This window comes from Aeromonas sp. XH, from assembly GCF_033348475.1.
In the GTDB taxonomy this organism is placed as follows: domain Bacteria; phylum Pseudomonadota; class Gammaproteobacteria; order Enterobacterales; family Aeromonadaceae; genus Aeromonas; species Aeromonas sanarellii.
The window spans coordinates 3,350,233-3,406,969 of sequence record NZ_CP137630.1 but is presented as its reverse complement, the minus strand read 5'-3'; the positions used below and the strand labels follow the sequence as shown (position 1 = coordinate 3,406,969).

At 64.8% G+C, this 56,737-nt stretch carries 49 protein-coding genes and 1 riboswitch (2 of these 50 running past the window's edge); of the genes, 22 read left to right on the top strand and 27 right to left on the bottom strand.

The genetic code is table 11. The annotated features are described in order from the left end of the window. From R2B70_RS15630 to R2B70_RS15615, 4 genes are all read right to left on the bottom strand, one after another. A protein-coding gene (locus tag R2B70_RS15630; RefSeq protein ID WP_042074230.1) for an NCS2 family permease crosses the window boundary here: on the bottom strand, nt 1-380 show its 5' end (the start). The gene continues 976 nt to the left of window position 1, outside the view; 380 of the gene's 1,356 nt are visible here — the first part of the coding sequence; it begins with the start codon at nt 378-380; its stop codon lies beyond the left edge, outside the window. Nucleotides 381-634: 254 nt separating this feature from the next. Further along, nucleotides 635-964: a hypothetical protein gene (locus R2B70_RS15625; protein ID WP_042074228.1), complete on the bottom strand. Its 330-nt coding sequence runs from the start codon at nt 962-964 to the stop codon at nt 635-637. Nucleotides 965-1,346: 382 nt separating this feature from the next. Continuing rightward, nucleotides 1,347-3,014: an energy-dependent translational throttle protein EttA gene (gene ettA / locus R2B70_RS15620; protein ID WP_318161937.1), complete on the bottom strand. Its 1,668-nt coding sequence runs from the start codon at nt 3,012-3,014 to the stop codon at nt 1,347-1,349. 276 nt (nt 3,015-3,290) lie between these two features. Continuing rightward, nucleotides 3,291-4,136, bottom strand: coding sequence for a lytic transglycosylase domain-containing protein (locus R2B70_RS15615; protein WP_209794645.1), 846 nt, complete (start codon nt 4,134-4,136; stop codon nt 3,291-3,293). A gap of 361 nt (nt 4,137-4,497) precedes the next feature. Between R2B70_RS15615 and R2B70_RS15610 the strand changes: the two genes are divergently transcribed. The 3 genes from R2B70_RS15610 to R2B70_RS15600 all read left to right on the top strand — a co-directional run bounded on the left by R2B70_RS15610 (nt 4,498) and on the right by R2B70_RS15600 (nt 7,352). Next, nucleotides 4,498-5,220, top strand: a complete 723-nt coding sequence (locus R2B70_RS15610; protein ID WP_257519397.1) for a glycosyltransferase family 2 protein — start codon at nt 4,498-4,500, stop codon at nt 5,218-5,220. Nucleotides 5,221-5,308: 88 nt separating this feature from the next. Continuing rightward, nucleotides 5,309-5,674 (top strand): lipid-A-disaccharide synthase N-terminal domain-containing protein, encoded by a 366-nt coding sequence (locus R2B70_RS15605; protein ID WP_042075006.1) that lies wholly within the window; start codon nt 5,309-5,311, stop codon nt 5,672-5,674. Next, nucleotides 5,664-7,352 (top strand): ArnT family glycosyltransferase, encoded by a 1,689-nt coding sequence (locus R2B70_RS15600; RefSeq protein ID WP_245196078.1) that lies wholly within the window; start codon nt 5,664-5,666, stop codon nt 7,350-7,352. The genes R2B70_RS15605 and R2B70_RS15600 overlap by 11 nt, the downstream gene beginning before the upstream one ends. 81 nt (nt 7,353-7,433) lie before the next feature. Here R2B70_RS15600 and R2B70_RS15595 read toward each other — a convergent pair whose 3' ends face one another. After that, on the bottom strand, nt 7,434-8,432 hold the full coding sequence (locus R2B70_RS15595; protein WP_318161936.1) for an NAD-dependent epimerase: 999 nt from the start codon (nt 8,430-8,432) through the stop codon (nt 7,434-7,436). Continuing rightward, nucleotides 8,429-9,790 carry a UDP-glucose dehydrogenase family protein gene (locus R2B70_RS15590; RefSeq protein WP_201964168.1) on the bottom strand — a complete coding sequence of 454 codons (1,362 nt, stop codon included), beginning with the start codon at nt 9,788-9,790 and terminating at the stop codon, nt 8,429-8,431. Before R2B70_RS15590 ends, R2B70_RS15595 begins: the two co-directional genes overlap by 4 nt. A 307-nt stretch (nt 9,791-10,097) precedes the next feature. On the opposite strand from R2B70_RS15590, the gene R2B70_RS15585 reads away from it, so the two are divergent. Next, nucleotides 10,098-10,706, top strand: a complete 609-nt coding sequence (locus R2B70_RS15585) for a YitT family protein (protein WP_318161935.1) — start codon at nt 10,098-10,100, stop codon at nt 10,704-10,706. Between the two features lie 213 nt (nt 10,707-10,919). Here R2B70_RS15585 and R2B70_RS15580 read toward each other — a convergent pair whose 3' ends face one another. The 3 genes from R2B70_RS15580 to R2B70_RS15570 are packed head-to-tail and all read right to left on the bottom strand — an operon-like array spanning nt 10,920 to nt 13,588. Then, nucleotides 10,920-11,708: a heme ABC transporter ATP-binding protein gene (locus tag R2B70_RS15580; protein WP_201969570.1), complete on the bottom strand. Its 789-nt coding sequence runs from the start codon at nt 11,706-11,708 to the stop codon at nt 10,920-10,922. A gap of 15 nt (nt 11,709-11,723) precedes the next feature. Then, a complete protein-coding gene (locus R2B70_RS15575) occupies nt 11,724-12,755 on the bottom strand; it encodes an iron ABC transporter permease (protein ID WP_318161934.1) in 1,032 nt (343 codons plus the stop codon). Further along, complete coding sequence (locus tag R2B70_RS15570) at nt 12,752-13,588, bottom strand: heme/hemin ABC transporter substrate-binding protein (RefSeq protein ID WP_103261481.1); 837 nt, start codon at nt 13,586-13,588, stop codon at nt 12,752-12,754. Before R2B70_RS15570 ends, R2B70_RS15575 begins: the two co-directional genes overlap by 4 nt. A gap of 168 nt (nt 13,589-13,756) precedes the next feature. Between R2B70_RS15570 and hutX the strand changes: the two genes are divergently transcribed. Next, the gene (gene hutX / locus R2B70_RS15565; protein WP_318161933.1) at nt 13,757-14,269 is read left to right on the top strand and encodes a heme utilization cystosolic carrier protein HutX; all 513 of its coding nucleotides are present in this window, start codon (nt 13,757-13,759) and stop codon (nt 14,267-14,269) included. Continuing rightward, nucleotides 14,266-14,838 carry a heme utilization protein HutZ gene (gene hutZ, locus R2B70_RS15560; protein ID WP_318161932.1) on the top strand — a complete coding sequence of 191 codons (573 nt, stop codon included), beginning with the start codon at nt 14,266-14,268 and terminating at the stop codon, nt 14,836-14,838. Before hutX ends, hutZ begins: the two co-directional genes overlap by 4 nt. Before the next feature lie 66 nt (nt 14,839-14,904). Here the strand turns inward: hutZ and R2B70_RS15555 are convergent, their stop codons facing one another. Genes R2B70_RS15555 through R2B70_RS15545 form a run of 3 tightly spaced genes read right to left on the bottom strand, consistent with a single transcriptional unit; the run spans nt 14,905 to nt 16,895 of the window. Beyond that, nucleotides 14,905-15,309, bottom strand: coding sequence for a hypothetical protein (locus tag R2B70_RS15555; protein WP_318161931.1), 405 nt, complete (start codon nt 15,307-15,309; stop codon nt 14,905-14,907). A gap of 39 nt (nt 15,310-15,348) precedes the next feature. Next, the gene (locus R2B70_RS15550; protein ID WP_318161930.1) at nt 15,349-15,900 is read right to left on the bottom strand and encodes a cysteine hydrolase family protein; all 552 of its coding nucleotides are present in this window, start codon (nt 15,898-15,900) and stop codon (nt 15,349-15,351) included. 14 nt (nt 15,901-15,914) lie between these two features. Then, on the bottom strand, nt 15,915-16,895 hold the full coding sequence (locus R2B70_RS15545; RefSeq protein WP_202211637.1) for a ChaN family lipoprotein: 981 nt from the start codon (nt 16,893-16,895) through the stop codon (nt 15,915-15,917). 201 nt (nt 16,896-17,096) lie between these two features. Between R2B70_RS15545 and R2B70_RS15540 the strand changes: the two genes are divergently transcribed. From R2B70_RS15540 to R2B70_RS15515, 6 genes are all read left to right on the top strand, one after another. Then, nucleotides 17,097-19,190, top strand: a complete 2,094-nt coding sequence (locus tag R2B70_RS15540) for a TonB-dependent hemoglobin/transferrin/lactoferrin family receptor (RefSeq protein WP_318161929.1) — start codon at nt 17,097-17,099, stop codon at nt 19,188-19,190. 259 nt (nt 19,191-19,449) lie between these two features. Then, nucleotides 19,450-20,592 (top strand): 3-phenylpropionate MFS transporter, encoded by a 1,143-nt coding sequence (locus R2B70_RS15535; protein WP_318161928.1) that lies wholly within the window; start codon nt 19,450-19,452, stop codon nt 20,590-20,592. Nucleotides 20,593-20,655: 63 nt separating this feature from the next. Continuing rightward, nucleotides 20,656-24,117: a PAS domain-containing hybrid sensor histidine kinase/response regulator gene (locus R2B70_RS15530; RefSeq protein ID WP_318161927.1), complete on the top strand. Its 3,462-nt coding sequence runs from the start codon at nt 20,656-20,658 to the stop codon at nt 24,115-24,117. A gap of 203 nt (nt 24,118-24,320) precedes the next feature. Then, nucleotides 24,321-24,407, top strand: a riboswitch (cyclic di-GMP riboswitch). Between the two features lie 111 nt (nt 24,408-24,518). Beyond that, on the top strand, nt 24,519-27,116 hold the full coding sequence (locus tag R2B70_RS15525; RefSeq protein ID WP_318163366.1) for a glycosyl hydrolase family 18 protein: 2,598 nt from the start codon (nt 24,519-24,521) through the stop codon (nt 27,114-27,116). Nucleotides 27,117-27,244: 128 nt separating this feature from the next. After that, nucleotides 27,245-29,017 (top strand): immunoglobulin-like domain-containing protein, encoded by a 1,773-nt coding sequence (locus R2B70_RS15520; protein WP_318161926.1) that lies wholly within the window; start codon nt 27,245-27,247, stop codon nt 29,015-29,017. A gap of 158 nt (nt 29,018-29,175) precedes the next feature. After that, nucleotides 29,176-31,542, top strand: coding sequence for a M66 family metalloprotease (locus tag R2B70_RS15515; protein WP_412055146.1), 2,367 nt, complete (start codon nt 29,176-29,178; stop codon nt 31,540-31,542). Between the two features lie 97 nt (nt 31,543-31,639). On the opposite strand, the gene R2B70_RS15510 is transcribed toward R2B70_RS15515, so the two are convergent. Both R2B70_RS15510 and crp read right to left on the bottom strand, forming a co-directional pair. Next, a complete protein-coding gene (locus R2B70_RS15510; protein WP_318161925.1) occupies nt 31,640-32,440 on the bottom strand; it encodes a putative RNA methyltransferase in 801 nt (266 codons plus the stop codon). 126 nt (nt 32,441-32,566) lie between these two features. Further along, nucleotides 32,567-33,205, bottom strand: a complete 639-nt coding sequence (gene crp, locus R2B70_RS15505) for a cAMP-activated global transcriptional regulator CRP (protein ID WP_042074976.1) — start codon at nt 33,203-33,205, stop codon at nt 32,567-32,569. 372 nt (nt 33,206-33,577) lie between these two features. Here crp and R2B70_RS15500 point away from each other — a divergent pair, with 372 nt between their 5' ends. Further along, entirely contained in the window at nt 33,578-33,982 is a 405-nt protein-coding gene (locus tag R2B70_RS15500; RefSeq protein ID WP_042074974.1) for an OsmC family protein, read from the top strand. Between the two features lie 48 nt (nt 33,983-34,030). Further along, nucleotides 34,031-34,330: a hypothetical protein gene (locus R2B70_RS15495; protein WP_042074972.1), complete on the top strand. Its 300-nt coding sequence runs from the start codon at nt 34,031-34,033 to the stop codon at nt 34,328-34,330. A 69-nt stretch (nt 34,331-34,399) separates the two neighbouring features. Here the strand turns inward: R2B70_RS15495 and R2B70_RS15490 are convergent, their stop codons facing one another. From R2B70_RS15490 to R2B70_RS15480, 3 genes are all read right to left on the bottom strand, one after another. Then, on the bottom strand, nt 34,400-34,933 hold the full coding sequence (locus R2B70_RS15490) for a DUF4136 domain-containing protein (protein WP_216990891.1): 534 nt from the start codon (nt 34,931-34,933) through the stop codon (nt 34,400-34,402). Between the two features lie 16 nt (nt 34,934-34,949). After that, a complete protein-coding gene (locus R2B70_RS15485) occupies nt 34,950-35,819 on the bottom strand; it encodes a phosphoribulokinase (protein WP_043758373.1) in 870 nt (289 codons plus the stop codon). A gap of 245 nt (nt 35,820-36,064) precedes the next feature. Next, nucleotides 36,065-36,310 carry a YheU family protein gene (locus tag R2B70_RS15480; protein ID WP_042074967.1) on the bottom strand — a complete coding sequence of 82 codons (246 nt, stop codon included), beginning with the start codon at nt 36,308-36,310 and terminating at the stop codon, nt 36,065-36,067. 89 nt (nt 36,311-36,399) lie between these two features. On the opposite strand from R2B70_RS15480, the gene R2B70_RS15475 reads away from it, so the two are divergent. Then, nucleotides 36,400-37,551, top strand: coding sequence for a diguanylate cyclase (locus tag R2B70_RS15475; RefSeq protein WP_209794659.1), 1,152 nt, complete (start codon nt 36,400-36,402; stop codon nt 37,549-37,551). On the opposite strand, the gene R2B70_RS15470 is transcribed toward R2B70_RS15475, so the two are convergent. The 3 genes from R2B70_RS15470 to R2B70_RS15460 form a co-directional block, all read right to left on the bottom strand. After that, nucleotides 37,533-38,516, bottom strand: coding sequence for a hydrolase (locus tag R2B70_RS15470; RefSeq protein ID WP_042074962.1), 984 nt, complete (start codon nt 38,514-38,516; stop codon nt 37,533-37,535). The genes R2B70_RS15475 and R2B70_RS15470 overlap by 19 nt on opposite strands. Nucleotides 38,517-38,574: 58 nt before the next feature. After that, on the bottom strand, nt 38,575-39,474 hold the full coding sequence (locus tag R2B70_RS15465; RefSeq protein WP_042074960.1) for a chemotaxis protein CheV: 900 nt from the start codon (nt 39,472-39,474) through the stop codon (nt 38,575-38,577). Between the two features lie 143 nt (nt 39,475-39,617). After that, nucleotides 39,618-40,304: a hypothetical protein gene (locus R2B70_RS15460; protein ID WP_042074959.1), complete on the bottom strand. Its 687-nt coding sequence runs from the start codon at nt 40,302-40,304 to the stop codon at nt 39,618-39,620. 39 nt (nt 40,305-40,343) lie between these two features. Here R2B70_RS15460 and R2B70_RS15455 point away from each other — a divergent pair, with 39 nt between their 5' ends. Further along, entirely contained in the window at nt 40,344-40,550 is a 207-nt protein-coding gene (locus tag R2B70_RS15455; protein WP_033130616.1) for a YheV family putative zinc ribbon protein, read from the top strand. A 222-nt stretch (nt 40,551-40,772) separates the two neighbouring features. Then, on the top strand, nt 40,773-41,411 hold the full coding sequence (locus R2B70_RS15450; RefSeq protein ID WP_318161924.1) for a peptidylprolyl isomerase: 639 nt from the start codon (nt 40,773-40,775) through the stop codon (nt 41,409-41,411). A 60-nt stretch (nt 41,412-41,471) separates the two neighbouring features. Here R2B70_RS15450 and R2B70_RS15445 read toward each other — a convergent pair whose 3' ends face one another. Next, nucleotides 41,472-41,687 carry a SlyX family protein gene (locus R2B70_RS15445; protein WP_042074954.1) on the bottom strand — a complete coding sequence of 72 codons (216 nt, stop codon included), beginning with the start codon at nt 41,685-41,687 and terminating at the stop codon, nt 41,472-41,474. 14 nt (nt 41,688-41,701) lie between these two features. Continuing rightward, nucleotides 41,702-42,670 (bottom strand): hypothetical protein, encoded by a 969-nt coding sequence (locus tag R2B70_RS15440; RefSeq protein WP_318161923.1) that lies wholly within the window; start codon nt 42,668-42,670, stop codon nt 41,702-41,704. Nucleotides 42,671-42,789: 119 nt separating this feature from the next. Between R2B70_RS15440 and fkpA the strand changes: the two genes are divergently transcribed. Both fkpA and R2B70_RS15430 read left to right on the top strand, forming a co-directional pair. After that, nucleotides 42,790-43,596, top strand: a complete 807-nt coding sequence (fkpA, locus tag R2B70_RS15435) for an FKBP-type peptidyl-prolyl cis-trans isomerase (protein ID WP_042074950.1) — start codon at nt 42,790-42,792, stop codon at nt 43,594-43,596. 148 nt (nt 43,597-43,744) lie between these two features. Then, entirely contained in the window at nt 43,745-45,151 is a 1,407-nt protein-coding gene (locus tag R2B70_RS15430; RefSeq protein ID WP_216990885.1) for a sigma-54-dependent transcriptional regulator, read from the top strand. Nucleotides 45,152-45,228: 77 nt separating this feature from the next. Here R2B70_RS15430 and R2B70_RS15425 read toward each other — a convergent pair whose 3' ends face one another. From R2B70_RS15425 to R2B70_RS15415, 3 genes are all read right to left on the bottom strand, one after another. Further along, nucleotides 45,229-46,095: a tetratricopeptide repeat protein gene (locus R2B70_RS15425; protein WP_318161922.1), complete on the bottom strand. Its 867-nt coding sequence runs from the start codon at nt 46,093-46,095 to the stop codon at nt 45,229-45,231. Nucleotides 46,096-46,201: 106 nt separating this feature from the next. After that, complete coding sequence (locus tag R2B70_RS15420) at nt 46,202-46,537, bottom strand: hypothetical protein (RefSeq protein WP_042074946.1); 336 nt, start codon at nt 46,535-46,537, stop codon at nt 46,202-46,204. A 117-nt stretch (nt 46,538-46,654) separates the two neighbouring features. After that, on the bottom strand, nt 46,655-46,993 hold the full coding sequence (locus tag R2B70_RS15415; protein WP_202211624.1) for a DUF2956 domain-containing protein: 339 nt from the start codon (nt 46,991-46,993) through the stop codon (nt 46,655-46,657). Nucleotides 46,994-47,242: 249 nt separating this feature from the next. On the opposite strand from R2B70_RS15415, the gene ushA reads away from it, so the two are divergent. Further along, a complete protein-coding gene (ushA, locus tag R2B70_RS15410; RefSeq protein ID WP_318161921.1) occupies nt 47,243-48,973 on the top strand; it encodes a bifunctional UDP-sugar hydrolase/5'-nucleotidase UshA in 1,731 nt (576 codons plus the stop codon). A gap of 348 nt (nt 48,974-49,321) precedes the next feature. Here ushA and R2B70_RS15405 read toward each other — a convergent pair whose 3' ends face one another. Next, nucleotides 49,322-50,176 carry a Tim44-like domain-containing protein gene (locus R2B70_RS15405; RefSeq protein ID WP_318161920.1) on the bottom strand — a complete coding sequence of 285 codons (855 nt, stop codon included), beginning with the start codon at nt 50,174-50,176 and terminating at the stop codon, nt 49,322-49,324. Between the two features lie 422 nt (nt 50,177-50,598). On the opposite strand from R2B70_RS15405, the gene dnaB reads away from it, so the two are divergent. Then, entirely contained in the window at nt 50,599-51,993 is a 1,395-nt protein-coding gene (gene dnaB / locus R2B70_RS15400; protein ID WP_318161919.1) for a replicative DNA helicase, read from the top strand. A 134-nt stretch (nt 51,994-52,127) separates the two neighbouring features. Next, nucleotides 52,128-53,201, top strand: coding sequence for an alanine racemase (gene alr, locus R2B70_RS15395; RefSeq protein ID WP_318161918.1), 1,074 nt, complete (start codon nt 52,128-52,130; stop codon nt 53,199-53,201). 153 nt (nt 53,202-53,354) lie between these two features. Here the strand turns inward: alr and putA are convergent, their stop codons facing one another. Then, nucleotides 53,355-56,737 carry the 3' portion of a trifunctional transcriptional regulator/proline dehydrogenase/L-glutamate gamma-semialdehyde dehydrogenase gene (gene putA, locus R2B70_RS15390; RefSeq protein WP_318161917.1) on the bottom strand. It continues 565 nt past the right edge of the window, so only the last 3,383 of its 3,948 coding nucleotides appear in the window; its start codon lies beyond the right edge, outside the window; it ends in the stop codon at nt 53,355-53,357.

The following is a 56,737-nucleotide window of genomic DNA, read 5'->3' as shown; positions in this document are numbered from 1 at the left end:
GCGCCCCAGAAGATGGTGCCCATGCCGACCTGCCAGGAGTAGCCCATGCCGGCCACCACCACGAAGGCGAAGAAGGCGTTCAGGCCCATGGCGGGTGCCAGGGCGATGGGCAGATTGGCCAGCAGGCCCATCAGGATGCTGCCGATGCCGGCGATGAGGCAGGTGGTGACGAACACGGCCTGTGTGTCCATGCCCGCGGCAGAGAGGATCTGCGGGTTGACGAACACGATATAGACCATGGTCAGGAAGGTGGTGATGCCAGCGATGACCTCGGTGCGGGCCGTGGTGCCGTGGCCTTTCAGGGCAAACAGACGCTCGAGCAATCCTTGCCCGGCAGCCGGGCTGGCGGTCTGCCCGGTAGCGTGATGTGGTTGATTCATGTTGGATTCCAATGGGTAACGTGAAATAAGCAGCAGGGGGCCGCACCCATCCATGCGGGGTGAAGGGCCCTGTCTCTGGCGATGAAGTGACCAGACTCGTCCTGATACCGTGACAGCGCGCACATTTTCACACAGGCGGCGGCGTTTACAAACCCCGGATCTGCGAGGCGGATCAATGAATAGAGCAAAAATTCAAACGTTTGCCCTTGGAGGGGTAAAAACGGGGCTCGATAGAACCTTCTCTGTGGGGGCCATCAACGGCTCTTCAGGTAGCGCTCGATAAGCTGGCTCAGCACGGCATCGCTCTGCTCCAGCAAGGGAGCCAGACTCGCTCCCATGCGCTGCAGCAACAGGCCGGCTTGCGCCTCGCTCAACTTGCGCCCCTCGATGAGGAACTCCTGCTCCGGCAACTGCTTGTCGTGGCGGGGGAGCAGCACCCAGCTGACCCGCCCGGGTTCGATGGCGGCAAAGACCCGGCTGGCCGCGGTGCAGAAGGTGTCGATGTGCTGCTTGCCATCCGGACCCAGACAGCCGGGTTCGATCCGGATCTGGATGGTGAGTCTGGTCGTGGTGGGTTGGGTCATGGTTCTATGCTGCCAGGGTAGGGAGGGGAATTGTAAGCCAGGAGGCGATAAAAAGGGGAGCCCGGGCTCCCCTTGTCCGCATATGCAGCTCGCTTGTTGCAATGGACGCGGTGCGGCTGGCCGCACCAATCGTTCCCTTTACTTGGCGATGCGCTTGTTGCAATGGACGCGGTGCGGCTGGCCGCACCGATCGTTCCCTTTACTTGGCGATGCGCTTGTTGCAATGGACGCGGTGCGGCTGGCCGCACCAATCGCTCCCTTTACTTGGCGATACGCTTGTTGCAATGGACGTGGTGCGGCTGGCCGCACCAATCGCTCCCTTTACTTGGCGATGCGCTGGTTGCAATGGACGCGGTGCGGCTGACTGTACCAATCGTTCCCTCTACTTGGCGATGCGCTTGTACTTGGCACGGTGCGGCTGGACGGCCTCGGCGCCATAGGTCTTCTTCTTCCACTCTTCGTATTCGGTGAAGTTGCCCTCGAAGAACTCGATCTTGCCCTCGTCCTGGTAGTCCAGGATGTGGGTGGCGATGCGGTCGAGGAACCAGCGGTCGTGGGAGATGACCATGGCACAGCCGGGGAACTCCAGCAGAGCGTTCTCCAGGGCGCGCAGGGTTTCGATGTCCAGATCGTTGGTCGGTTCGTCCAGCAGCAGCACGTTGCCGCCGGTCTGCAGCAGCTTGGCCAGGTGCAGACGACCGCGCTCGCCACCGGAGAGCTCGCCAACCCGCTTCTGCTGGTCGGAACCCTTGAAGTTGAAGCGGCCGATATAGGCACGGCTCGGGAACTCGTAGTTGCCGATGCGCAGGATATCCTGGCCGTCGGCGACTTCCTCGAACACCGTCTTCTTGTCGTTCATCTGGTCGCGGAACTGATCCACCGAGGCCAGCACCACGGTGTCACCCAGGGTGATGGAACCGGAGTCCGGCTGCTCCTGACCCGACATCATGCGGAACAGGGTCGATTTACCGGCACCGTTCGGGCCAATGATGCCGACGATGGCGCCCTTCGGAATGGAGAAGGAGAGATCGTCGATCAGCTGGCGGTCGCCATAGGACTTGCAGAGGTTGGCCACCTCGACCACCTTGTCGCCGAGGCGGGGTCCGGGCGGAATGAACAGCTCGTTGGTCTCGTTGCGCTTCTGGTAGTCGTTGGTGTTGAGCTCCTCGAAGCGAGCCATACGGGCCTTGGACTTGGCCTGACGGCCCTTGGGGTTCTGGCGAACCCACTCCAGTTCCTTCTCGATGGACTTGCGACGGGCCGCTTCGGAACTCGCTTCCTGGGCCAGACGGGCGTCTTTCTGCTCCAGCCAGGAGGAGTAGTTGCCTTCCCAGGGGATGCCCTCGCCACGGTCCAGCTCCAGGATCCAGCCCGCCACGTTGTCGAGGAAGTAGCGGTCGTGGGTGATGGCCACGACAGTGCCCTCGTAGTCGTGCAGGAAGCGCTCCAGCCAGGCCACGGATTCCGCATCCAGGTGGTTGGTCGGTTCGTCCAGCAGCAGCATGTCAGGCTTTTCCAGCAACAGGCGGCACAGGGCCACGCGGCGGCGTTCACCCCCGGAGAGGTGCTTGATCTGGGCATCCCAGGCCGGCAGGCGCAGGGCGTCGGCAGCGCGCTCCAGCTGGTTTTCCATGTTGTGGCCGCCCTGGGCGGCGATGATGGCCTCCAGCTCGCCCTGCTCGCGGGCCAGCTTGTCGAAGTCGGCGTCCGGATCGGCGTAGGCCGCATAGACCTCGTCGAGGCGCGCCATGGCGCGTTTCACCTCGCCCACCGCCTCTTCGACCGCCTCGCGCACCGTCTGCTCAGGATCCAGCTTGGGCTCCTGGGGCAGGTAGCCGATCTTGATGCCGGGCTGCGGGCGGGCTTCCCCTTCGATCTCGGTGTCGATCCCGGCCATGATGCGCAGTAGGGTGGATTTACCGGCGCCGTTCAGACCCAGCACGCCTATCTTGGCGCCCGGGAAGAAGGAGAGGGAGATGTTCTTGAGAATATGACGCTTGGGCGGCACTACCTTGCCGACCCTGTTCATGGTGTAAATAAATTGAGCCATTGGCTAATTCTCTTCCTTTTCAGCAGTTTAATGTCGTGACATTAACAGACTGATGTCGTGGTGGGGCCGGGTCGACGGGCCGTCAACCCGGTTCCAAAAAACCAGTCGATTGTAAACCAATGGGGAGGGGGCGGCAAAGCCGGGGAGCGGGGAGCCAGGGGGCTGGCGAGCGGCCGAGAGGCGGCAGCGAACAGGAGCGTGCCGGGCCCTGTCTTAAGATTTCCTTAAGCCTGGCCCGATAGGATTCGTGCGGATGAGACGGCCGTCGGGTGGTGCTCAGCGTGGCAGCCGGCGCTCCTTGGCCGGATCCTGCCCCGAGTAGTAGAGCACCCGCTGCACGTACTCCTGGGTCTCCCGATAGGGGGGCACGCCGCCGTGGCGCAGGACGGCCTGCTCCCCGGCGTTGTAGGCGGCGCTGATCCTGACCCAGTCCGGGCCAAACTGCTTCTCCAGCCACTTCAGGTAGATCATGGCGCCACGGATGTTCTGCCGGGCGTCGAACGGCCGGGTCACGCCGAAACGGGCCTGGGTTTCGGGGATGAGCTGCATGACCCCTTGCGCCTGCTTGGGGGAGACGGCGGCACTGTTCAGATTGGACTCGGCGATGGCGATGGCCAGCGCCAGCTGGGGGTTGACTCTGTGGCGCTTGGCCGCCTGGCGGATCATGCTGGCCAGCTGCTGCTTGCTCGTGGATTGCCGGGCCAGGTAGCTGTCCTGATCGAAGGGGGTGCTGGGCCGCACCCAGGGGGTGCCGCCTCCGCTGCCACCGACGCCACAGGTGCCGAGGGGGGCGTTGCCGACCCGCTCGTTGTAGTAGCGGGCGGCCTGCTGATTGCCGAGGCGCATGGCCATGGCCAGGTAGGCGTTCGCGTGGCGGGCGTTGCGTATCCCCTGGGGGCCGCGGGCCAGCAGGCGACCGATGCGGTAGTAGGCTTCCGGGTTGCCCAGGCTGGCGGCGGTGCAGTAGTGGGCGATGGCCTGCCTCGGGTTGCCGCGCTCCATGGCGGCGCCCTGGCGCAGGGCGCTCATCGCCTTGGGGGCCTGGCGAAATGCATCGGCATGGGCCGATGCCGTGGTCAACAGCAGGAGCAGCCCCCAGCCCCAGGCGCAGAGTCTCTGCATGATGGTTACCTCGTTGGCTTGTCCGGAAGATATAGGTTCTCCACGGGGTGGCTGCCAGCCAGACGATGGAACATGTGGTTATGTGTCAGATCATCAGAGACGAAAACGGTATGGAACTTTTAGGCGGGAGAAGATTCTGCTGGTGGTGACGACCTGAGGTGCGGGCAGGGCCGCGCTGTTGTGCTGCCCCTCTTAGTTGATGCGATTGTTAGTTGTCGGGTGATAGACGGCGATCATCATGATGTAATACCTTGTATTTGTGCGGGTTCTGGCGCTCAGTCCACCTTCTTCATGATGTGCGCAACAGGATCCCTTGGATTATTTTCTTTGTCGGGAAGCTCATATGGGTGATTCAGTCGATGTGTCAGTCGTAGTACCAGCCAAGGATGAACGGGACAATCTGGCTCCCCTCATCAGTGAAATAGACGCCGCTCTGGGGGGCGGATACGAGTACGAATTGATCTACGTGGATGATGGCAGCGAGGATGACAGTTATGCCCTGCTGTGCGAGCTGAAGTCCCGCTTCACCAGGCTGCGGGTGGTGCGCCACGCCAGGGCCGTCGGCCAGAGCATGGCGGTGCTGAGCGGGGTGCGCCAGGGGCGCGGCGACTGGCTGGTGGTGCTGGACGGCGACGGCCAGAACGATCCGGCGGACATTCCCGCCATGCTGGAGGAGGCCAAGCGCCGTTTCGCGGCGGACAGGAATCAGGTCGGGCTCATCGGCCACCGTGTCACTCGCCGGGATGACTGGGTGAAACGCCTCTCGTCCAGGCTGGCGAACGGCTTTCGCGATCTGCTGCTGCGGGACGGCATCCCGGATACCGGCTGCGGCCTCAAGGTGGTGCGCCGCGACTGGTATCTGCGCCTGCCCGGCTTCAACCACATGCACCGCTACATCCCGGCCCTGATCCAGGCCCAGGGGGGCCGCATGTCCCCCTGGCCGGTCAACCACAGGCCGCGGCAGGCGGGCGTTTCCAAGTACGGCGTCTGGAACCGGCTCTGGGTCGGGCTGGTGGACGTGGTCGGCGTCTGGTGGTTGCAGCGCCGCTCCAAGGTGGTCGAGATCCGGGAGATGCTGGAGTGATGGACACCCTGCTTTCGTTGTCATCGGTCTGGCCGGACCGGGATGAGGTCGCCCCCCATGTCGGCGGTTTGAACCGGGGAGGGCGGCGATGATCGATGCCCTGCTTTCCATGGAGCTGACCTGGTTTGACTGGACGGGTCTGCATGTCACCGGCTGGAAGCTCATCGGCTACACGGGGGCGCTCATGTTCGGCGGGCGCTGGCTGGTGCAGTTCCTGGCCTCGAAGCGGGCCGGCCGGCCCGTCATTCCCCGCCTGTTCTGGTACATGAGCGTGCTCGGCAGCCTGATGACGCTCAGCTACTTCATCTTCTCCCCCAAGCAGGACTCCGTCGGCGTGCTGCAGAACCTCTTCCCCACCTTTACCGCCCTCTACAGCCTCTATCTGGACATCCAGCACAGAGGGTGGAAGCGGGACAAGGTCGTCGACGACTATGAGGTTCGTCATGGTAAATGATCGTTATCTGCTCAGGCAGGAGTCGCTGGGCTGGCTGCTGCTGATCGCCCTGGTGGTGCTGGGGGCGGGCCTCGGCCTGCGGGATCCCTGGCCTGCCGACGAGCCGCGCTTCGCCCTGATCGCCAAGGAGATGGTGGAGAGCGGCCAGTGGCTCTTCCCCATGCGCGGCGGCGAGATCTACCCGGACAAGCCCCCTCTCTTTATGTGGGGGATAGCGATAGGGTATCTGCTGACCGGCTCCATCAAGGTGGCCTTCCTGCTGCCCTCCCTGCTGGCGGGCCTGCTGACCATCGCGCTGGTGTGGGATCTGGGGCGCCGGCTGTGGAGCGCACAGGTCGGCTTCATGGCCGGTCTGCTGCTGCTCTTTACGGTCCAGTTCACCCTGCAAGCCAAGACGGCGCAGATCGATGCGCTGGTCACCTTCTTCATCACCTTGGGGGTCTATGGCTTCGTCCGCTTCCTGCTCTGTGGTGGCGGTTGGCGCTGGTACTGGCTCGGCTGGTTCGCCGCCGGGCTCGGCATCATCACCAAGGGGGTGGGGCTGCTGGCCCTGCTGATCTTGATCCCGGCCGTCTGGACCCACAGGGAGAAGATCCGCGCCGCCACCAGGGGCGATTGGCTCAAGGGGCTGGCGGGGCCGCTCTTTATGGTGCTGGCCATCGCTCTCTGGCTGGTGCCCATGTTGCTCGCCGTGGCCCAGAGCGGGGATCCCGTGCTGCAGGCCTACCGGGACAACATACTGCTGCGCCAGACGGTGACCCGCTATGCCAACGCCTGGCATCACGTCAAACCCTTCTGGTACTACCTCACCTCGGTGATCCCGCCATTCTGGCTGCCGCTCTCCCTGCTGCTGCCCTGGCTGGTGGTGGCCTGGCGCAAGGCCATCCAGGGGCAGGACAGGCGCATCATATTGCTGCTCGGTTACCTGGTGCTGGTGATCCTCTTCTTCTCGGCCTCGCCGGGCAAGCGGGGCGTCTATGTCACGCCGGGTACGCCGGCGCTGGCCCTGCTGACGGCTCCCTTCGTCGCCGATCTGCTGGCGCGGGTCTGGCCCGCACGCCTGCTGGGTGGACTCGGCTGGCTGCTGGGGATCATCTGTGTGGGCGGGGCGGGGGCGCTGGCCTTCAGCGCCGGGCTGGCGAGCAGACTGGAGGATCTGGGCCCGGCCCCCTGGCTGCCCCTGCTGGCGATGGGAGGGGCGCTGCTGCTGGTCAATGCGCTGCTGCGCCGGGCGCCGCTCAGTGCCCTCCTCTGTTCGCTGGCGGTGGGGTGGCTCATCTACTCCAGCTGGATCTGCGTGAGGCTCAACGACATGCGCACCCCGGAGGGGGTGATGGCGCTGGCGGCGGAGCGGGTGCCTGCGGGGAACGAGCTGCTACTGGCCGGTTTCAAGGAGCAGCACCTGCTGTTCAGCCAACGGCCCCTGCGACATTACCCTTATCTGATGGGGGATGGGGAGCAGGCGCGCGAGGCGGCGGCCTGGATTGCGGCCGCTCCCGGTCGCTGGGTGCTGGGCGCAGCCGATCTGATGGCGGTCTGTTTCGACGCAGATCGCATGGAGAGTCTCGGTAACCGCCACCGCACCGACTGGCTGCTGGCCGGGCCTGAGGCCCTCAAGCCGGCCTGTCGCGGTCTGAGCCCACAGATAGCGCCCTTCAGCTATGCCCCCGGGCCCTGAGCCCGGACGGCAGGAGAGTAAGCCGGATAAACAGAGGGGCTGCCATTGGCAGCCCCTTTCTATTTGGATGATCCTGTGCGGTCAGATCCTGTAGTACTCCCTGTACCACTTCACAAAGCTCTCGACCCCTTCGGTCAACCCTACCTTGGGGCGATAGCCGGTTGCCTCGAACAGCGCCTCTGTGTCGGCCCAGGTGGCGAGCACGTCGCCGGGCTGCATGGGCAGCATGTTGCGGATCGCCCGTTTGCCGAGCGCCGTCTCTATGGCCTCCACGAAGTCCAGCAGCCGCACCGGGCTGCCGTTGCCGATGTTGAAGAGGCGGTAGGGGGCCGGGCTGGCATCCGTCTGCCCCCGCCAGTTGGCATCGCCGACCGGTGGCCTGTCCGCGATGCGCACTATCCCCTCCACGATGTCGTCCACATGGGTGAAATCCCGGCTGAGCTGGCCCTGGTTGTAGATGTCGATAGGCTCGCCCTTGAGGATGGCGCGCACGAACTTGAACAGCGCCATGTCGGGGCGACCCCAGGGACCGTAGACGGTGAAGAAGCGCAGGCCCGTGGTGGGAAGGCCGTAGAGGTGGGAGTAGGAGTGGGCCATCAGCTCGTTGGCCTTCTTGCTCGCCGCGTAGAGAGAGACAGGGTGATCCACTCCGTCCGAGGTCTTGAACGGCATCTGCTCGTTGAGGCCATAGACCGAGCTGGACGAGGCGTAGACCAGGTGCTGTACCCCGTGATGGCGGCATCCCTCCAGCACGGTCAGGGTGCCAGTGAGGTTGCTGTCGGCGTAGGCAAAGGGGTTGTCCAGGGAGTAGCGGACCCCGGCCTGGGCGCCGAGGTGGATCACCCGCTCGAATTGCTCCCGGGCGAACAGCTCGGCCATGGCGGTGCGATCGGCGAGATCGAGGCGCTCGAAGCGAAAACCGGGCAGGGGGCCGAGCCGCGCGAGGCGCGCCTCCTTCAGGCTCACCTCGTAGTAGTCGTTGAGGTTGTCGATGCCGACCACCTCGTGGCCCTCGGCGCACAGCCGTCCAGCCAGGTGAAAGCCGATGAAACCGGCGGCGCCGGTGACGAGATACTTCATCGCGGCTGCCCCAGACCGTGCGCCTGTTCCAGGCTGTCGCCTCGGCCGATGGCGTAATAGGTGAAGCCGCGCTGGCGCAGGCGGGCCGGATCGTAGAGGTTGCGACCATCGATGATGACGGCCTGCTTCAGGGTGCGCTGGATCAGCTCGAAGTCGGGGGCGCGGAACTGCTGCCACTCGGTGCAGATGAGCAGGGCATCGGCGCCCTTGAGGGCCGCCTCCTGGGTGCCGCACAGGGTCAGGTCGTCCCGCAGGCCGTAGAGGTGCTGGGCCTCTTTCATGGCCTCGGGGTCGTACGCCTGCACCTTGCCGCCGGCGGCCCAGATGGCGTCCATCAGCACCCGGCTCGGGGCCTCCCGCATGTCGTCTGTGTTGGGCTTGAAGGCGAGCCCCCAGAGCGCGAAAGTGCGGCCGCTCAAGTCGGCACCGAAGTGCTGGTGCAGCCGCTCGGCGAGCCTGTGTTTCTGCCTGTCGTTGACCTGCTCCACCGAGCGCAGCAGCGGCGCCTCGCAGCCCGCCTCCTTGGCGGTGTGGATCAGCGCCTTCACGTCCTTCGGGAAGCAGGATCCGCCGTAGCCGCAGCCCGGATAGATGAAGTGGTAGCCGATGCGCGGATCGGCGCCTATGCCCTTGCGCACCGCCTCGATATCGGCCCCCAGCTTCTCCGCCAGATTGGCCATCTCGTTCATGAAGGAGATCTTGGTGGCCAGCATGGCGTTGGCGGCGTACTTGGTCAGCTCGGCGCTGCGCTCATCCATCTGGATGATGCGATCATGCTGGCGGTTGAAGGGGGCATAGAGCTCCTCCAGCAAGGCGAAGGCATGGGACGAGCCGGTGCCGATGATGATGCGATCCGGTCGCAGACAGTCACTGACGGCGGCCCCCTCCTTGAGAAACTCGGGGTTGGAGACCACCTCGAGCGGCAGCGAGACGCCGCGCTCGTGCAGGATGGTCTCGATGTGCCGACGCACCCTGGTCGCGGTGCCGACCGGTACCGTGCTCTTGTTGACCACCACCTTGCCCGTTTCCATCAGGCGGCCTATGGTGCCCGCCACCGCCAGCACGTGCTGCAGATCGGCTGAGCCGTCCTCATCCGGCGGGGTGCCGACCGCGATGAAGATGAGCTCGGCGAAGCCCACCCCCTCGGCCACGTCCGTGGTGAAGTGCAGGCGACCGGCCTGGTGGTTGGCCTGCACCATGGGGGCCAGGCCGGGTTCGAAGATGGGGATGATGCCTTCTTTCAGCCGGCCGACCTTGGCGGCATCCACATCCACACAGGTCACCTGGTGGCCCATCTCGGCCAGCACGGCGGCCTGGACCAGACCCACATAACCTATTCCGAATACGGCGACTCTCATCTGCGGCGACTCCTTGGGGGCAGAGATTTGCGAGGCCCCATTCTAGAACGATTCATTGTCGGTAACAGCGGGATCCGTCCGGTTTTTCAGCCTGGGGCCAGGGTGGCGCGGGGGAGAGTGGCTGATCTTGGTGCAGGGGTTGTAACGCAGGGCTGACGAGCACCATTTTGGTGCGTATTGTCACCGTCTTGTGATCCGGCTCACTGAAATCGGACACTGTGGTCATAAACTAAGTCCCGATCCACGGGGCTCGCCACCGCCAGTGCTGGCGGCAGACACTCTTTTCACTCCGCATGGACACCCGGTTATGGACAACACCCCCCGCTCTGCACACCCGCTCTATGAGGATGTGCTCGCCCTGCTGACCGCGGCAGGCTTCGTCTCCCTCGGCATCTTCCTGTTCCACCAGGTCGGCCTGCTCACCGGCGGCACCGCCGGGCTGGCGCTGTTGCTGCAGCAGGTGACCGGCATCAGCTTCGGCCTGCTGTTCTTCGCCATGAACCTGCCGTTCTACGCTCTGGCCTGGCTCAGGATGGGGCCGCGCTTCACCCTCAATACCTTTGCCGCCGTGGGCACCGTCTCCTTCATGACGGATCACCTCAACGCCGTGCTGCAGATAGGCAAGATCGAGCCCGTCTACGCGGCGCTCATCGGCGGCACCCTGATCGGCATGGGGTTGCTCATCATGTTTCGCCACAAGGCGAGCCTGGGTGGCTTCAATATCCTGGCGCTCTTCATCCAGGACAGGTTCGGCATCCGGGCAGGCAAGCTGCAGATGGGACTGGATTGCGCCATCGTCGTCGCCTCCTTCTTCGTGGTCTCTCCCTGGCTGCTGGTACTCTCCGTGGTGGCCGCCATCATCTGTAACCTGGTGTTGACACTCAATCACAAGCCGGGCCGCTACCAGATCGCCTGACCAATCCCGCAGACAAAAACAAACAGAGCGCCCGAGGGCGCTCTGTTTGTTTCTGAATCTCACCAATATGCCGGCCAATCACACCACCATGGGTTGTTCCATGTCGGGGTGGTGGATGGCTGGTACGGGATGGTCGTGGACTGAGAGGGCGATGCGCCCGCCATCACACCGCCATGGCGGACTGCCCCGTCTCGGGATGGTGGATGAACGGCATCACACCACCATGGGTTGTCCGGTCTCGGGGTGGTGGATCACCTCGGCCGGGTAGTCGTAGAGCCGAGCGATGAGCGCCGGGGTGAGCACCTCGGCCGGGGGGCCGTCCGCCATCAGGCGACCGCGCTCCAGCATCACCAGCCGATCGGCGTAACGGGCCGCCAGATTGAGGTCGTGCAGCACCACCAGCACGGCGGTGTTGCGACCGGCCAGGGCGCGGGCCATGGTAAGCAGCTGGTGCTGGTACTTGAGGTCGAGGGCCGAGGTGGGTTCGTCGAGCAGCAGCAGCCGCGCTTGCTGCGGTTCGTCCGGGGCCTGCCAGATCTGGGCCAGCACCCGGGCGAACTGCACCCGCTGGCGCTCCCCGCCGGAGAGGCCGGGGTAGAGGCGGCCCGTCAGGTGATCCACCCCGGCGTGGGTCATGGCGGCACGCACAATCTCGTCGCGTCGGCTGGCGGGCTCGCTGTGGGGCAGTCGCCCCATGGCCACCACCTCCTCGCACAGGAAGGGGAAACTCAGGGACGAGCTTTGCGGCAGCACCCCGAGCCTGTGGGCCAGCGCGTTGCCGGCCCACTCCTGGCGTTTCTGGCCGAACAGGGCGATGGTTCCCTCATGTGCCAGCTCGCCGGTCAGGCATTTGAGCAGCGAGCTTTTTCCGGCGCCATTCGGGCCGAGCAGGGCGGTCAGACTGCCGGCCTGCAGCTCGAGATCCAGGCGGTTCAGAATGAGGCGGTTGCCTAGGTGGAGGCTGAGCTCCCGGCAGACAAGCAGGGGGGGGGATCCGGGCAAGGTGACGTTCTCCTGTTACAGCGTCCGGCGGCTCTTGACCAAGAGCCAGATGAAGAAGGGCGCCCCCATCAGGGCGGTGATGATGCCCACCGGCAGCTCGGCCGGCGCCAGCAGGGTGCGGGCCAGCATGTCGGCCCCCAGCAGCAGGCCTGCCCCCAGCAGGGCCGACAACGGCAGCAGGCGGACATGGTTGGGCCCCGCCAGCAGCCGCACCAGGTGAGGTACCACCAGGCCGACGAAGCCGATCATGCCCGCCACCGCCACCGCCACGCCGACCCCGGCGGCGGTGAGCAGGATCAGCCGCCGCTTGAGGGACTGCACCTGAATGCCGAGGTGGCGCGCCTCCCCTTCACCCAGCAGCAGGGCGTTGAGGGGGTTGGCATCGCGCAAGAACAGAATGAGCAGGGCAGCCAGGGTCAGCAGCGCCAGCGCCACGTCCACCGGCTTGCCCGCCGCCAGTGACCCCATCTGCCACAGACTCAGGTTGCGCAGCATCTGATCGTCGGCGAGATAGGTGAGCAGGCCGATCACGGCGCCGGACAGCGCTGTGACGGCCACCCCGGCCAGCAGCATGACGGTGACCGAGGTGCCCCCCTCCCGGGTGCCGAGCAGATAGACCAGGGTGGTGGTCAGCGCTCCGCCGAGGAAGGCGAGCAGGGGCAGCAGGCCGATGCCGAGCAGGCTCTGCCACTGTTGGCCGAGGGGGGCCAGCAGCACAATGGCCAGCGCCGCGCCGAGCGCCGCGCCGCCGGAGACCCCTATGATGCCGGGGTCGGCCAGCGGATTGCGAAACAGCCCCTGCATCACGGCGCCGCAGAGGCCGAGAATGGCCCCCACCGCGATGCACAGCAGGGTGCGTGGCAGACGGATCTCCTGCACGATCAGCATCTTGTGTGCCTCAATCCCGCTCTGTTTGCCGGCGAACAGGGCCTGCAGGCTCTCGCCGAAGGAGAGCGACATGGGACCGGTGGCGAGGGAGCCGACCAGCAGCAGGGCAAGCGTGCAGCCGGTGAGCGCGAGCAGCCAGGGCAGCGGCAGACGCATCATGAACCCTGCTTGATCCACTGGGCTATCTGGTTGGCCTGCTGCAAGGATCTCAGGCTGAGCCCCCCTTGCAGGGCGTGACCGTCGATGGCATGGATGGCCCTGTTCTTGCCTGCCGGGGTGGCGGCCAGGGCCGGCACCTGGGCCAGCACGCTGTCGATATTCTGGAATTGCTGCCAGTCGCGACCGCTCACCAGCACCAGATCCGGTTGCAGCTCGATAAGGGATTCGGTGGAGACGGGCTTGTAGTCGTGCAATTGGACGACCGGGTTGACGCCGCCCGCCAGAGTCACCAGGGCGCTGGCGGTGGTATTGCCGCCGGCGATGCTGGTGGGTTGGCCCTTGTGCAGCAGCAGGAAGGCGACCTTGAGGGGCTTGTTCTGCTTCGCCTGGGCCGCCAGCTTGTCGCTCTGGGCGGCGATCTCCGCCTTCAGTCGGGTGCCGGCGGCTTGATTGCCCAGCAAGCCGGCCAGGGTGTCGATCCGCTCGTTGAGGTTGGCCAGGGTGGGCGCCGTCGGCAGCACGTTCACCTCGACGCCGGCTCGGCGCAGCTGCTCCAGAGCCGGTGGCGGCCCCATCTCGTCGCTGCCGACCAGCCGGGTCGGGGCCAGACTGAGGATCCCTTCGGCCGCCAGGGCGCGGTGGTAGCCGACTCTCGGCAGCCCCTTGGGTTCTGGGCTGCTGACATCGGTGGCGACTAGGCTCTGCTCGCCCCCCAGGGCCAGAATGAGTTCCGTGGTGGCCGGGCCTATGCTGACGATACGTTCCTGCGCCATGGCAGGCAGGGAAAGGGCACAGCCGAGCAGGCTGAGTGCGAGGGCAAAACGACGGCCCATGCGAACCTCCGAAGGGTGTATGAGAGTGGGATTGCCGCCGAGAATATCAAGCCGGTGAAGAAAATGCACTGATAATGAAAGCGATTATCAATTGCGTTAAGCGGGCCGCTTTATTACAGTATTCGCCGCGAGACTGAGCACCATCGCCAGATCATCCAGGGAGAACCGATGAGCATTGCACAACGCATTCATGCGCTGCTGGAACAAGACCCCAGCGCCCATCCTTCCAGCATCGCCACCGAGCTGGCCGTCAGCGAATGGGAGGTGGTGCGCCACCTGCCCGCCGAGCTGATGACCCAAGTGCCGAGCGATCAGGCCGAGGCCCTGCTGGCGGATCTGGCCAATTGGGGTCAGGTGACCACCATTGTGGAGTCCGACGGCTCCATCTTCGAGGTGAAGGCCCCCTTCCCCAAGGGCAAGACGGCCCGCGGTTACTACAACCTGATGGGGCGGGACGGCGAGCTGCACGGCCACCTCAAGCTCGACAACGTGGTCGGCATCGCCCTGGTCAGCAAGCTGTTCATGGGCAAGGAGGGGCACTCCTTCCAGTTCTTCGGCCACAGCGGTCGCTGCATTTTCAAGATCTACCTGGGCCGGGACGAGCAGCGTCAGCTGCTGCCTGACCAGGTGGAGCGTTTCAAGGCCCTGCGCCACCAGTATCAAGAGGAAGTGAAAGCATGAGTGAACGTCAGGAGCGTCTGCAGAACCGTCTGCAACCGGAGATCCGCGAATTTCGTGACGGTTGCCGCACCCTGCAGCTCGCGACCGTGGATGGCGAAGGCAACCCCAATGCCAGCTACGCCCCCTTCGTGCTGCAGGAGGATGGCTACTATGTGCTGATCTCCGAGATAGCCCGCCATGCCCGCAACCTGCAGCAGGTGCCCAAGGTGTCGCTGATGCTGATCGAGGACGAGACCGGCGCCCGCGAACTGTTCGCCCGCAAGCGCCTCACCTTTGACGCCGTGGCCGAGGTAGTGGCCCGCGACGACGTGCGCTGGGAGAAGGCCATTACGGCGCTGGAAGGGCGCTTCGGCGACATAGTCCGGGGGCTCTCCAACCTCAAGGACTTCGTGCTGTTTCGCCTCAAGCCCGAGCAGGGACTGTTCGTCAAGGGTTTCGGCCAGGCGTTCCGGGTCTCCGGCGACGAGCTGGTGGATTTCGTTCACCTGGTGGAAGGGCACCGTCCCATCGACAACAAGCGCATGAACAACGGTGCCGAGTTGACCAGCGAGACGGATGCACCTGTCTGACGAGCGGGACATGAGATGAAAAACGGGCAGCCTGGGCTGCCCGTTTTGTTGTCCGGATGACCCGGATCACTCCTGCCAAGAGGCCTTGTTGGGAAAGGCATCGCGATCGGCCTGGGTGGCGGTCTCGTTGCACTCCCCCCGGATCTTCCAGGAGGTCTGGCTGAGGACTATGTAGCCGGTGCGGCAATAGTTGCGCGCCGCCAGCGTCTCGGTCAGTTGCTGGTCCTGCAGGGCCTCGCGGCGCTCCAGCAGGCTCTTGCTGTTGCGGCTCAGCCGGTTGTCATCCTCCTGCAACCGACTCGGCAGGACGTCGAGGGGAGCGGCCTCGAAGGTGAAGCGCTTGCTCCCCTCTTCGTTGATGTTGGTATGAAACAGGGGGGCCGGGCCGTCGGGCGTGGTGCCCGGCATGCCGGAGCAGGCCGTGATCGCCGGTAACAACAGCACAAGGGCAACGGCAGAGAATAGACGCACGCAAGACTCCAATCAGGTGATGACTTCAAGGCGGGCAGATTAGCACGCCAGCGCGGGTTGAGCCGCCTCGAGCAGCTGATCCGTGGTGAGCAGGGTTATGCTTCTGCCCTGTGGCAGGCTGAGGTGCCGCCACATGAAGTGGTGGTGCTCGATGATCTTCTCGGCGCTCAGATGGGGTCTGTCCGCCGTGGTGTGGGCATCCGTCACCGCAAAGACGTCAAACCCATGGGCGGCGGCACTGCGCAATGTGGTGTCGACGCAAAAGTCGGTGGCACAGCCACAGATCAGCAGCCTGTCCACCGGCTGTTCCGCCAGCAGGAAGCCGAGCTCGGTGTCGAGGAAGCTGTCACAGGCGGTCTTGCGCACCCGGCTGTCGTGGGGAGACGGGGTCAGATCGGCGTGCAGTTGCCAGCCAGCACTGCCAGGTTCCAGCTCGGAACCCGGTTCGTCGTGTTGCACATAGATGACACGCCCGTGCCCGCCCCGCACGCCGTCAGCCAGGCGATTGACGTTGGCGATGACCTGGGCATCCTGATGGCGAGGGTTATCAAACAACCCCTGTTGCATGTCGATGACGAGTAACACATCCATATGAAATCCTTGGGCTATTTTGAGGGTTGCAGCCACTGGCTGCAGTCACGGCTTCGGGATTGATGCAGTGCGCCCATATCTTGCTTCATTTCCTCCGTATTTAGCCAGCGCTCTGGCAGGGGAGCTATGTGCACCCGCACGTCGGCGCTCCGTCCGGGGGCGGCCTTGCCATCCTGGGAGCCAGTCTCAGGCACCACCAGGGCGACTTTCAGCGCCGGATTGCGGCTGGCGATGCGGCTCGCGATACCCAGCCCCCCCTCCACGTGGAAGTTGCCGGCGATGTGCATGATGCGTCGGCCGGGATGCTGCTCGAGGTAATCGACCATGCTCTCGGCCATGGTGTCATCCCAGCTGGTCTGGGCGGCGAAGCGGCGGGCATTTCCGTCCGCATCCCCATGATGCAGGGAGGCCATGAACTTCTGGCGATAGGGGTCATCCCCCAGGGTGAGCTCGCGGGCGAGCTGGCTGCGGCGGCTGGCAGGCAGCTTGTCGAGCCACTCGGGCCCTTCCTGGCCGACGCAGCTCACCAGTGGCTTGGGGGCGTTGGCGGCGATCACCGTCAGCTGCTGCGCCTTGGCAAACTCCACCAGGGGGCGGTAGTCGCTCGGGTAATTGGGCCAGGCATGGCCGTCCCGGATCAGCGCCGCCTCGCCGATGCGCCCGGCCAGGTAGGCATCCAGCACGGGTTGATCGGCGCGGCTGAACTGCTCCATGGAGAGCACCAGCGCCCGGCCATCGAGGCGCGACATACCGGCCAGCTCCGCCAGCAGGTTGGCTTGCAGCAGGTGCACGGCCGGGTGGCTGTGCAGCTCGCCCACCAGCACTATGTCCGCATCCTTCACCCTGTCCATTGCCTGGGCGAGGCTGAGGGGGCTGTCGTCCGTCCCCTCGCCAAGCTGGTAGTGATAGAGGGTCTGGGGAGGCTGGCTCTGCGGCGGGGTGGCGCAGGCTGCCAGCAGCAGGGGCAGGGCGAGCAGGGGGAGTCGTCGAGTCATGGCATCTCACTCACAAGGGCAGAGTTTGGCAAAGGCACTGCACCATACGATGGCAGCATGGCGAGCAGGAAAAAAGAGGCGCTAGTGTAAAACCGTCCAGAAGCAAAAGAAAATGAGAATGATTCACTTTATTATTGATCTTTGTCGCTGACTGGGTAAGATGCCGCTAGATTGATAATAATTCTCAACAAGGACTTTGCAGTGGCGCACAACAACCCCCCCTCACTGATTGCCCTCGCCGTGGCGGCAGGGCTGGTTTCCCCCGCTTTCGCCGCAGACAGGAAAACGGATGAAGTCATGGTGGTCAGCGGCTCCCGCATGGAGCAGAAGCTGGAAGACGTCTCCGGCCCCATCGCCGTCATCACCTCGGAGCAGATAGAAGAGCAGGTGGTCAGCAACGTGGCCGACCTGTTCCGCTACGAGCCCGGCGTGAGCGTGCAGGGGGGGGCTGGGGATGCCCAGACCTTCACCATCCGCGGCATGAGCGAGAACCGGGTCAAGGTGGTGCAGGACGGCGTGCGCCAGAACGACGCCTACAAGAACGGCGGTGTGGGTCAGACCTACTTTGACACCGACATGATCAAGCAGGTGGAGGTGGCCAAGGGGCCGGCGTCCGCCGCCTACGGCTCCGATGCCCTGGGGGGCGTCATCGCCATCACCACCAAGGATGCCGGCGATTTCCTGAAGGGCCGCGACAGCTACCTGGACGCGACCACGGGCTATGCCTCCAGCAGCCACCAGAAGATGGGGGGCATCACGGGGGCGCTGCGCACCGGGGAGTTCGAAAACCTGCTGCGCTACACCTGGCGCGACGGCGGGGTCACCCAGAACCATGACGGCGACAAGGAGGAGTTCGACATCGTCAGCCAGGCGGTGCTGTTCAAGAGCAAGTGGAATCTCAGCGACGATCAGTTCCTGAAGCTGGCGGTCGACTACTTCACCGAGGGGCAGGATCCGCACGCGGTCGACCTGACCAAGGCGGGTTCCGTCTTCAACCAGCCGATCACCGACAAGGAGACCGACAACCTCTCCCTGGTGCTGGATCACGGCCTCGCCCTGAACGCCCCCTGGGCGGATCGGGTAGACAGCAAGATTTACTACAGCCGCGCCAAGCAGACCCTGGATCAGTACGCCTCCTCCAAGTATCCGGTCATGCCTGGCAACCCCTATGTGACCAAGAACTCCCTGGATCACAACGGTTTCGAGCAGGAGAGCCTGGGTGCCCAGGTGAAGTTCAGCAAGGCGCTCGTCAATCAGCGTCTGGCCTGGGGCCTGGAGTATGAGCACACCGACAACGAGCGTACCCGCTTCAAGGCACCGACAGTGCCGGGGGACTTCGTCGGCTACAGCGAGCTGAGCTTCCCGTCCACCACCAGCGAGCGCAGCGCGCTCTGGGCCTTCGACGAGATCAAGTTCGGCGAGCGCTGGGTGCTGACCCCGGGCGCCCGTTACGACTACTACAAGATGACCCCGGACGAGGATCCCGCCTACACCGGCGAGAACATGCAGAAGATCTCCGAAGGGGAGTTCTCCCCCAAGCTGGGGCTGGTGTTCAAGGCTCACGAGGCAGCGAATCTGTTCGCCCAGTACAGCCACGGCTTCAAGGCACCCATGTATGACAACGCCTTCTCCACCCTGAACCACCAGGCGTACGGTTATCGCATCGAGCCGAACCCTAACCTCAAGCCAGAGAGCAGCGACGGCATCGATCTCGGCGTGCGTGGCAGCCGCGGCGGCTTCAGCTATGAGGTGGCCACCTTCTACAACAAGTTCGACGACTTCATCGAGCTGACGGGGGTGGGCACAGAGGGGCGCACCGCCATCTATCAGTACCAGAACCTGGACAAGGCGACCACCAAGGGGGCCGAGGTCAAGGCGGACTACTGGCTCAGCGATCTGGTCAACGTCTGGGGCAACCTGGCCTACATCGAGGGCAAGGATGGCGAGGGCAACTACATCAACAGCCTGAGCCCCCTCAACGGCAGTGTCGGGGTGCGTCTGGAGCAGCCGAACTGGAACATCAACACCGCCCTGCGCTTCGCCGACGACATGGACAAGGTGGGCAAGGATTCCCGCGGCAACGACAACATCAAGAGCGCAGGCTGGGGCGTGGTGGATCTCTACGCCCAGTTCAAGCCGATGCAGGATCTGCAGCTCAACGTCGGGGTCTTCAACCTGTTTGACAAGGAGTACGTGAGCTACGAGAGCATCACCGGCCTTGCCGCCAGCGCGGACACCAGCGGCCAGACCGAACCGGGTCGCAATCTGAGCGCACGGGTCAAGTACGTGTTCTGATATGTGTCGATGATGAAGGGGCCCCGGGGCCCCTTCTCTGTTTCTGGCGGCCCAAACCGACCCCCCAAAAAGAAACCCGCCAGGGGCGGGTGGAAGGATTGCAACACTCATCAGGAAGCGGTGTTATCCAGATAGACAGGGGGATGTGACAAAGGTTCAACTTTATTGATATTTCTGGTTTTTACCCTGGGTGATGCCTGGGGATCCCCGCCCCGAAATCGGTTATCATTTGTGCCCCTTGTCCCGCAGCCGAGCCCCTATGCCCGCGTTCTCCTGGTTAGCCCTGTTCTTTGGCGCCTTCTATTTCGTCTATGGCGCCTACCTGCCGTTCTGGTCCCTCTGGCTGGAAGGCATAGGAGTGAGCGCCGAACAGATAGGCCTGCTGCTGGGGATCGGCATGGCCATCCGCTTTGCCGGCAACCTGATGGTGATGGGACGGGTCAAGGGGGCGGGCCAGTTGCTGCCCGTCACCCGGCTGCTCTGCCTGCTGAGCCTGCTGGCGTTTCTGGGCTTCTATCTCGACCACAGCCTCTGGTGGCTGGTGGTGCTGACCCTGGCGGCCAACTTCATCTACCCGACCCTGATGCCCATGGGAGAGGCGCTTGCCACCCGCATGGTGGTGCAGACCCACCTCGACTACGGCAAGGTGCGGCTGTGCGGCTCCTTTGCTTTTATCGTCGCCTCCACCCTGGTGGGGGCCCTGGTGGGCAACTTTGGCAGCGACTGGGTGCTGCACACCATGGTGGCCGGGCTGCTGATCATGCTGGGGCTCAGCCTGCTGCCGCTGCGACCCGCCCCCCGGGAGCTGCAAGGGGAGCGGGCCAAGGCCTCCCTGAAGGAGACGCTCAAGTCCGCGTCGGTGCGGCGCTTTCTGCTGATCACCGCCCTGCTGCAGGGGAGCCACGCGGCCTACTACGGCTTCAGCGCCATCTACTGGAAGGCCGAGGGCTACGGCGGCACCCTGATCGGCTATCTGTGGGCCCTGGGGGTGGTGGCGGAGATCGCCATGTTCGCCGCGGACAAGCGCTTCCTCCAGCGCTTCGGCGCCCAGACCCTGTTCCTGGTGGGGGCCCTGGGCTGCGTGGTGCGCTGGGTGCTGCTCGGCAGCTCCACCGAGCTTTGGGTGCTGGTGCTGGGCCAGCTGCTGCACGGGGTCACCTTCTGCATCAGCCACCTCGGCGCCATCCGCTTCATGACCCGGCAACTGCCTGCGGAGCAGCAGATCCCCACCCAGGCGCTCTATGCGGCCCTGGGCCTCGGCATGACGGTGGCCGCCCTGATGGCGGTCTGCGGCTTGCTGTTCGAACCCCTGGGCGGCGGCATCTTCTTCATCATGGTGCTGGTGGTGCTGCCGGTCTTCGTGCTGCGGCTGCGCGAAGAGAGCTCTGAACCGGGCCGATGACACCGGCCTGCCGGTCTCTGGCCCGGCAGGCTCCTGACTTATCTGGACAAGGGAAGTAGAGAGATGCACCAAGGATGGCTGCTGATCGGGTTGTCGCTCGCCTATCTGGGCTTGCTGTTCCTCATCGCCTACGTGGCGGACAAGAACAAGCGCCGCCGCCCCAAGGGGCAGCCCCTGCTCTACAGCCTGTCGCTGGCGGTCTACTGCACCTCCTGGACCTTCTTCGGCACCGTGGGCCAGGCCAGCGAGTCCCCCTGGTCGCCGGTGCCCATCTACCTGGGCCCCATGCTGGTGTTCCTGTTCGGCTGGCGCCTGCTGGCCCGCCTCATCCTGGTGGCCAAGCGCGAGCACATCACCTCCATTGCCGACTTCATCGCCGCCCGTTACGGCAAGTCCCAGCGCCTGGCCATGGTGATCAGCCTCATCGCCGTCATGGGGATACTTCCCTACCTGGTGCTGCAGCTCAAGGCGATCGTCACCGGGCTTGACCTGCTGATGGCCAACAGCGCGGGGGCCAGCCCCACCAGCAACATGGCGGAGCTGGCGCTGGGCGTCACCCTGCTGCTGGCCCTGTTCAGCATACTGTTCGGCACCCGCAACCTGGACGCCACCGAACACCACAGGGGCATGGTGGTGGCCATCGCCTTCGAGTCCGTGGTCAAGCTGCTCGCCTTCATGGCGGTGGGGGGCTTCGCGCTCTGGCTCATCGTCGCCAGGCCGAGCGAGGCCCGCACCCTGGTGGCCAGCGACTTCCTCGAGGCTGTGGTGGCGGTGACGCCGGGCAGTCTGTTGGAGCTCGCCATCTACACCCTGATCGCCATGTGCGCCGTCATCTGTCTGCCGCGCCAGTTCCACGTGACTGTGGTGGAGAACAACCAGGGGCAGGATCTGCACTGGGCGCGCTGGATCTTCCCCCTCTACCTCTTCCTGATGGGGCTCTTCATCTGGCCGCTGGCGCTGGCGGGCAAGCAGTGGGTGGGGGCCGACATGGCCTCCGACACCTATGTGATCAGCCTCCCCATGTCCCTCGGATTCGATGGCATGGCCATGCTGGCCTTCCTCGGCGGCACCTCGGCGGCCACCGGCATGGTGATCGTCTGCACCATCGCCCTGGCCATCATGGTGAGCAACGATCTGGTGCTGCCGGTGCTGCTGCGCCGCGTCTGGCAGCAGGGGCGGGACGAGCGCCTGATGCGGCTACTGCTGCAGGTGCGCCGGGGCGCCATCCTGCTCATCCTGCTGGCGGCCTGGGCGCTCTACCTCTGGCTCGGGGATCTCACCAGCCTGTCGCGCATCGGCTACCTGTCGTTCGGCGCCGTGGCCCAGTTCGCGCCGGCCCTGCTGCTCGGCCTCTACTGGCGCCATGGCAACCGCAAGGGGGTCTACCTCGGCCTGGCGCTCGGGGTCAGCCTCTGGTTCCTCACCCTGCTGGCGGAGAGCGGCCTGCTGGCGGGCTCGCCCCTGGAGGCCCTGCTGGCGCCCCCAAACTGGCCCGCGTTCCGGGAGCTGAGCCTGGGGGCCTGGTGCCTCTTCCTGAGCCTCTTGCTCAACCTGGTCGGCTATGTGGCGGGCTCCCTGCTCTCCCGGGCGGCGGTGAGCGAGCGGCTGCAGGCGGCGAACTTCGTCGGCAAGCCGAGCCGGGACACCACGGCGCTCTACCAGGCGCGGGTCTCGGTCAAGGAGCTGGAGATGCTGGCGGCCCGCTTCGTCGGGTCGAACCGGGTCAAGCGCGCCTTCGGCCGCTTCGCCGGCGAGCACGGCGGCACCCTGGCGCCCCAGATGCAGGCCTCCGCGGATCTCATCGCCCACACCGAGCGGCTGTTGGCCGGGGTGTTCGGCACCTCGTCCGCCCGTCTGGTGCTGGCCTCGGCCCTGCAGGGGCGCAACATGCAGCTCGAGGAGATCGCCACCATAGTGGACGAGGCCTCGGACGTGTTCCGCTTCAACCGCGGCCTGCTGCAGGGTGCCATCGAGCACATGGGGCAGGGGATCTCGGTGGTGGACAGGGAGCTCAGGCTGGTGGCCTGGAACCGACGCTACATCGAGCTGTTCTCCTATCCCCCCGGCCTCATCCAGGTGGGGCGCCCCATCGAGGAGATCATCCGCTACAACGCTGGGCAGGGGCTGTGCGGCGCGGGGGACGTGGAGGCCCAGGTGGCGCGTCGGGTCGCCTTCATGAAGCGCGGCAGCCCCCACATCTCGGCCCGGGAGCGCCCGGATGGCCGGGTGATCGAGATGCAGGGCAACCCCATGCCGGCGGGGGGCTTCGTCATGACCTTCACCGACATCACCCCGTTCCGGGCGGCGGAGCGGGTACTGCGCGAGGCCAACGAGCACCTGGAGGCGCGGGTGGCCGAGCGTACCCACGAGCTCTCCGAGCTCAACCGCCAGCTGCTGCTGGTAAACCAGCAGGTGGAGCGGGCCAACCAGTCCAAGAGCCGTTTCCTCGCGGCGGTGAGCCACGACCTGACCCAGCCGCTCAACGCGGCCAAACTCTTCACCTCCTCCCTGCTGGAGATGCTGCCCCCGGAGGACGAACCGGCCCGCATCGCCCGTCACATCGACGATGCCCTGGGGGCGACCGAGGATCTCATCACGGATCTGCTGGACATCTCGCGCCTCGAGGCGGGCAAGTTCAAGGCCAAGAAGCTCGACTTCGCCCTGAGCGACGTGCTGGGCAACCTCAAGGCGGAGTTCGGGGTGCTGGCCCAGGCCGGGGGGATCCAGTTCTCCGTGGTGGAGAGCAGCCTCGCCGTCTACAGCGACGTGCGTCTGCTGCGCCGGGTGCTGCAGAACTTCCTTACCAACGCGTTTCGCTACAACCCGGGGGGCCGGGTGCTGCTCGGCTGTCGCCGCATGGGGGACAAGGTGCGCATCGAGGTGTGGGACAACGGCCCCGGCATCCCGGAGGGCAAGCAGGAGGCGATCTTCGACGAATTTTCCCGCCTCGATCACTCCCGCACCGCCAGGGAGCAGGGGCTCGGCCTCGGACTCGCCATCGCCCGCGGCATCTCCCAGGTCCTGGGTCACCAGCTCTCCCTGCGCAGCTGGCCCGGGGCGGGATCCGTCTTTGCCATCACCCTGAACCTCGCGACCCGGCCGGTGACGCCGAGCCAGGTGACGACCCCCGCCCAGCGGGACAGCCAGCTGGAGGGGGTGAGGATCCTCTGCATCGACAACGAGGAGGACATCCTCATCGCCATGGCGTCCCTGCTGGGGCGCTGGGGTTGCGAGGTGCGCTGTGCCCAGAGCCTAGCCCAGGCAGAGGAGATCATCGGCGACGGCTTCCTGCCCGCCCTGGTGCTGTCTGACTATCACCTGGACGACGGCAAGACGGGGTTGCAGGCGCTGCATATGATCCGGCTGGCATATGGCAACGAGATAGGCGGCATCATCATCAGCGCGGATCGCAAGAGCGAGCTGCAGGCGCAGATCCGCGAACACGGCTTCGGTTATGTGAGCAAACCGGTCAAACCCCTCAAGCTCCGGGCCCTGATGAACAGCCTGTTGCTGCCGGTACAGTGACGGCATTCACATTATCGCGCATTGGATGGTGATTTTTTAAAGGCGGTTTCGGCGCCATGAATGGGGTTTTTATCGCCATGTTGCCGGCCTTTTCCCCACCATGTCGGACAAATGAGTCCCTGTTGATGTCACTTCTGTCAGGTGGCGCGAAGGCGTCTCTCCTTTATAGTCATTCGGCGATTATTTTCATCGCAAACCAAGTTGTGCAAAAAAGGCAAACCGGGCGAAAGCCCGGGACGCAAAGCTTCCGGTCTAAGGGTCAGCGAACCTAGGATAGCGGGGCCACCACAGGTTGTATCGTCCATGGGCCAAGCCATGGTGGCGATGTTGTCTGCGTTACCTGTCAGGTTGCGTTGCCTTTTTCGTTGTTCATTCCAATAACGAAATAAGGAAATTCAATGATGTTCAGTCCAAAACATTCCCTGCTGGCGCTCCTGGTCGGGGGCCTCTGTGCCGCTCCCGCCTTCGCCGCCGCCCCGGGCAAACCCACCATAGGCTCGGGCCCCACCAAGTTCGCCATCGTCGAAGTCAATCAGTCCGCCTCGGCCTACAACCAGCTGGTGACCGTCCACAAGGACGGTGCCCCGGTCAGCGTGACCTGGAACCTCTGGTCCGGCGACGTGGGCCAGACCGCCAAGGTGCTGCTCGACGGCAATGAGGTGTGGTCGGGCCCGGCGTCCGCCGCAGGCACCGCCAACTTCAAGGTCACCAAGGGGGGGCGCTACCAGATGCAGGTGGCCCTGTGCAACGCCGACGGCTGCACCCTCTCCGACAAGAAGGAGCTGGTGGTGGCCGACACGGACGGCAGCCACCTGGCGCCGCTCAATGCGCCCCTCAAGGAGAACAACAAGCCCTATGCCAACAAGTCCGGCAAGGTAGTGGGGGCCTACTACGTGGAGTGGGGTGTCTATGGTCGCAAGTTCACCGTGGACAAGATCCCGGCCCAGAACCTGACCCACATCCTCTACGGCTTCACCCCCATCTGCGGCGGCAACGGCATCAACGACAGCCTGAAAGAGATCTCCGGCAGCTTCGAGGCCCTGCAGCGCTCTTGCGCCGGTCGCGAAGACTTCAAGGTCTCCATCCACGATCCCTGGGCGGCGATCCAGATGTCCCAGGGCAACCTCAGCGCCTGGGACGAGCCCTACAAGGGCAACTTCGGCAACCTGATGGCGCTCAAGCAGGCCCGTCCGGACCTCAAGATCCTGCCCTCCGTCGGGGGATGGACCCTCTCCGATCCCTTCTACTTCCTGGGTGACAAGACCAAGCGCGATACCTTCGTCGCCTCGGTCAAGGAGTTCCTGCAGACCTGGAAGTTCTTCGACGGCGTGGACATCGACTGGGAGTTCCCGGGCGGCCAGGGGGCCAACCCCAACCTGGGCGGCCCGAACGATGGCGCCACCTATGTGGTGCTGATGCAGGAGCTGCGCGCCATGCTCGACGAGCTGGAAGCCGAGACCGGTCGCCAGTATGAGCTCACCTCGGCCATCAGCGCCGGCGGCGACAAGATTGCCAAGGTGGATTATCAGGCGGCCCAGCAGTACATGGACCACATCTTCCTGATGAGCTACGACTTCAGCGGCGCCTTCGACCTGAAGAATCTGGCCCACCAGACCAACCTCTTTGCCTCCAGCTGGGATCCGGCCACCAAGTACACCACAGACAAGGGCGTCAAGGCGCTGCTGGGTCAGGGGGTGGCGCCGGGCAAGATAGTGGTCGGTGCAGCCATGTACGGCCGCGGCTGGACCGGGGTGAGCGGCTACCAGGCCGGCAACCCCTTCACCGGCACCGCCACCGGACCTGTGACCGGCACCTGGGAAAATGGCGTGGTGGATTACCGCGACATCGTCAACAACCGCATGGGCGCAGGCTGGGTGCAGGGCTATGACGAGGCGGCCGAGGCCCCCTATGTCTTCAAGGCCGGCACTGGGGATCTCATCAGCTTCGACAACGATCGCTCGGTCAAGGCCAAGGGACAGTACGTGCTGGCGAACCAGCTCGGCGGTCTGTTCGCCTGGGAGATAGACGCGGACAACGGCGACATCCTCAACGCCATGCACGAGGGGCTGGGCCACGGCGAGGGCAGCCTGCCGCCGGTCAACAAGCCGCCGGTGGCCAATGCCGGCAGCGATCTGAGCGCCACCGGCCCGGCCGAGGTGACCCTCAACGGCAGCGCCTCCCACGATCCGGAAAACGGCGTGCTGACCTACGGCTGGAGGCAGGTCTCCGGGCCCCAGGCGACCCTGCTCGATGCCACCCAGGCCAGGGGCCGCGTGGTGCTGGACGCCGTCAGCGCCGACATCAACCTGGTGTTCGAGCTGACCGTGACCGACGATCAGGGCCTGACCGCCAAGGATCAGGTGGTGGTGACCAACAAGGCACCGCAGCCGAACCTGGCCCCCGTGGTGACGGTTCCGGCCACCGCAACCGTCGAGTCCGGCAAGCAGGTGAGCATCCAGGCCAGTGCCTCCGATCCCAACGGCGACACCCTGAGCTATCAGTGGAGCCTGCCTGCGGGTCTCACCGCCACCGGTCAGAACAGCGCGACCCTGGTGGTCACGGGCCCGAGCGTCACCAGCGACACCGCCTATGACCTGACCCTGGTGGTCACCGACGGGGCGCTGGATGCCAGTGCCACCACCCGCCTGACCGTCAAGCCGGCCAGCACCGGAGGCGGCTGCAACGCGACCGATCCGGATGCGGCCAACCATCCGGCCTGGAACGCCAGCACCGTCTACGTTTCCCCCAATACGGTGAGCCATAACCAGCTGGTGTGGGAAGCCAAGTACTGGACCCAGGGCAATGAGCCGAGCCGCACCGCCGATCAGTGGAAGCTGATAAGCCAGGTACAGCTTGGATGGGATGCAGGGGTTGCCTACAACGGCGGTGATTTCACCAACCACAATGGCCGCAAGTGGCAGGCACAGTACTGGACCAAGGGCGACGAGCCCGGCAAGGCCGCGGTCTGGGTCGACAAGGGGGCAGCCAGCTGTAACTGATTGCCATCGTAACGGGAATGGGGCCTGGGCCCCATTCTTCCCGCCGACGCTGTACCGGCAGGGGCCATCCGCCCCTGCCATTGCAACCAGAGTGTCCGAGCACTCATTCCCTATGAAGGACAGATCCCATGAAGAATCAACACCCCCTGTTGCGGGCGGGCGCCCCCCTGCTCGGCTGTGCGCTGCTGGCACCGCTCGCGATGGCGCAGCAGAGCAGCACGACGGGCGCGTTTCGCAAGGACAACAGCGCCCCCCAGATCTACAGCCAGGAGGGGCTGGTCAACCATTTCGCCCAGCAGCTGCCCTTGGGGGCGACCTTCGCCCCGCGGCTGATCGCCCGGGACGCCGAGAATGGGGATCTCAGTGCCCGCATCAGCCAGAAGAGCGGGGTCAATACCCAGGTGCCTGGCAACTATGTGGTCCAGTATCAGGTCAAGGACGATGGCCTGCCCGCGGTGGATGGCTTCAAGGGATGGGGGAGCACCACCACCACCTTCTCGCTGCCGGTCACCGTCTATGACCCGGAGCGGGAGCATCCCGTCAACCAGCTTGCCCTGGGGGCGCTCTGGGACGAGGGGCCCGTCATCAACAACAGCCTCCTCATGGCGGTGGGGGGCGAGCTGAGCCGTACCCTGTGGATCCCGGGTTCGAACCTGCCGCTGCTGGGGGATCGGCTGTCCATCCGGACCTTCCAGGTGAAGGAGGGGGTCTGGGGTGGCAGCAACCGCCAGTTTGCGCTGCGCCTCACCGATCCCGACAGCGGCGAGGTGCTTTATGACGGGCCCCTGGCCTTCAGCAGCGGGACCACCTTCACCCCCAGCGCCCCCATCCCGGTGCTGGCGGGACGGGATTACCACGTCACCCTGCGCTATCTGGCCGGTACCGGTCAGCAGGGCTTCAAGCGCAACGAGGCGGGGCAGTTCTGGCTCGGTGCCGAGGGGATACAGGAGCAGGGGGTCCATCCCTATGCCCAGGTGCTGGCCGATCCCGCCAACCGGCTCGCGTTCGACCCGGGTTTGAGCCGCCCGCTCAAGGAGAAGCTGCTGAGCAGCGCGGGGGGCGAGGAGGTGCTCCACATCCGCAAACTGCCGGGGGCCGAGGCCAGGGTGTTGAGCTACGCCATCGCGGATCCGGCGCTGGCGACGCTCCAGATCCAGCCGGGAGAGGAAGAGGACAGGCTGGTGCTGAGCGGGCTGCAGGAGGGGGAGACCAACCTGGCGATCCTGGCCAACGGCGAACCGGTCGATCTGGTGCGCCTCGTCGTCACGGCCCCCAAGGCGGTGAGGCTTTCCTACAGCTATATCGCCTTCCCCGGAGAGACCCAGACCCACCTCTGGGATGACGGTGCCCTGATCCAGCGCGACATCAGCCGCCGCTACGCTCCCTACAACATCCGGCTCAGCTGGGTCGACAACGGCGTGCTGGTGCACGAGTGGGACAGGGACGGTGATGGCGACTCGTACGAAGGGGATCGCTCCGAACAGGAGGCCCCCTTCTCCGAGGGCTGGATCCCGAACCAGGGGCAGGTCTTCTCCAACCTCTATGTGATCCGAAGATACAAGGATCCGGCGCGGGCATGTGGCGGGGCCGGGGCAGGGTCGTCCATGGGCATGGGGCCGGACGACGCGCCTCCCCGCGCCGGTTATCGCGCCGCCTGTCCCGGCAACGCCACCGAGCTGGGCCAGTCCCTGACCCTGGCCCACGAGCTGGGCCACAACCTGGGGCTCTGGCACGCCAAGGACACCGATCCCAATGGCGCCACCAACCTCATGTATGTCGGTCGTCAGGAGGGGATCTTCTTCGCCCCCCAATGGCGGGTGATCCACCAGACCCTGAGCCGCCGAATCGCCGCGGGGGATCCCGGAGTGAGCGAAGACGGGGCCCCTGGCCAGAACCGATGAGCGTCATGGGGCGATGACAGGTTCTGGATGGACCTTTCCTCCCCGGCACCGCGACTCACCTCCGAAGAGGGGGGCAAGGCCAAGGCGTTGCCACCCGCTTCATCAGGCTTACCACAACAGGGCATGTGGACATGCCCGCCACAATGAGAACCATAACAATGAAAAAAACACAGCTAGCCAGCCTGATCCTGACCGCCCTGGCGAGCGGCCCCCTGTTGGCCGCCGTCCAGGCTCCCGCGTCCTTGCCCTTCAATACCCAGCCACCGGTAAACGACCTGCAAGGCTCCCTGGCGGCGCAGGTGCAATTCGCCCAGAGCCAGATCCTGCCGGCCCATGTCGCCGAGGGAGACAACCAGCCCAGGCTGACCGCCCTGCGCAAGAGCCTGTTGCTGGTCAGGCCCCTGCAAGCCGAAGCCGGCGTGCCGATGACGGTGACGGCGCGAGATGGCGCCGGGCAGACGCTCGGGACGCTCACCCTCAACCCCCCCGGGCAGTTGCCGAAGACGGCCTATTACCTCGAGGGGTCGCCGGAGGAGGGGGTCGACTTCACCCCGGGGCCGGGCACCAGTGGCCTCATCGACAGCAGCAGCGAGCTGGCCAGACTCAGCGACCCCGCCGGAGCCTTCCTGCAGAGCAAGTTGCAGCCCCACGCCCTGGTCACCATCCAGACCGCGGATGGCCGCTGGGTGCGGGATATTCATCTGCCGGTCGGGGCCGAGCTGGCGGGCAAGATGGTGCGGCTGGCCTCCAACGCCGGTTACAACTCGACCATTTATTACAGTGGCCGCCAGGTGACCCTCTCCCGCGGCCAGAGCCTGCAGTTCAAATTCGTGGCCGGCCAGTGGATCCGTGACGGGGAGCTGGAGAACAACGGCATCCGCTACGCGACCGATGCCTGGAGCGCCGTGCTGCCGGCGGACTGGATCCGGCCTGGCCTGGCGCTGCAACTCAGCCAGGGCGGGCTCAGCGGCGAGCTGACGGATCTGCAGGTCGGCGCCCCGAGCGAGCTGCTCATCCACACCATCGACATCGGCATGCTGACCACCCCCCGGGATCAGTTTGCCTTCGCCAGGGATCCCGAGGCCCACCGTGAATATTTCCAGACGGTGCCGACCAGCCGGCTCATCGTCAGCCAGTACGCCCCCCTGTCGCTGTCGGAGGTGATGCTGCCAAACGGCACCCTGCTCACCGACTTCGATCCCAGCCAGGGCGGCTGGCACGAGGGCACCATGCGCCAGCGAATCGGTAAGGAGCTGATCTCCCACGGCATCGACAACGCGAACTACGGCATCAACAGCACGGCCGGCGAGGGGGAGGGCAGCCATCCCTATGTGGTGGCCCAGCTGGCGGCCCACAACAGCCGGGGCAAGTACGCCAACGGCATCCAGGTGCACGGGGGCTCGGGTGGCGGCGGCATCGTCACCCTCGACAGCTCCCTCGGCAACGAGTTCAGCCACGAGGTGGGCCACAACTATGGCCTGGGGCACTATGTCGGCGGTTTCACCGGCTCGGTGCACCGCAGCGCCGAGGCGATCAACTCGACCTGGGGCTGGGACGGGGATCGCAATCGCTTCATTCCCAACTTCGGCCCCGCCCGCACCGGCCAGAGCGCCTGTCTCGACGGCCAGTGCCAGGCACCGTTCGAGGGCCACGCGTTCGGTTTCGATGCCATGGCGGGCGGCGCGCCCTTCTCCGGCTTCAACCGCTTCACCCTCTACACCCCGAACTCGGCCGCCATCATCCAGCGTTTCCTCGAGAGCAAGGCGGTGTTCGATGCCGCTTCCCCGACCGGATTTCGCAAATGGGATGCCGCCACCGCCACCATGGTGCCCTACCAGCACAGGGTCGAGCGGCTGGAGCAGATCAGCGCCCCGGTCAATGACCTGAGTGAAGCCAGGCTGGCGGCCCTGCTGGCGGAGTATGACCTGGTCAAGGTAGCCATGTGGGACGGCAACTGGACGCGCAACATCCAGGCGCCGCCTGCCGGAGCCGGGAATGCGGGGCGCATCCTGACCGTGGAGCACGGTGCCGGCTACAACAGCATCCTCTTCATCAACGGCCAGCAGATCACCGTCTCCCGTGGCTTCAAGAAGAGCTACACCTCGGATGGCAGCCGCTGGCACGAAGGGCCTGTGGTGGATACTCGGGTGGTGCGCAAGCCGCAGGCATTCGGGGTGCCGGTGACGACCCTGGTGGGCTATTACGATCCTCGCGGGTTGTTGCCGAGCTACCTCTATCCGGCCTTGCACGGCGCTTACGGTTTCGGCTATGGGGATGACGGCGAGGGGATCGGGGCGGGGGATTGCCAGCTGCAGGTGGAGACCCGGGATGGCTTGCTGCACTTCCGGCTCGCCAATCACCGGCTCAATGCCGGCGTGATGAACAAGTTCCATGTCAACGTGCCCACGGCCAGCGAACCACGGAGCGCCGCCGTGATCTGTGCCGCCCGTACCCTGGATCAGAGGCCTGTCCCGGCGCCGGGGGCGGCGCTCTCCTTCACCGTCAACGGGCGTCCGCTCGAGTAGGTGGCCTCCCCGTCAGACCAGGGGCGAGCTCGGCCATACAGACAAAAATGCCAAAAAAAGGCCCATACGGGCCTTTTTTTCATCCGGAATGGCGCGCTCAGAGCGGCTTCTGCCACAGGCTCAGCAGCAGATCCTGCTCGAGCTCGTCAGGCCCCTGGTGGGTGAAGGCGTGGCGCTGCTCGCCGCTGGCGCGCCAGCCGAGGCGGCTGGTCTCCAGAATGTGTTCGCGCAAACCTTGATCCAGCGCCGTGCTGAACTGGCTGCGCTGCCGGGCAACCGGGGTGAGCCCGGCGAGGCTCGGCCAGCTCAGGGGATGTTCCATGCTCACCGGGTTCAGGCTGACGCGCAATTGCCACTGGTGGCGAGGGCCCGGCTGCACATGGAGCAGGTAGCCGCCCGGCGCCAGCCAGTTGACCAGCTGCTCTGTCTTGACCTTGAGGTCGTTGACCAGCAACACATGGGCCTTGCCCGGTTGCAGCGGGGCGCGCACCGGATCGGCGATGACGAACTGAGCCTCAGGCTGCGCCTTGTTGGCGGCGAAGATGGCGTTCTTGGCGATGTCGAACCCGGCGAATTGCCAGCCAGGGAGGCGCTCGGCCAGGGCGCGGCAGTAGTAGCCTTCGCCACAGCCGAGGTGGATCAGCTCATGCTCCCCGAGTGGCGCAAGCAGCTCGACCATGGCCTCCACCAGGGGCAGCTGGTGGCCCTGCTCCAGGAAGCGGCGCCTGGCGCGCAGCAGGGCCCGGCTGTCGCTGTCCTTGGGGTTCTTGGTGCCGGGGATCAGGTCCAGATAACCTTCAGGAGCGGGATCGAAGTGGTGCTTGTTGGCGCAGTAGCGGCCCTTGGAGGCGTCATGCAACTGGAGGGGGCTGCGGCAAAGGGGGCATTGAAGGTGCATAGGTGTTCTCTTGGCGAAGGCCATGTCGGCGGGGGCGTTCGGGATTATAGGGGAGAGGATCAGAAAAGGCTGCCGTGGCAGCCTTTTTATCCAACGGCGCTGTGCGGGCGCCGTCGGGGAACCCGATCAGCGGGTACCAAACACCACTATGGTCTTGCCGTGGGCGGAGATGAGCTCCTGCTCTTCCAGCATCTTGAGGATGCGGCCGACGGTTTCGCGAGAGCAGCCGACGATCTGGCCGATCTCCTGACGGGTGATCTTGATCTGCATACCATCCGGGTGGGTCATGGCATCCGGCTGTCTGGCCAGGTTGAGCAGGGTCTGGGCAATGCGGCCGGTCACGTCCAGGAAGGCGAGGTTGCCGACCTTCTGGCTGGTGTGCTGCAGGCGCTTGGCCATCTGGCCGGAGAGACGCATCAGGATGTCCGGGTTGACCTGGATCAGCTGGCGGAACTTCTTGTAGGAGATCTCGGCGACTTCACAGGCGCCTTTGGCACGTACCCAGGCGGAACGCTCCGGATTCTCGTTCTCTTCGAACATCCCCATCTCGCCCAGGAAATCCCCCTGATTCAGGTAGGAGAGGATCATCTCCTTGCCTTCGTCATCCTTGATCAGGACGGCGACGGTACCCTTGACGATGTAGTAGAGGGTTTCCGCTTTCTCACCGGCGTGGATCAGGGTGCTCTTGGCGGGATACTTATGAATGTGGCAATGCGACAAGAACCACTCGAGGGTGGGATCGCTTTGCGGTTTGCCAATGATCATGAGACTTCCTCTGTAGTGTCATTTTTATGGACTGTGCGTCCAGGCAAGTTGCCAAGCTTGCCATTCCTTACTCTTTGGTCGCAGTAGAATAAGAGCCTTTGCCTGTGCTGACAAGGCTTTGGGGCATTGCCATCCGTCAGTGAGCCGCGATCTGCTGCGTCGTTCGGGGCATTCTAGGCAAGAAGAGGAGGGCAGATGTTGATTTCGATCTATTTCCCCCCGGGTCTGCGGCAGTTTCGCAAGGTGCGGCCGGGACGGCACGGGCGGGTCGGGATCCCGCGACGATGCAGGATGACGAGTCATGTGCCACTCGACCCCTGCTTGAGGTATGCTATGGGCGTCAGAACCGTCGTCATTGAGAGGAAGTGAGAGATGAAAGCCAAGGTCAGCTGGGTCGAAGGCATGAAGTTTGTGGGCGAGAGCGAGTCCGGTCATCAGGTGACCCTGGACGGCGCCAACCCGGGGGAAGGTGCCAGCCCGATGGAGATGATCCTGCTGGCGGTTGGCGGGTGCAGCTCCATCGACGTGGTCTCCATCCTGGAGAAGGCCCGTCAGACCGTGACCGCCTGCCATGTGGAGCTGGAAGGGGAGCGCGCCGACTCCGTGCCCCGGGTATTCCAGAAGATCCACCTCAAGTTCGTCGTGACCGGCAAGGGTCTGGCCGAGAAGCAGGTGGCCCGTGCGGTGGACCTGTCCATGGAGAAATATTGTTCCGTTTCCCTGATGTTGGAAAAAGCGGTAGAAATTACCCATAGTTATCAAATTCTTGAAGCTTGACAGTCGTAGTTTGTCCCGTCGATAACGCCATGACATAAGGAAAGTGCGATGAAAAAAATGATGATGTTGCTTCCCCTGTTCGGGCTTGCCGCCTGCAGTGCGCCGCAGCCGACCCAGTATCAATACAGCCAGTATCAGTGCGGGGAAGAGTTGCTGGGGATCACCTATGATGCCCAGGCCGACATGGTGCAGTTCCCTTATGCCGGCGTGTATCACAAGCTGGGGCGCATCGAGTCGCCCAAAGAGATCGCCAGCTATTCCGACGGGGTGACCACCTTCTCCCAACAGGACAAGCAGGCTACCCTGGTCAAGAGTGGCGTGACCCAGCTCACCTGCGAGCTGAAATGATCCTCATGCCGTCACGGCGTGTATGCAAAACGGCCTGCTTGAAGCAGGCCGTTTTGTTCTGGGGCGGGTTTATCGGGCGGGCAGGGCGCCCAGCAGCTGGGCGGCGAGCTGCTGGCTGAGCTGGCCGCGGGCCTCCTCGGCGACGGGCACGTCGCTGGCGAGCTGGATGGCGCTGCTCCACACCGTCTGCTGGGTGCGTCTGTCGAGCAGCAGTATGGCCAGGGTGCCCTTGCGAGCATCGGCGGCGGCATTCAGACCCGGGGTCATGCCGAGGCGGGAAAAGACCTCCCCGTCGCTCATGTCCTGGCTGCCCGCCACCCCGATGGCGACCCAGACGTCGGCGTCATCCAGGGGCACGCTGCGCCAGCCCTTGCCGTCGAGTTCCCGGGTCACGGCCTGCTGTACCGGCTCCAGCCAGGGCGCGGCGCTGTTGCCCGCATACTGGAACTGCTCGGCGAGTGCATAGCGTGGCGTCGCCCCATAGGGCCAGTTGTCTGCCGGACGCACCACCATGGTGCCCGTTTCGACGGTGGGGGCCGCGGGGCCCGTGCTGCAGCCGCCCAGCAGGGCAGCCAGTGTGAATGAGAGAAGTGCACCGCGCATCGATAAGCTCCTTGGCTCAGGTGATCTTGCCCGTTTCGATCAGTTGCTGGATCAGGGGGCGCAGGATCAGCTCCATCGCGAAACCCATCTTGCCGCCCGGCACGACTATGGTGTTCATCCTGGACATGAAGGCGCCGTCTATCATCGACAGCAGGTAGGGGAAGTCCACCTGCTTGATGCCCCGAAACCGTATCACCAGCATACTCTCGTCCAGGCTGGGTATCACTTTGGCGCTGAAGGGGTTGGAGGTGTCGACGGTCGGTACCCGCTGGAAGTTGATGTGGGTGCGGGAGAACTGGGGCGTGATGAAGTTGATGTAGTCGTCCATGGAGCGGACGATGGAGTCGGTCACCGCCTCCCGGGAGTGGCCGCGCTCCGAGGTGTCGCGAATGAGCTTCTGGATCCACTCCAGGTTGACGATGGGCACCACGCCGATGAGAAAGTCCACGTGCCGTGCCACGTTGTGCTCGTCGGTGACCACGCCCCCATGGAGCCCCTCGTAGAACAGCAGGTCCGTCTCGCCCGGCAGATCCTGCCAGGGGGTGAAGGTGCCCGGCATCTGGTTGAAGGGCACCGCCTCGTCGAAGCTGTGCAGGTAGCGCCGGTACTGGCCGGTGCCGCTCTGGCCGTACTCCTGGAAGAAGGACTCCAGCAGCCCGAAGTCGTTGGCCTCGGGGCCGAAGTAGCTGATGTGCCGTCCCTGCTCCCGGGCCTTGCGGATGGCGACATCCATCTCGGGCCTGGTATAGCGGTGGAAACTGTCCCCCTCGACCACGGCTGCCTTGTACCCGAGCTGGTGGAACATGGAGCGAAAGGCGTTGGTGGAGGTGGAGGTGCCGGCACCGGATGAACCGGTGACCGCGATGATGGGATGCTTGGCCGACATAGAATTCTCTCTTCCTTGGGAGTTCCGTTATAAGGGCTGGCCCAAAGTGCGGTCAAGTGCGCCGTCTTGCCGCACTATCCTCCGGCCGGCTCTGCCAGCCTGGCGCACAGTGTGCCTCCCACCGGGGAGAAGGCGGCCCACGGGCGGCCTTCCCGGCGGGCGCCGCGCCCCGGCCGAACGCCGGATGGCCAGAGGAACAGGGAAAAACGGATGAAGATTCTTCAGCCCGGGTCCCCCATCCTGTGTCATTCTTGCTGGAAGTCGTCAGTCGACGCCTTGCTTAAATGAGTCTTGTGCACGACATTGACGCTCTCGTGCAACTCGCTGTAAACGAGCACGGCGCTGCCTTGTTGTAATTGTTGCCGGACCTCTTCGACCTTGTCGGCCAGGCTGACATCCTGCTCGCCATACTCGGTGCCCTCTTGCAGGACAAAGTGCTCGAGCAGGTTGGTGAGGGTGTCGGGATCCAGTTCTTGCCAGGGGATAATCATGGTTTCATCTTCAGTCAGTGGAGTGCGGATATTGTCGGTGTCTCGCCGGCCAGCGCAAGGGGTTTGTCACGGACCGGGCGAGGGGTGGTATGTCTCCTTCTGAAGCCCGCCGCCCCTCGGGTCAGTTCGAACAGCACCTGTTCGATGCCCGCCGCCACGCCCTCTGCGCCGGACTGCGCTGGTTCTGGGCCATCAACCTGATCGCCATCCTGTTCCTGCTGACCCGCTTCCACATCTACCAGGAGGCGCACCTGGTGCTCGTGGACCGCCTGCCCTGGTCCTACGAGTGGCAGCTCCTCGCCATGGCCGGCGTCTGCCTGCTGTTTCCGCTCGGTTGGCGCTGGCTCGCCCGCCAGCCCCACGTCCTCTGGCAGATCTCCCTGTGGGCCTGCGCCCTCGGCTGGGGCCTGGCCTGGGCTCTGGCGGGCTACACCATCTCGATCGTCGATCTGAAGGGAGGCTTCAGCTTCATCTTCAACATGGTCAGCCTGCTGCTGCTGACCGGCCTGATCGCGGCTTATTGCGACGTGCGGCTGTTTTACGCGCTGGTGTTCGCCCCTTTGCTGTTTCTGCTGCTGAGGGCCTCGTGGAGCCCTGAGCCCTTTGTGCTGGTCAACATCATAGTGGTCTGCATGCTGCTGGTCGTGCTGGAAACTGGGCGGCGCATGCTCAACGGCTGGTTCGAGCTGGCCGTGTCGAGGGAGTATGACAACCTGATGCTGGCGCACAAGATGAATGCCATGGCTCACCGGGATCCCCTGACCGGCCTGGCCAACCGTCGGCACTTCGATCAGGTATGCAAGCGCGCCATCGCGCAGGGCACGACCCTGGAACTGCCGCTCACGGTGATCCTGCTCGATGTGGACTTCTTCAAGCGCTACAACGATCGCTACGGCCATCAGGCGGGGGATGCGTGCCTGATCCTGGTGGCCGAGTGCCTGGAGGAGAGCGTGCGCGAGCCCGGCGATCTGGTGGCCCGATACGGCGGGGAGGAGTTCGTGGTGCTGCTGCAGGAGACGACGCTGGCCGGTGGCCAGGAGGTGGCGGAGCGCATTCGTGCCACCCTGGCGGCCCGGGCGCTGCCCCACGAGGACTCCGACGTGTCGCCCTACCTCACCCTGAGCCAGGGCATAGCCCAGTGGCGTCCGGGGGAGAGCCTCGTCATGCTGCTCGAGCGGGTCGACGGCGCCCTCTATCGGGCCAAGGAGGAGGGGCGCAACGGTTATCGCATCGCGCCCTGAGTCTGCTCCTGCAGCCACAGGCTGATGCGCTCATCCAGCCAGAATCGGGGCCGCCAGGGGGAGCCGTGCAGGAAGCCCACGTGGCCGCCCCGTCGACTCAGCTCGTAGCGCACCTGGGGGGAGAGCTGCTCTGGCCCCGGGATGACGGCGCCAGTCATGAAGGGATCGTCGGCGGCGTGGATGACCAGGGTCGGGATGGGAATGCGGGCCAGCAGACCCAGACCGGAGCAGGTCTGATAGTAGTGATCGGCGCTGGCGAAGCCGTGGAGTGGTGCCGTCACCTGCTCGTCGAACTCCCGCAGGGTGGCGATGCGCGCGATCTGCGCCGGTTGCCAGCGGGCCCGGGCGGTGGCCAGATGCCGGATCTTGCTCTGCAGATTGGCCCGCATGGTGCGCAGCAGATAGCGCTGATAGACCCGTGAGAACCCCTGATTGACCCGATCGGCACAGCTTGCCAGTTGCAGCGGGGCCGAGATCACCACTGCGGCCTTCAGTTCGGCCGGGCAGGCGCGCGCCAGCAGGTTGACCAGCATGTTGCCCCCCAGGGAATAACCGATGGCGATGAGCGGCTTGCCGGGGAAGCGCCGACCCAGCTCGGCGATCACCGCCTCTGCATCCTCGATGGCGCCGGAGTGGTAGGCCCGCAGCAACCGGTTCGGCTCGCCGCTGCAGCCCCGAAAATGCATCAGCACCGCCTCCTGCCCCTGCCGTTGCAGATGGGCGAACAGCCCCTTGGCATAGTGGGAGTGAATGCTCCCCTCCAGCCCGTGAAACAGCACGATCAGCGGCCCCGGGCCCTGGCTGACGTCGCCGCTCCAGGCGAGATCGACGAAGTCGCCATCCGCCAGCTCGAAGCGCTCCTGAATGAAGCGGGCCGGCGAGCGGCGCAGCCACTTGGGCAAGATGGTCTGCAGGTGGGCATTGCGGGCCCACCAGGGGGCGTGGAAGTGGCTTTCTGTCAGCATGGGATGACTCGGAACGACGGGAAGAGATAGAGGCGGCGAGCCAAGGCCCGCCGCAACATCAGGCCGGCAGGTGATCGTGGTGCTCGGCACCGCGCAGCATGGCCTGGATCAGCTCGTTGGCTTCAAACTTGGTGAGCGCCTCGTGGGCCCCGACCTGGTGGGCCCGCTCCACGCTGATCTCGCTGGAGAGGGAGGTGTGCAGGATGATGTAGGCCTCCGCCAGCCTGGGGTCGCTCTGCACCTCGAAGGCCAGCTCGTACCCGTCCAGCCCCGGCATCTCGATGTCGCTCACCAGGATGTCGATCCGCTTGCCCTGGGTGGCCCTGGCCTGCATCAGGGCGAGGGCGTCGCGGCCGTTGGTGCAGACCTCGTAGGGAATGTTGATGTAATCCAGCGCCGCCATCAGCTGGCGGCGGGCGACGGAGGAGTCGTCCACCAGCAGGATCCGCATCGGCTTGAGCCGCTCGCGCTGCACGTCGGTCAGCACGGGGTAGAGGTGGCTGGGATCGTCCGGATAGACCCGCGACAGGATGAGCTCCACGTCCAGCAGCTGGATCAGCTGCTCCCCCACCCGGGTCACGCCGGTGACGAACACGTTCTGCCCGAGGGAGGGGGGCGGCGGCTCGATGTCACGCCAGTTGCACTCGGTGATCTTGTCGATGCCCCGCACCAGGAAACCCACCAGGGTGCGGCGGCAATCCGTGATGATGATGAAGCAGTGGGGCATCTCCTCCCTGCTGATGGGGCGATAGCCCACCGCCATGGCCATGTCGATCACGGGGATGGTGGTGCCCCGCATGCTGGCGGCCCCGAGCACGGTCGGATGCGACTGCGGCAGGGCGGTGAGCTGGGTGTAGGGCACTATCTCCTTCACCTTGAGGGTGCCGATGGCGAAGGATTGTCTGGCAGAGAGGTGGAACAGCAACATGCCCTGGGATTGGTTGGCCTTGCTCGTCATGGCGGATGTCCTGTTGATCTAGTCGGTGACGGTCAATCTGGTGTTCAGCATAGAGGATGGTGACAAGGATGACTCCTTCGTTGTTAGCGACCGCACGCCGCAAAACTGGATCCCTTCCACCATCTTTTATTTTGTCGTCCGGCTCAGCGGGAGGGCGAGGGCTCGGCGTCGAGGGCGTGACCCAGCCACCGCAGGGAGGCCTCGGCCAGCGCCGCGTCATCCCGGTAGCCCAGCCTGGCCACCACCTGGGCCGGCGTGCTGCCGCTTCGACGCAGGCGAACCCCCTGCAGCAGTCGCCACTGTTCCTGCAGGGCCTGGGCGTCTGGCCCACCGAGACCGCGCTCGGCAAGCAGGGCCTGCCAGGCCGTGTCGCTGCCCGGTTGCTGGCTGGCCAGCGCCTGCCAGGCGGTTTGCAGCGCGGTGTCCGGCTGCGGCGCCAGGACGCATGCCTGCAGCTCGTCCCCCAGAATGCGCAGGCGCTCGCCAAAGGGGCCCTGCCAGTCGCGGGGGCGCAACCAGGTGGCCAGGTTGTCCAGCAGGGCATCCATCAGCGGGCTCGCCTGCAACCAGCCGGCCTGGGCCGGCTGCGCCACCCGCACGGAGCAGGCCAGCAGATCGTATTGGCAACCCGCAAGGGGCGTCAGGGCGGCGAGGGCATCGGCGCAGAGCCAGAAGTGGCTGCCCTCGGTCAGCAGCAGCTCGTGGGCGCCGAGTCTCAGCAGTGCCGCCCCCCGGGTGACGCGCAGCAACTGGCCCATGGGGGAGCGTTTGCGGGGGCCGACCTGGAGGCTGGGAGTGGAAAAATGCTGATACTCGATGGCGTGATGCATGTAAAAACCCTGATATGATGCTGCCCGGAGGTAACAAAAATGGAAACCAGACGTAAAAAGCGCTTCATTGCCGGGGCAGTGTGCCCGGCGTGCGGCAAGATGGACACCATGATGCTGTATATGGAGCATGGAGTCGAGAAGGTGACCTGTGTCGACTGCGGGGATACCCAGGTGCAGACCCAGGCCGAGGTGGACAAGGCGACCCGCGAGGCGGAGCAGGTCATCGGGGTGTTTCGTCCCGAATGATGGGCTGCCGGATGGGGGCATTGAGCGAAGGCATGCACGATGCAGGGTGTGCGTTTGTCGCGCCTCGCCGCGAGTGAGGGCCTCTCGGGAATAGCCGGGGTGAGATCAGACCCGTGCCGGACTGCCGACTTTTTCAGCACGACGGGGCGGGGCAGATCATATGCTTGGCCACCTTTTTAAGGTATTCTGGGCCCGTTTTTTTCTATCCGCAGGATCCCTGACATGAAAGTAGCTCCCCTGAGCGTGGTTACGCTGGAATACACGGTCACCGACGAACACGGTGAAGTCATCGACACCACAGTCGGTAAAGAGCCGCTGGTGTATCTGCACGGCACCCGTTACCTGGTCTCCGGCCTCGAAGCCGAGCTGGAAGGTCGCAGCGTGGGCGAGGCATTCGACGTCACCCTGACGCCGAGCCAGGCCTATGGCGAGTATGACGAGAACCTGGTGCAGGAAGTGCCCGGCGAGTTGTTCGATGGCATGGAAGTGTCTGAAGGGGATACTTTTGTGGCCGAGACCGACGATGGCCACCGTCCGGTGACCGTCATCGAGGTGTCCGAGGAGTTCGTCAAGGTGGATGGCAACCATCCCCTGGCCGGCGTGACCCTGGGCTTCAAGGTCGAGATCAAGGACGTGCGTGCCGCCACCGCCGAAGAGCTGGCCCACGGCCACGTACACGGTGCCGGTGGTTGCGGTCACGACCATGGTCATGACCACGACCACGATCATGATCACGACCATGGCCACGGCGGTTGCTGTGGTGGTCACGGCCACGATCACGGTCACGACCACGGTGATGACCATGGTCATGGCGGCTGCTGCGGTGGCGGCGGTTGCGGTGGCAAGGGCCATCACCACTGATTTCGGCCTGGCCGATGATGAAAAAACCCGCCTAGTGCGGGTTTTTTCATGGCTGCGCACTCAGTAGTGCGGGGGCGGGGTCTCTTCGGCCATGCTGGCAATCTGGCTCGGCTGCACGCTCTGCAGCTTCTCCACCAGCAGATGGATCTGGTGCTTGAGCCGATCCAGCTCGCGGCCCTGGGTGGTGACTTCGTCGTTGAGCTGCTCCACCGTGTATTCGGCATAGGCGAGGCGGCTTTCCAGGGTTTCGAGGCGATCGTTTAGTTGCTGACTCATGGGCCTTTGGGTCCTTACTTGATAGTCCAGATTTCGGCCAGGCCGCTGGAGCTGGCGCTGACGAGGTGGCCATTGTCGCGCAAAGCCACGCCGTAGACCACAGCGCTCGGCGGTTTCACCCTGGGGTGGGGCGAGACCCGCCAGCTCTGCAACTGGTGGCCGTCGCTCACCCGCCACAGGGAGAGCTGGCGGGAGGGGGCGCCGGTGATGAGCCAGTTGCCGTCGTTGGCAAAGCGCGCGCTGGTGTAGACCTCGAAGCGGTGGTCGAACCGCAGCCTGCTGTGTTCCTTGCCGGTTTTCAGATCCCAGATGCTGGCTTGGCGGCTGTCGGCGGTGAAGGCGAAACGCCCGCCGGGGTCTAGCCTCGCCAGCACCACCCGACTGCCATGGTTGAAGCGCCATATCACCTGGCCGCTGCGAGTATCCCACAGATAGGCGCTGTAGTCGTTGCCGCCGGTGAGGGCGTAGCGGCCGTTGGCGGAGAGATCCACGGTATTGACCTGCTCGGTGTGACCGAGGAACTGCAGCCGGCGGCCGGTCTGGGTGTCCACCAGCTCCGCCTTGCCGTCGGCACGGCCGATCAGCACCTGGCGGCCATCCGCCGAGAGCGCCGCATCGCGCAGGCTGGACTCGGGCAGGGAGTAGTAGCCCTGGGAGCGACCATCCTGCAGGCGCCAGATGGCAAAGGTGCCCTGGGTGGCTGTGATGGCGTGGCTGTCGTCAGGGGAGAAGCGGGTCAGGGTGACGAACTCTTCCCGATCGTCGCTCTGGCGCCAGCGCCAGCGCTCCTTGCCCTGGTCCAGATCCCACACCACAGTGCCCTGACCCAGGCTGGAGACCAGGGCCAGCTTGCCGGAGCCCGCGAGATCCGCGCTCAGCAGGCCCTGTTCGGCGAGGCGGATCTGCCGACCGGGCTGCGAGCCCTGTTCGCATCCCGCCAGCATCAGGCAGATACCGATGAGATAAATGGCACTTTTGATCATTTTTCCTGTCTCATGCTTTCGTTACCTGCGATCACGGCGTTAGTATAAGGCGCTTATCACGATAAACCTCTCATTTCACGAAGGAACCGAGAGCGGTATTTAGAGTTTTGGAGAAACTGATGAACAATTTTCTGAAGGTGTCCCTGTTGGCTGCGGCGGTTGCCGTCGGTCTGACTGCTTGCCAAAAAGACGAGAAGCCTGCTGCGAATACCGCAGAGGTCAAGGCAGAAGCCAGCAAGTCGGCAGAGGCCCCCAAGGCAGAAGCCAAGAGCTTTGAAGAGCAATCCGGCTATGCGATCGGCCTCTCCATGGGTCGTTATATCGCCAATACCCTGGAGCGTCAGCAGGAGCTCGGCATCAAGCTGGACAATACCGTGATCCTTCAGGGGGTCACCGACGGTCTGGGCAAGAAGGCCAGCATGACCGACGAGGAGATCCAGAAGGTTCTGCAGGAATATGACGCCAAGATCAACGAGCTGACCAAGGCCAAGGCCGACAAGGACGCCGTGGAAAACCTGAAGAAGGGCGAAGAGTACCTGGCAGCCAACGCCAAGAAAGAGGGCGTGAAGAGCACCGAGTCCGGTCTGCAATACCTGGTGGAGAAGATGGGTGACGGCGCCAAGCCGAAGGCCACCGACATCGTCAAGGTACACTACACCGGCACCCTGACCGATGGCACCAAGTTCGACAGCTCCGTCGATCGCGGCGAGCCGGCCACCTTCCCGCTGAACCAGGTGATCCCGGGCTGGACCGAAGGCGTGCAGCTGATGCCCGTCGGTTCCAAGTTCAAGTTCTTCCTGCCCTCCAAGCTGGCCTACGGCGAGCACGGTGCCGGCTCCATCCCGGCCAACGCCGTGCTGGTATTCGACGTCGAGCTGCTGGCCATCGAGAAGCCCGCCGCCAATGGCGACGACAGCAAGAAATAAGCTGACCATGCGATGAAAACGGCTCCCCAGGGAGCCGTTTTTGCTTGTGTGGCGTCGAGGGCGGTGGGAGAAAGCCGCGAGCCCGTCTTGAGTGTGCGGCGGCTAGCCCCCAGAATAGATAACAAAATCAAGCGCAAGGATGGATCTCGTGGCTGAAAGCAAACCCCGTGTCCTGCTGGTGGAAGATACCCGCAGTCTGGCCGTCGTCTATGAGCAGTACCTGGCCCAGGATGGCTATGAGGTACAGCTGGCCGATTGCGGCCAGCAGGCGCTGGCGCAGCTGCTGGCGAGCCCTCCACCCGTGGTGCTGCTGGATCTGGAGTTGCCCGACATGTCCGGCATGGACATTCTGCAGCAGATCACCGAGCGGCAACTGCCCTGCTCCGTGGTGGTGATCACCGCCCACGGCTCGGTGGACGTGGCGGTGGAGGCGATGCGATTCGGCGCCTTCGACTTCCTGACCAAGCCGTTCGACGGCAAGCGGCTGTGCGCCACGGCCCGCAATGCCCTCAAGCACCAGCAGCTCAGCTCGCTGGTGGCCCAGTATAGGGAAAACTTCGAGCGCAGCTCCTTTGCCGGCTTCATCGGCGCCTCCATGGCGATGCAGGCGGTCTACCGCATCATCGAGAGCGCGGCGCCAAGCAAGGCGACCGTCTTCATCACCGGCGAGAGCGGCACCGGCAAGGAGGTGTGCGCCGAGGCCATCCACCAGTGCAGCCCGCGTCGTGAGCAGCCCTTCATCGCGCTGAACTGCGCCGCCATTCCCCACGATCTGATGGAGAGCGAGATCTTCGGCCACGTGAAGGGTTCCTTTACCGGTGCCCAGGGGGATCGCAAGGGGGCGGCCAGCCTGGCGGACGGTGGCACTCTCTTCCTCGACGAGATCTGCGAGATGGATCTCGACCTGCAGAGCAAGCTGCTGCGCTTCATCCAGACCGGCACCCTGCAGCGGGTCGGCAGCGGCAAGCTGGAGACGGTGGACGTGCGCTTCGTCTGCGCCACCAACCGGGATCCCCTGGTGGAGGTGAAGGCGGGGCGTTTTCGCGAGGACCTCTATTATCGCCTGCACGTGATCCCGCTCCCCCTGCCACCCCTGCGCGAGCGCGGTGAAGACATCCTGCTGCTGGCCCGCGACCTCCTGCTGCGATATGCCAGGGAGGAGAACAAGCGCTTCAAGGATTTCGATGCTGACGCCGTGCGGGTGCTGCTCGACTACCCCTGGCCAGGCAACGTACGCGAGCTGCAGAACGTGGTGCGCAACATAGTGGTGCTCAACGACCGCGAGCTGGTGAGCCCGGAGATACTGCCGCCCCCGCTCAATGGTGGACGCGTGCTCGCGGTGCCGGCCCCGGCGCCCGAGACGTCGGACGTCCCGGTCGTGCCCGTGCAGGCCCGCCTTCCCGTTCGCCCGCTCTGGCTGGTGGAGAAGGAGGCCATCGAGCAGGCCATCGCCAGTTGTGATGGCAACATCCCCAAGGCGGCGGCCCTGCTGGAGATCAGTCCCTCCACCATCTATCGCAAGAAGCAGAGCTGGGAAGAGGCGAGCCTGGCCTGAAGCGGGATGACATCCGTTCTCCTGGGCGGATGCGCTCGTGTGCGGGGCGGCCAATTGGCCGCCCCGCTGTTGTCTTGCTAGAGCTTGGCGAGGCGCTTGAGCCTGGCCAGCCGCTCTGCCTCGTTGGCCTTGAACCACTCATCCTGTGACAGCAGAAACCAGGCGCGGGCAAAGTATTCGGCCGCTGCCGTATCCTCCAGTATCAGGGCATTCTCCCCCAGCTCTTCAAACAGATAACCGTCCTCGGGAGCTCCGGCGGCGGCCATGTCGGCCCGCAACTGAGCCAGTGCCGCCATGGCCTGCTCGTGCAACCCCTGGGCCCGGCTCAGGCGCGCCAGGCTCCAGCGGGCGATAAAGGCCTTGCCCTGATTGTTGTGCCGCTCGTGCCAGGCCAGGCATTTTTGCTGACAGGCGATGGCCTCGTCGAGGCGCCCCAGCTCGAACAGGGTCCAGCCCTGATTGTTGTAGAGGGTGGCGAGCCAGCCGCGCGCCTTTGTATCGGTACTGCGCTCGGCCAGTTCCATCGCCAGCAGGTGCCAGCGGCTCTGCTCCTCCAGCGGGGCGGCGATGGCGATCATGTGGGCGGCGTCGATGGCAAGATACAACTCCTTGTGCTTGAGCCCCTGCTGCCAGGCCTGTTCAAACAGGGCTCTGGCGCTGGCCTTGTCGCCGGCGGAGTTGAAGGTGCGACCGCGCTCCAGCAGGACGCGCAGGCGGGCCCTCGGGGTGGTCTCGGTGAGGCGGGGTTCTATCTCGTCGAGCAGTTGGTGCGCCTGTGCAAACTGGCGTTGCAGGGAGTGGGTGCGGGCTATCTGGGTGAGCAGTTCCAGTTCGCACTGCAGGCCGGCGGCGCGCGTCTCGGGCAGCAGGGCATGAAAACGCAGGGCGCTGGCGGCGGGATCCTGGTAATCCCACTGCGCCATGAAATCGGGCGGACTGTCCATCTGGCCTCCTTGCCGGTTATCCACTCACCAAGATGCCTGCCGGCCATTGTTTGTACAAGGGGCGCCCGTCACAGAGCGCCCCTTGAGTCATGTCCATATGGCTGAGTCAGTAGACCATGGCCAGGCTCATCAGCATCAGGCCGAGGGCGGCGAAGGCCCCCTCCTTGATGGCCAGGCGCGGCACCAGCGCCTTGGGCAGGGCCGGGAACAGGCTGAGGGCGAAGCCCAGCCCCGGCATCAGCCAGTGGAAGGCCGGGTTGCGCGAGGCGGGATCGGCCGCCCCGTTGATGATGATGAGCAGGATGAAGAGGGTGAACGCGGGCAGGATAAACCAGCGGGCGTGCCCGGCGGCGACCGCCCGCAGCGGGGAGATGCGATAGAGCACCAGGGTCACGAGGAAGAGGGCAAGGGGAGCCAGCAGGTAGAGCGGGGCCGGATTCATGATGAGGGGTCTCCAGACAAGGGGGGCAGAGTGTAAGCAGTCCGGGCGAGGGATGACCAGCTCCCCGCTCCCGGGCTGTGAGGCCGATCCCAGGGCAAAGGTTTGCCCAAGACGGGATCAGCGCAGCCAGAACCAGAGGCAGGCAAACGCCAGCCAGCTCAGTCCCAGCAAGACCCAGGGCAGCGGATGCTGGCGGGGGATCTCGATCACCTCGACCTCGCTCTCCTCCTCCTGTGCCTCTCGGGGGGCCTGCTTCGCCCTGGCTTGCAGCTTCTTCTGGCGGCTGGCCTCCCGGGCCTTGGCCTTCATCTGTTTCTTGTATTCGTCTATGCCCTTCTGGATCCCCTGGGCGATCAGCTGGGTCTGCTCCTTGGTCTGCCCCGGCTTCTGGTTGGCGCGGGCGATCTTCATCGCCTCCTGCTGGGTCTCGGGGGAAATTTTGTCGTACTTGGCCATTCCAGGCACTCCTTGGCATTGATTGGCGGGCAGTATGCCATAACTGTTTCCGGCGGGCTGCCATGTCGCGGCGAAATGCGCGGCTGGCACAGCGGTGGCTGAGCCAAATAGGGGAAACAGGTTGCGCGAATGATCACATTTGGCGGAATTTGTGAGTCGCCGATGAAAAACCGTCACATGTTGTTTGTTATATTACCGCCCGACCCAAGAAGGGGTCATCCAATAACAAAATAACAAGGTGATATGGAAATGAATTATAAATTGGTCAAAGGAAGTATCGCACTGGCAGTGCTCGCCGCCTTGAGCGGCTGTAATACCTCACAAAATGAAAGTGTCGCCCCCTGTACCGAAAATGTCTGCAAACTGACCGTCCTCCACACCAACGATACCCACGGCCGTTTCTGGCACAACGCCGATGGTGAATATGGCATGGCGGCGCAGAAGACCCTGGTCGAGCGCCTGCGCGCGGAGGCCAAGGCGGCGGGCAGCGAAGTGCTGGTGCTCTCCGGCGGTGACGTGAACACCGGGGTACCCGAGTCCGACCTGCAAGACGCCGAGCCCGATTTCATCGGCATGAACAGCATTCGCTACGATGCCATGGCGGTGGGCAACCACGAGTTCGACAACCCCTTGAGCGTCCTTGAGAAACAGCGTGACTGGGCCCAGTTCCCCATGCTGTCCGCCAACATCTATGACAAGACCAGCGGTCAGCGCTACTTCGATCCCTACAAGGTGTTCAAGCTGGACAACGGCCTCAAGGTGGCCGTGCTGGGCCTGACCACGGAAGACACCGCCCAGCTGGTGGATCCCAACAACGTCAAGACCCTGGAGTTCCGCGATCCGACCACGGAGGCGGGCAAGCTGGGCAAGGAGATCCGCGACAGCAAGGAGGCGAACCTGGTCTTCGCCATCACCCACATGGGCCACTATGCGGATGGCCAGCACGGCAGCAACGCGCCCGGGGATGTGGAGATGGCCCGCGCACTGCCGGCCGGCACCCTGGATGCCATCATCGGCGGCCACTCCCAGAACCCGGTCTGCATGGAGCCGGGCACGCCGGACCAGTATGCGGACTTCAAGCCGGGCGACGACTGTCAGCCGGATCAGCAGAACGGTACCTGGATCATGCAGGCCCACGAGTGGGGGAAATATGTGGGGCGTGCCCAGTTTGATTATCAGAATGGCAAGCTGACATTGACAGGCTACGAGCTTATTCCGGTCAATCTGGTGCAGCGCGATGGGAAAAACAACGCCATTAAAGATGACAACGGAAATGTTCAGTTCATTCAGGACGAAATAATCAAGGATCCCGAGCTGAACGCGACCTTGCAAGTATTCCAGGAAAAGGGAGAGGCCGAATTGGGCGTGAAAATTGCCTCCACGGATGATCTCCTGATGGGGGAACGCAAGACGGTCCGTTATATGCAGACCAATCTGGGACGCCTTATTACCACGGCCACGGCGCAAAAGCTGAGCGCTGATTTTGGCATCGTGAACTCGGGCGGGGTGCGTGCCTCCATCCAGACCGGCGATATTGCCTATCGTGACGTGCTGACCGTCCACCCGTTTGGCAATACGGTCAACAAGGCCACCATGAAGGGCAGCGATCTCGTGGACTATCTCGGCAAGGTGGCCACCCTGACCGGCGGCGGCTATCCCCAGTTTGGCGGCATCAGCATGGAGGTCAACTGCAGCGCCCAGAGCGTCACCATCAGCACCATAGGCGGCAAGGCGTTCGATGCCAATGCCACTTACAGCTTCGCCATTCCGAGCTTCAGCGCCGCTGGCGGGGACAAGTATCCCGTCATCAACACCATCAATGCTGGTCTGGTCGATGCGGGGGTGCTGAAGGAGTACATGGAGTCCAAGCAGGTGATCCACGCTGCCGACTATCAACCGGCAGGGGAAGTGACCTTCATCAACAACAGCGTCAACCCGGCCAATGCCAACAACTGTGGTCCGGATGTGACTGGCAATTGATGCCCGGTTGAGGTCAGGGACGATGGCGTGAACGCCGCTCAGGCGCTGTCTGATGCGATATGCGCCTGGGCGCGGTCACGGGGGAGGGAGGCGCACCGCCTCAGCTCCTGACCTGACTGGCAACCAATGACAAGAGGGAGGCATGATGCCTCCCTCTTTTTTTGACCTTCGCAACCTGGGTGCCGGGGTGGAAGCCTCCCGACTGAGCTGTGGGTGTGCCATCAACATCGGCACGCTTCATCGCGCTGACTGGCGGTGCTCGTCGGCCAGGCACCAGCGCGATGGGCCGGACAGAATAAAAAAGGCGACCCCAGGGTCGCCTTGTTGATGTCACCGGAGGGGCTGCTGTTACAGCTGCTCGATGCCGACGATGTGCCAGGGGGCATTGTCCTTGGCCAGGTTGCGCTCGAGGTGCCACACCTCCTTGATGTCCTCCTCGACCTGCTCCTGACGGTCCATGTAGCGGCCGCTGAAGCGCACGCTGACCTGGGCCCAGTCGCTGCCGTAGTCGGCGCGCACCAGCTGGGTGTCCACGTACATCACCTCGGTGTGCTGATCGCCCACCAGTTCGGCGCGCTCGGCCTTGAGGTGTTCGAACAGTTCCGGGCTCACGTACTCCCGTACCTTCTCCAGATCGTTCTTGTTCCAGGCTTCTTGCAGGGTGCGATAGTGATCGCGGGCGCCGGCCAGGAAGCCGTTCATGTCAAAGCCCGGCGGCAGGCGGAAGGGCACGTCGCTGTCGGCAAAGCCGGTGGCCTGCGGGGCGCCGTGGCTCTGCTCGAACTGCTGCGGCGCTGCGCTCTGGGGCGGCTGGTAGCCGGCATAGGCCGTCTGTGGCTGGGCCGTCGCCGCCTTGTTCTTGCGCAGGGCGCGGAAAAGGAAGACGCCGCCCAGGGCCAGCAGGGCGATCAGCAGGAAGTCCATGCCCTGCATGCCTTCAAAGGCACCGCTGCCCAGCAGGTAGGCGAACAGGCCGCCGGCCAGCAGACCGCCAAGCAGGCCGCCCATCATGCCGCCCTTCTTGGGTGCCTGGGCGCCCATGGTCGGGTTCTGGGTGTCCACCGGCTTGGCCGCAGGCTGGGCCGGGGCCGTCTTGTAGCTCTTGCCGAAGGATTTGCCGCCGCCAAACTTCTTGGCCTCGGCGATGGGGGCCCCGAGGCCGATGGCCAGGATCAGGGCAAACAGGGTCAGCATCTTTTTCATTTTTGACTCTTTCACTCTCATGTAGGTGGGGGCATGCTCTGCTTGTGCAAGCTCAGCGAGGCGCATGGCAGGCTGCCTGTCCCTTTTTGTGTTGCAGCTTGCGGTTATGATTAACATGGATGGCATGAATTATTCATGAACAGATTGACCCGTCCGCCATAGGAGGCGCCCATGAGAAACAGACGGCCGAGCCGCTCGGTGCGCAGGTTGCGCAACAAGCAAAGAGCCAAGGTGAAAGACCAGACCCTGGTATGGCCCTTTCTCGTACTGTGAACTACAACAGGAGCCCGGGAGTCCGTGAATCCGATTGCACCTGCGTCCTGGCTTGTCACCGGATGAGGTGAATACGCGCATTAGCGCTCGCGATGGCGGGGTTTCTTTTGTAAAATTCCCGTCCCCTTCCCGCTGCGGTTTTTATGTGTATGGCAGAGCAAGTGACGGCGAAAAAAGACGCCAAGACACAACAGCTGAAAGTCCCCCCCCACTCCTTCGAGGCCGAACAGTCCGTACTGGGCGGCCTGATGCTGGACAACGAGGCCTGGGATAGGGTCGCCGAGCGGGTGATCGACAAGGATTTCTACAGCCGCCCGCACCGCCTCATCTTCCAGGCCATGACCCGCCTCTCCAACGCGGGCAACCCCATCGACCTCATCACCCTGCAGGAGGAGCTGGAGCGCTCCGAACAGCTGGAAGAGGCCGGTGGCTTCGCCTATCTGGTGGAGATCGCCAAGAACACCCCGAGTGCCGCTAACATCAGCGCCTACGCCGAGATCGTGCGCGAGCGTGCCGTGGTTCGGGAGATGATTGCGGTCGCCAACGAGATAGTCGAAGCGGGCTACGAGCCCCAGGGTCGCACCTCCAACGATCTGCTGGATCTCGCCGAGAGCAAGGTGTTCCAGATCGCCGAGCAGCGCACCAGCGCCAACGAGGGCCCCCAGCCCCTGAAGCTCATTCTGGAGCAGACCGTCGACAAGATTGAGGAGCTGTTCAAGACCCCTCACAACGGGGTGACCGGCGTCTCCTCGGGCTACAACGATCTGGACAAGATGACCGCCGGCCTGCAGCGCTCGGATCTCGTCATCGTCGCGGCTCGTCCCTCCATGGGCAAGACCACCTTTGCCATGAACCTGTGCGAGCACGCGGCCCTCACCGCCGACAAGCCGGTGCTCATCTTCTCCCTGGAGATGCCCTCGGAGCAGATCATCATGCGTATGCTCGCCTCGGTGGGGCGCATCGACCAGACCAAGGTGCGGACCGGTCAGCTCGACGACGAGGACTGGGCGCGGCTCTCCTCCACCATGGGGCTGCTGCTGGAGAAGGGCAAGATGTACATCGACGACTCCTCCGGCCTGACCCCGACCGAAGTGCGCTCGCGCGCCCGCCGGGTGGCGCGGGACAATGGCGGCATCAGCATGATCATGGTGGACTACCTGCAGCTGATGCGGGTGCCCAGCCTCTCCGACAACCGTACCCTGGAGATCGGTGAAATCTCCCGCTCCCTCAAGGCGCTGGCGAAAGAGCTGCAGTGCCCCGTGGTGGCGCTCTCCCAGCTCAACCGAAGCCTGGAACAGCGGGCCGACAAGCGCCCGGTCAATTCGGACCTTCGTGAATCCGGCTCCATCGAGCAGGATGCGGACTTGATCATGTTCATCTACCGCGACGAGGTCTATCACGACGACAGCCCCGACAAGGGGATCGCCGAGATCATCATCGGCAAGCAGCGTAACGGCCCCATCGGTCGTGTGCGGCTTACCTTCCAGGGGCAGTTCTCGCGCTTTGACAACTACGCGGGTCCGGCGTTTGACGATGACTACTAAGCCGGGAGCCTGCTCCCGGCTTCCAGACACAGTTTTCCCGGTTCGACAATTCTGCCGGTCCGGCCTTAGACGATGAGATTTGAGGGCTGACACCCCCCGGTGCCTGAATATCATGCCCTCGTAAGGGAAAACAGATGAAAGCGGCTATCGCCCAGATCAATACAGCGGCCCTGCGCCACAACCTCGCCGTGGTGAAACGCCACGCCCCCCAATGCAAGATCATCGCCGTGGTCAAGGCCAACGCCTATGGCCATGGGCTGCTGCCGGTGGCCCGCACCCTGGTGGATGCGGACGCCTACGCGGTGGCCCGCATCGAGGAGGCGCTGATGCTGCGCTCCTGCGCCGTGGTCAAGCCCATAGTGCTGCTGGAAGGCTTCTTCAGCGCCGCCGATCTGCCGGTGCTGGCGGCCAACAACCTGCAGACCGCGGTGCACACCTGGGAGCAGCTCGAGGCGCTGGAGCAGGCCGAGCTGCCTGCCCCCGTGGTGGCCTGGCTCAAGCTCGACACCGGCATGCACCGGCTCGGGGTGCGGGCCGACGAGATGCCCGCCTTTATCGAGCGGCTCGCCAGGTGCGAGAACGTGGTGCAGCCGTTCAACATCATGACCCACTTCAGCCGCTCCGATGAGCTGGAGCAACCTACCACCCGCGAGCAGATCGACCTGTTCTGCCAGCTGACTGCGCCGCTCGCGGGCGAGCGGGCCATGGCCAACTCGGCGGGCATCCTGGCCTGGCCGGACTCCCACTGCGACTGGATCCGCCCCGGCGTGATCCTCTACGGCGTCTCCCCCTTCCCCAATACGGTGGCGGCGGATTACGACCTCAAGCCGGTGATGACCCTCAAGACCCAGCTGATTGCCGTGCGGGATCACAAGGCGGGCGAACCGGTGGGCTATGGCGCCAACTGGGTGTCGGATCGCGATACTCGGCTCGGGGTGATCGCCATCGGCTACGGCGACGGCTATCCGCGCATGGCCCCCAACGGCACGCCGGTGCTGATCAACGGCCGCATCGTGCCCCTGGTGGGACGGGTCTCCATGGACATGACCACGGTGGATCTCGGTCCCGGCGCCACCGACAAGGCCGGCGACGAGGCGGTGCTCTGGGGTGAAGGGCTGCCGGTGGAGCAGGTGGCCGACCGGATCGGGACCATTCCCTATGAGCTCATCACCAAGCTCACCTCCCGGGTGTTTATGGAGTACGTGTAGACGAGTCGCTCCACATCCCCGACTCCTCTCCCTCAAGGGGAGAAGGGGAAACAAAGAGGCCGCCCCAACAGGGCGGCCTCTTTGTTTCTGCGCGCAAGGGACTGAAAAGAACAAGCCCCGCATGGACGGGGCTTGAGTCAGTGTCGTGGGCGCTTAGCCTATGGTCATCAGGCTGGCGTTGCCACCCGCGGCGGCGGTGTTGACCGAGAGGGCGTGCTCGATGAGCAGCCGCTCCAGCGGGATGTCGGTCTCGCCGCGATGCAGGCCGTGCACGCCTATGATGGCGCAGTTACGCGCCGTCTGGCGGGCGGCGGCGAGCTTGCTCACCTCGCTCAGCTGATCCGAATCGCCGTGGTGCAGCAGGGCATCGAAGTCAGCCTCGCCCGTGGCCCAGTTTGCCACCAGCGCGATGCGATCCCTTACCTCGGTCGGCAGGGAAGAGAGCAGGGTGCGGTTCTGGGCGTGGTCCTGCCACAGCACCCGGCTGCCCACCGCCAGACAGGCGGCCAGCTGGGCCAGCAGATCCGCTTTCTCTTCGGCGAGGCAGAGCACTGTCTCCCGGGGCAGCAGGCTGTAGCTGTTGCGCTCGCCGGTGGGGCCGGCCAGCAGCTGGGTACGGCCGCTCTGGGAGAGCGTGGCGTAGCGATCGCACAGGGCGGCGAGAGCCGGATCCTGCTTGCTCGCCCAGTTGCGCAGGGCCAGCAGGGGGGCCTTCGCCTCGGCCCGCAGGGCGCCGGACTCCTGGTTCAGCTGGTTGGCCACCGCCTCCTGGGGACGGGCGCCGAGCAGGCGGTACATGTAGAGCGGGCCGCCCGCCTTGGGGCCGGTGCCGGAGAGCCCTTCGCCGCCGAACGGCTGCACCCCGACCACGGCGCCCACGATGTTGCGGTTCACGTAGAGGTTGCCCACCTTGGCGGTGTTGACCACCTGGGCGATGGTCTCGTCGATCCGGGTATGGACCCCGAGCGTCAGGCCGTAGCCGCTGTCGTTGATCTGGGCGAGCAGCTCGCCGAGCCGGGCGCGGGGGTAGCGCACCAGGTGCAGCACGGGGCCGAACACCTCGCGGCCCAGTTCGTCCAGGCTGTCGAGCTCGATCAGGGTCGGCAGCACGAAGGTGCCACGGCTGCAGGCCTCCCCCTGGACGCGGGCGATCTGGTGCACCTTGCGCCCCTTGTCGCCCATGGCCTTGATGTGCCGCTCGATGTTGGCCTTGGCCTCGGCGTCGATGACCGGGCCGATATCGGTGGAGAGATGCTCGGGGCTGCCGACCCTGTACTCGGCCATGGCGCCCTTGAGCATGGTGGTGACCCGCTCCGCCACGTCGTCCTGCACGCACAGCACCCGCAGGGCGGAACAGCGCTGGCCGGCGCTGTCGAACGCCGAGGAGATGACGTCCATCACCACCTGCTCGGTGAGGGCGGAGGAGTCGACGATCATGGCGTTCTGGCCGCCGGTCTCGGCGATGAGGGGAATGGTGCGCCCCTGGGCGTCGAGGCGACCGGCCAGGTTGCGGGAGATGATGCCCGCCACCTCGGTGGAGCCGGTGAACATGACCCCGCGGATACGTTCGTCCGCGATCAGCGCCGCCCCCACGGTCTCGCCGCGTCCCGGCAGCAGTTGCACCGCACCGGCGGGCACGCCCGCCTCCAGCAGGATGCGCACCGCTTGTGCCGCGATGAGGGGGGTCTGCTCGGCAGGCTTGGCCAGCACAGTATTGCCGGCGGCGAGCGCGGCGCACACCTGGCCGCTGAAGATGGCCAGCGGGAAGTTCCAGGGGCTGATGCAGACCACGGGGCCGAGCGGCCTGTGGCTGTCGTTGGCGAAGTGGTTGCGCGCCTGGGCGGCGTAGTAGCGCAGGAAGTCCACCGCCTCGCGCACCTCGGCGATGGCATTGCTGAAGGTCTTGCCGGATTCACGGACCAGCAGTCCCATCAGGGGTTGCAGTTCTGACTCCATCAGATCGGCGGCGCGCTCCAGCACGGCGGCGCGCTCGGCGGGCGGGGTGGACTGCCAGATCTGGCCGCTGGCCAGGGCGCAGGCGAGGGCCTGATCGACCAGATCGGTGGTGGCTTCGCTCACCTGACCGACGATGTCGCGGTGATCCGCCGGGTTGACCACGTGCTGGAACTGGGTCGGCGCCTCGGTGTCGCAACCCAGCATGGGCAGCGCCTGATAGGCGGTGTTGGTGCTGGCGAGCAGGGCGGCGGAGAGCGACCCCAGGCGGTGTTCGTTCGCGAGATCCAGGCCGGCGGAGTTCGGGCGGGCTTGGCCGTAGAGATCCCGGGGCAGGGGGATGCGCGGGTGGGGCAGGCCCAGGGCCCCTTCACGGGCGGCCATCTGCTCGATCTGCTGCACCGGATCCTGCACCAGATCCGGGAGGGAGATGCTGTTGTCCGCGATGCGGTTGACGAAGGAGGTGTTGGCCCCGTTCTCCAGCAGGCGACGCACCAGGTAGGCGAGCAGGGTCTCGTGGCTGCCGACCGGCGCATAGATGCGGCAGGGGCGACCGAGCTTGCCGTCGGCGACCTTGCCGACCACCTGCTCGTAGAGCGGCTCACCCATGCCGTGCAGGCACTGGAACTCGTACTGGCCAGGGTAGTAGTTCTGACCGGCGAGTTGGTAAATCGCCGACAGGGAGTGGGCGTTGTGGGTGGCGAATTGCGGGTAGATAGCTTCCGGCACCGCCAGCAGCTTGCGGGCGCAGGCGAGATAGGAGACATCCGTGTAGGGCTTGCGGGTGTAGACGGGGTAGCCTTCCAGGCCATCCTGCTGGGCGCGTTTGATCTCACTGTCCCAGTAGGCCCCCTTCACCAGCCGGATCATCAGGCGGTGGCGGCTGCGCTTGGCGAGATCGATCACATAGTCGATCACATAGGGGCAGCGCTTCTGGTAGGCCTGGATGACGAAGCCGATGCCGTTCCAATCGCTGAGGCTCGGATCGAAGCAGAGCTTCTCCAGCAGATCCAGCGAGATCTCCAGGCGATCGGCCTCCTCGGCGTCGATGTTGATGCCGATGTCGTACTGCTTGGCGAGCTGGGTCAGACCCAGCAGGGTGGGGTAGAGCTCCTCCATGACGCGATCGTACTGGGCGCGGCTGTAGCGCGGGTGCAGGGCGGAGAGCTTGATGGAGATGCCCGGGCCCTCGTAGATGCCGCGGCCGTGGGAGGCCTTGCCGATGGCGTGGATGGCCTGCTCGTAGGAGGCGAGATAGCGCTTGGCATCCTCTTCGGTCAGGGCCGCCTCCCCCAGCATGTCGTAGGAGTAGCGGAAGCCCTTGGTCTCCATGGCGCCTGCATTGGCCAGCGCCTCGGCGATGGTCTCGCCGGTGACGAACTGCTCCCCCATCAGCCGCATCGCCATGTCCACGCCCTTGCGGATCAGCGGCTCACCGCCCTTGCCGATCAGCCCCTTGAGGGAGCTGTTGAGCCCCGCCTCGTTGTGGGTGGCCACCAGCTTGCCGGTGATGAGCAGGCCCCAGGAGGCGGCGTTGACGAACAGTGAGGTGCTCTGGCCCAGGTGCTGGCTCCAGTTGCCGC

Bases quoted from the DNA above. Each gene is read 5' to 3' on its own strand.
- R2B70_RS15535 (WP_318161928.1), top strand. From the start codon at position 19,450: ATGCCCGCGTTCTCCTGGTTAGCCCTGTTCTTTGGCGCCTTCTATTTC.
- R2B70_RS15440 (WP_318161923.1), bottom strand. From the start codon at position 42,670: ATGATCAAAAGTGCCATTTATCTCATCGGTATCTGCCTGATGCTGGCG.
- R2B70_RS15550 (WP_318161930.1), bottom strand. From the start codon at position 15,900: ATGGATGTGTTACTCGTCATCGACATGCAACAGGGGTTGTTTGATAAC.
- R2B70_RS15605 (WP_042075006.1), top strand. From the start codon at position 5,309: ATGATCGATGCCCTGCTTTCCATGGAGCTGACCTGGTTTGACTGGACG.
- R2B70_RS15460 (WP_042074959.1), bottom strand. From the start codon at position 40,304: ATGCATCACGCCATCGAGTATCAGCATTTTTCCACTCCCAGCCTCCAG.
- ushA (WP_318161921.1), top strand. From the start codon at position 47,243: ATGAATTATAAATTGGTCAAAGGAAGTATCGCACTGGCAGTGCTCGCC.
- R2B70_RS15625 (WP_042074228.1), bottom strand. From the start codon at position 964: ATGACCCAACCCACCACGACCAGACTCACCATCCAGATCCGGATCGAA.
- R2B70_RS15415 (WP_202211624.1), bottom strand. From the start codon at position 46,993: ATGGCCAAGTACGACAAAATTTCCCCCGAGACCCAGCAGGAGGCGATG.
- R2B70_RS15500 (WP_042074974.1), top strand. From the start codon at position 33,578: ATGAAAGCCAAGGTCAGCTGGGTCGAAGGCATGAAGTTTGTGGGCGAG.
- R2B70_RS15475 (WP_209794659.1), top strand. From the start codon at position 36,400: ATGTCTCCTTCTGAAGCCCGCCGCCCCTCGGGTCAGTTCGAACAGCAC.
- R2B70_RS15480 (WP_042074967.1), bottom strand. From the start codon at position 36,310: ATGATTATCCCCTGGCAAGAACTGGATCCCGACACCCTCACCAACCTG.
- alr (WP_318161918.1), top strand. From the start codon at position 52,128: ATGAAAGCGGCTATCGCCCAGATCAATACAGCGGCCCTGCGCCACAAC.
- R2B70_RS15520 (WP_318161926.1), top strand. From the start codon at position 27,245: ATGAAGAATCAACACCCCCTGTTGCGGGCGGGCGCCCCCCTGCTCGGC.
- R2B70_RS15465 (WP_042074960.1), bottom strand. From the start codon at position 39,474: ATGACGAGCAAGGCCAACCAATCCCAGGGCATGTTGCTGTTCCACCTC.
- R2B70_RS15445 (WP_042074954.1), bottom strand. From the start codon at position 41,687: ATGAGTCAGCAACTAAACGATCGCCTCGAAACCCTGGAAAGCCGCCTC.
- R2B70_RS15595 (WP_318161936.1), bottom strand. From the start codon at position 8,432: ATGAAGTATCTCGTCACCGGCGCCGCCGGTTTCATCGGCTTTCACCTG.
- R2B70_RS15600 (WP_245196078.1), top strand. From the start codon at position 5,664: ATGGTAAATGATCGTTATCTGCTCAGGCAGGAGTCGCTGGGCTGGCTG.
- hutZ (WP_318161932.1), top strand. From the start codon at position 14,266: ATGAGTGAACGTCAGGAGCGTCTGCAGAACCGTCTGCAACCGGAGATC.
- R2B70_RS15420 (WP_042074946.1), bottom strand. From the start codon at position 46,537: ATGAATCCGGCCCCGCTCTACCTGCTGGCTCCCCTTGCCCTCTTCCTC.
- R2B70_RS15425 (WP_318161922.1), bottom strand. From the start codon at position 46,095: ATGGACAGTCCGCCCGATTTCATGGCGCAGTGGGATTACCAGGATCCC.
- R2B70_RS15450 (WP_318161924.1), top strand. From the start codon at position 40,773: ATGAAAGTAGCTCCCCTGAGCGTGGTTACGCTGGAATACACGGTCACC.
- R2B70_RS15405 (WP_318161920.1), bottom strand. From the start codon at position 50,176: ATGAAAAAGATGCTGACCCTGTTTGCCCTGATCCTGGCCATCGGCCTC.
- R2B70_RS15615 (WP_209794645.1), bottom strand. From the start codon at position 4,136: ATGCAGAGACTCTGCGCCTGGGGCTGGGGGCTGCTCCTGCTGTTGACC.
- R2B70_RS15530 (WP_318161927.1), top strand. From the start codon at position 20,656: ATGCACCAAGGATGGCTGCTGATCGGGTTGTCGCTCGCCTATCTGGGC.
- crp (WP_042074976.1), bottom strand. From the start codon at position 33,205: ATGATCATTGGCAAACCGCAAAGCGATCCCACCCTCGAGTGGTTCTTG.
- R2B70_RS15515 (WP_412055146.1), top strand. From the start codon at position 29,176: ATGAAAAAAACACAGCTAGCCAGCCTGATCCTGACCGCCCTGGCGAGC.
- R2B70_RS15545 (WP_202211637.1), bottom strand. From the start codon at position 16,895: ATGACTCGACGACTCCCCCTGCTCGCCCTGCCCCTGCTGCTGGCAGCC.
- R2B70_RS15490 (WP_216990891.1), bottom strand. From the start codon at position 34,933: ATGCGCGGTGCACTTCTCTCATTCACACTGGCTGCCCTGCTGGGCGGC.
- R2B70_RS15590 (WP_201964168.1), bottom strand. From the start codon at position 9,790: ATGAGAGTCGCCGTATTCGGAATAGGTTATGTGGGTCTGGTCCAGGCC.
- ettA (WP_318161937.1), bottom strand. From the start codon at position 3,014: ATGGCTCAATTTATTTACACCATGAACAGGGTCGGCAAGGTAGTGCCG.
- R2B70_RS15570 (WP_103261481.1), bottom strand. From the start codon at position 13,588: ATGGGCCGTCGTTTTGCCCTCGCACTCAGCCTGCTCGGCTGTGCCCTT.
- R2B70_RS15575 (WP_318161934.1), bottom strand. From the start codon at position 12,755: ATGATGCGTCTGCCGCTGCCCTGGCTGCTCGCGCTCACCGGCTGCACG.
- fkpA (WP_042074950.1), top strand. From the start codon at position 42,790: ATGAACAATTTTCTGAAGGTGTCCCTGTTGGCTGCGGCGGTTGCCGTC.
- dnaB (WP_318161919.1), top strand. From the start codon at position 50,599: ATGGCAGAGCAAGTGACGGCGAAAAAAGACGCCAAGACACAACAGCTG.
- R2B70_RS15455 (WP_033130616.1), top strand. From the start codon at position 40,344: ATGGAAACCAGACGTAAAAAGCGCTTCATTGCCGGGGCAGTGTGCCCG.
- R2B70_RS15525 (WP_318163366.1), top strand. From the start codon at position 24,519: ATGTTCAGTCCAAAACATTCCCTGCTGGCGCTCCTGGTCGGGGGCCTC.
- R2B70_RS15495 (WP_042074972.1), top strand. From the start codon at position 34,031: ATGAAAAAAATGATGATGTTGCTTCCCCTGTTCGGGCTTGCCGCCTGC.
- hutX (WP_318161933.1), top strand. From the start codon at position 13,757: ATGAGCATTGCACAACGCATTCATGCGCTGCTGGAACAAGACCCCAGC.
- R2B70_RS15510 (WP_318161925.1), bottom strand. From the start codon at position 32,440: ATGCACCTTCAATGCCCCCTTTGCCGCAGCCCCCTCCAGTTGCATGAC.
- R2B70_RS15470 (WP_042074962.1), bottom strand. From the start codon at position 38,516: ATGCTGACAGAAAGCCACTTCCACGCCCCCTGGTGGGCCCGCAATGCC.
- R2B70_RS15585 (WP_318161935.1), top strand. From the start codon at position 10,098: ATGGACAACACCCCCCGCTCTGCACACCCGCTCTATGAGGATGTGCTC.
- R2B70_RS15485 (WP_043758373.1), bottom strand. From the start codon at position 35,819: ATGTCGGCCAAGCATCCCATCATCGCGGTCACCGGTTCATCCGGTGCC.